Annotated in this window: 42 protein-coding genes (2 of these 42 only partly in view); 12 read left to right on the top strand and 30 right to left on the bottom strand. The window is 52.4% G+C overall.

The genetic code is table 11. The features are described from left to right. Positions 1 to 662 carry the 3' portion of an ABC transporter ATP-binding protein gene (locus tag IRJ17_RS05640; protein ID WP_122962427.1) on the top strand. Its footprint begins 214 nt before the window's first position, so only the last 662 of its 876 coding nucleotides appear in the window; its start codon lies beyond the left edge, outside the window; its stop codon occupies positions 660 to 662. 132 nt (positions 663 to 794) lie between these two features. On the opposite strand, the gene IRJ17_RS05635 is transcribed toward IRJ17_RS05640, so the two are convergent. From IRJ17_RS05635 to IRJ17_RS05610, 6 genes are all read right to left on the bottom strand, one after another. Then, positions 795 to 1,775: a siderophore ABC transporter substrate-binding protein gene (locus IRJ17_RS05635; RefSeq protein ID WP_242773631.1), complete on the bottom strand. Its 981-nt coding sequence runs from the start codon at positions 1,773 to 1,775 to the stop codon at positions 795 to 797. Positions 1,776 to 1,889: 114 nt separating this feature from the next. Then, positions 1,890 to 2,648, bottom strand: coding sequence for an iron ABC transporter ATP-binding protein (locus tag IRJ17_RS05630; RefSeq protein WP_122962425.1), 759 nt, complete (start codon positions 2,646 to 2,648; stop codon positions 1,890 to 1,892). Next, positions 2,645 to 3,586 carry an iron chelate uptake ABC transporter family permease subunit gene (locus IRJ17_RS05625; protein WP_063228791.1) on the bottom strand — a complete coding sequence of 314 codons (942 nt, stop codon included), beginning with the start codon at positions 3,584 to 3,586 and terminating at the stop codon, positions 2,645 to 2,647. The genes IRJ17_RS05630 and IRJ17_RS05625 overlap by 4 nt, the downstream gene beginning before the upstream one ends. Next, entirely contained in the window at positions 3,583 to 4,536 is a 954-nt protein-coding gene (locus tag IRJ17_RS05620) for an ABC transporter permease (protein ID WP_122962424.1), read from the bottom strand. Before IRJ17_RS05620 ends, IRJ17_RS05625 begins: the two co-directional genes overlap by 4 nt. Positions 4,537 to 4,797: 261 nt before the next feature. Continuing rightward, positions 4,798 to 5,547 carry a DUF4097 family beta strand repeat-containing protein gene (locus tag IRJ17_RS05615; RefSeq protein WP_122962423.1) on the bottom strand — a complete coding sequence of 250 codons (750 nt, stop codon included), beginning with the start codon at positions 5,545 to 5,547 and terminating at the stop codon, positions 4,798 to 4,800. Between the two features lie 102 nt (positions 5,548 to 5,649). Beyond that, complete coding sequence (locus tag IRJ17_RS05610) at positions 5,650 to 7,062, bottom strand: MATE family efflux transporter (RefSeq protein WP_242773629.1); 1,413 nt, start codon at positions 7,060 to 7,062, stop codon at positions 5,650 to 5,652. A gap of 120 nt (positions 7,063 to 7,182) precedes the next feature. On the opposite strand from IRJ17_RS05610, the gene IRJ17_RS05605 reads away from it, so the two are divergent. The 3 genes from IRJ17_RS05605 (at position 7,183) to IRJ17_RS05595 (ending at position 8,853) form a co-directional block, all read left to right on the top strand. Next, a complete protein-coding gene (locus IRJ17_RS05605; protein ID WP_242773627.1) occupies positions 7,183 to 7,851 on the top strand; it encodes a Crp/Fnr family transcriptional regulator in 669 nt (222 codons plus the stop codon). A gap of 91 nt (positions 7,852 to 7,942) precedes the next feature. Further along, complete coding sequence (locus IRJ17_RS05600) at positions 7,943 to 8,305, top strand: carboxymuconolactone decarboxylase family protein (RefSeq protein WP_122962420.1); 363 nt, start codon at positions 7,943 to 7,945, stop codon at positions 8,303 to 8,305. A gap of 191 nt (positions 8,306 to 8,496) precedes the next feature. Then, entirely contained in the window at positions 8,497 to 8,853 is a 357-nt protein-coding gene (locus tag IRJ17_RS05595; RefSeq protein ID WP_122962419.1) for a response regulator, read from the top strand. A 63-nt stretch (positions 8,854 to 8,916) separates the two neighbouring features. On the opposite strand, the gene IRJ17_RS05590 is transcribed toward IRJ17_RS05595, so the two are convergent. Further along, positions 8,917 to 14,898 (bottom strand): AAA family ATPase, encoded by a 5,982-nt coding sequence (locus IRJ17_RS05590; RefSeq protein WP_412679196.1) that lies wholly within the window; start codon positions 14,896 to 14,898, stop codon positions 8,917 to 8,919. Positions 14,899 to 15,025: 127 nt separating this feature from the next. On the opposite strand from IRJ17_RS05590, the gene IRJ17_RS05585 reads away from it, so the two are divergent. After that, positions 15,026 to 15,634 (top strand): cupin domain-containing protein, encoded by a 609-nt coding sequence (locus IRJ17_RS05585; protein ID WP_122962417.1) that lies wholly within the window; start codon positions 15,026 to 15,028, stop codon positions 15,632 to 15,634. 239 nt (positions 15,635 to 15,873) lie between these two features. On the opposite strand, the gene IRJ17_RS05580 is transcribed toward IRJ17_RS05585, so the two are convergent. The 7 genes from IRJ17_RS05580 to IRJ17_RS05550 are packed head-to-tail and all read right to left on the bottom strand — an operon-like array spanning position 15,874 to position 29,138. Next, a complete protein-coding gene (locus tag IRJ17_RS05580; protein ID WP_173600086.1) occupies positions 15,874 to 18,381 on the bottom strand; it encodes a GAP1-N2 domain-containing protein in 2,508 nt (835 codons plus the stop codon). After that, positions 18,381 to 19,646: a TRAFAC clade GTPase domain-containing protein gene (locus tag IRJ17_RS05575; RefSeq protein ID WP_122962415.1), complete on the bottom strand. Its 1,266-nt coding sequence runs from the start codon at positions 19,644 to 19,646 to the stop codon at positions 18,381 to 18,383. Before IRJ17_RS05575 ends, IRJ17_RS05580 begins: the two co-directional genes overlap by 1 nt. Positions 19,647 to 19,658: 12 nt before the next feature. Then, positions 19,659 to 20,294 carry a beta-mannanase gene (locus tag IRJ17_RS05570; RefSeq protein ID WP_122962414.1) on the bottom strand — a complete coding sequence of 212 codons (636 nt, stop codon included), beginning with the start codon at positions 20,292 to 20,294 and terminating at the stop codon, positions 19,659 to 19,661. A 17-nt stretch (positions 20,295 to 20,311) separates the two neighbouring features. Further along, a complete protein-coding gene (locus IRJ17_RS05565) occupies positions 20,312 to 21,589 on the bottom strand; it encodes a vWA domain-containing protein (RefSeq protein ID WP_242773625.1) in 1,278 nt (425 codons plus the stop codon). Then, positions 21,586 to 23,934, bottom strand: coding sequence for a hypothetical protein (locus tag IRJ17_RS05560; RefSeq protein ID WP_173600084.1), 2,349 nt, complete (start codon positions 23,932 to 23,934; stop codon positions 21,586 to 21,588). The genes IRJ17_RS05565 and IRJ17_RS05560 overlap by 4 nt, the downstream gene beginning before the upstream one ends. Before the next feature lie 13 nt (positions 23,935 to 23,947). Beyond that, complete coding sequence (locus IRJ17_RS05555; RefSeq protein ID WP_173600083.1) at positions 23,948 to 27,331, bottom strand: tubulin-like doman-containing protein; 3,384 nt, start codon at positions 27,329 to 27,331, stop codon at positions 23,948 to 23,950. Between the two features lie 13 nt (positions 27,332 to 27,344). Then, positions 27,345 to 29,138, bottom strand: a complete 1,794-nt coding sequence (locus tag IRJ17_RS05550; RefSeq protein WP_122962410.1) for a vWA domain-containing protein — start codon at positions 29,136 to 29,138, stop codon at positions 27,345 to 27,347. Positions 29,139 to 29,320: 182 nt separating this feature from the next. Between IRJ17_RS05550 and IRJ17_RS05545 the strand changes: the two genes are divergently transcribed. The 6 genes from IRJ17_RS05545 to IRJ17_RS05520 all read left to right on the top strand — a co-directional run bounded on the left by IRJ17_RS05545 (position 29,321) and on the right by IRJ17_RS05520 (position 39,425). Next, positions 29,321 to 29,470, top strand: a complete 150-nt coding sequence (locus IRJ17_RS05545; protein ID WP_007778284.1) for a hypothetical protein — start codon at positions 29,321 to 29,323, stop codon at positions 29,468 to 29,470. Continuing rightward, on the top strand, positions 29,467 to 30,402 hold the full coding sequence (locus tag IRJ17_RS05540) for a hypothetical protein (protein ID WP_242773622.1): 936 nt from the start codon (positions 29,467 to 29,469) through the stop codon (positions 30,400 to 30,402). Before IRJ17_RS05545 ends, IRJ17_RS05540 begins: the two co-directional genes overlap by 4 nt. 14 nt (positions 30,403 to 30,416) lie before the next feature. Continuing rightward, on the top strand, positions 30,417 to 32,189 hold the full coding sequence (locus IRJ17_RS05535; RefSeq protein ID WP_242773619.1) for an SH3 domain-containing protein: 1,773 nt from the start codon (positions 30,417 to 30,419) through the stop codon (positions 32,187 to 32,189). Between the two features lie 162 nt (positions 32,190 to 32,351). Further along, positions 32,352 to 32,984 (top strand): LysE family translocator, encoded by a 633-nt coding sequence (locus tag IRJ17_RS05530; RefSeq protein WP_122962408.1) that lies wholly within the window; start codon positions 32,352 to 32,354, stop codon positions 32,982 to 32,984. Between the two features lie 273 nt (positions 32,985 to 33,257). Then, a complete protein-coding gene (locus tag IRJ17_RS05525) occupies positions 33,258 to 33,860 on the top strand; it encodes a class D sortase (RefSeq protein ID WP_173597282.1) in 603 nt (200 codons plus the stop codon). An 81-nt stretch (positions 33,861 to 33,941) separates the two neighbouring features. Continuing rightward, complete coding sequence (locus tag IRJ17_RS05520) at positions 33,942 to 39,425, top strand: SpaA isopeptide-forming pilin-related protein (protein ID WP_242773617.1); 5,484 nt, start codon at positions 33,942 to 33,944, stop codon at positions 39,423 to 39,425. Positions 39,426 to 39,502: 77 nt separating this feature from the next. Here IRJ17_RS05520 and IRJ17_RS05515 read toward each other — a convergent pair whose 3' ends face one another. Continuing rightward, a complete protein-coding gene (locus IRJ17_RS05515; protein WP_122962394.1) occupies positions 39,503 to 40,453 on the bottom strand; it encodes an esterase/lipase family protein in 951 nt (316 codons plus the stop codon). A 203-nt stretch (positions 40,454 to 40,656) separates the two neighbouring features. Here IRJ17_RS05515 and IRJ17_RS05510 point away from each other — a divergent pair, with 203 nt between their 5' ends. After that, positions 40,657 to 42,291: a family 10 glycosylhydrolase gene (locus IRJ17_RS05510; protein ID WP_122962393.1), complete on the top strand. Its 1,635-nt coding sequence runs from the start codon at positions 40,657 to 40,659 to the stop codon at positions 42,289 to 42,291. A gap of 72 nt (positions 42,292 to 42,363) precedes the next feature. Here the strand turns inward: IRJ17_RS05510 and IRJ17_RS05505 are convergent, their stop codons facing one another. The 15 genes from IRJ17_RS05505 to IRJ17_RS05435 all read right to left on the bottom strand — a co-directional run. Continuing rightward, a complete protein-coding gene (locus IRJ17_RS05505) occupies positions 42,364 to 43,347 on the bottom strand; it encodes an iron-hydroxamate ABC transporter substrate-binding protein (RefSeq protein ID WP_122962392.1) in 984 nt (327 codons plus the stop codon). A gap of 269 nt (positions 43,348 to 43,616) precedes the next feature. Beyond that, positions 43,617 to 44,717, bottom strand: coding sequence for a nitric oxide synthase oxygenase (locus IRJ17_RS05500; protein WP_122962406.1), 1,101 nt, complete (start codon positions 44,715 to 44,717; stop codon positions 43,617 to 43,619). A gap of 187 nt (positions 44,718 to 44,904) precedes the next feature. After that, positions 44,905 to 46,143 carry an MFS transporter gene (locus IRJ17_RS05495; protein WP_242773615.1) on the bottom strand — a complete coding sequence of 413 codons (1,239 nt, stop codon included), beginning with the start codon at positions 46,141 to 46,143 and terminating at the stop codon, positions 44,905 to 44,907. 470 nt (positions 46,144 to 46,613) lie between these two features. Beyond that, positions 46,614 to 47,519 (bottom strand): hypothetical protein, encoded by a 906-nt coding sequence (locus tag IRJ17_RS05490; RefSeq protein WP_229049772.1) that lies wholly within the window; start codon positions 47,517 to 47,519, stop codon positions 46,614 to 46,616. A 27-nt stretch (positions 47,520 to 47,546) separates the two neighbouring features. Next, positions 47,547 to 48,521: a hypothetical protein gene (locus IRJ17_RS05485; protein ID WP_122962389.1), complete on the bottom strand. Its 975-nt coding sequence runs from the start codon at positions 48,519 to 48,521 to the stop codon at positions 47,547 to 47,549. Beyond that, positions 48,514 to 49,389 (bottom strand): cell division protein FtsX, encoded by an 876-nt coding sequence (locus IRJ17_RS05480; RefSeq protein WP_242773613.1) that lies wholly within the window; start codon positions 49,387 to 49,389, stop codon positions 48,514 to 48,516. Before IRJ17_RS05480 ends, IRJ17_RS05485 begins: the two co-directional genes overlap by 8 nt. After that, entirely contained in the window at positions 49,386 to 50,033 is a 648-nt protein-coding gene (locus IRJ17_RS05475) for a cell division ATP-binding protein FtsE (RefSeq protein WP_173597276.1), read from the bottom strand. Before IRJ17_RS05475 ends, IRJ17_RS05480 begins: the two co-directional genes overlap by 4 nt. Beyond that, entirely contained in the window at positions 50,033 to 50,638 is a 606-nt protein-coding gene (locus IRJ17_RS05470) for a hypothetical protein (RefSeq protein WP_122962386.1), read from the bottom strand. Before IRJ17_RS05470 ends, IRJ17_RS05475 begins: the two co-directional genes overlap by 1 nt. Next, complete coding sequence (locus tag IRJ17_RS05465) at positions 50,635 to 51,282, bottom strand: phosphate starvation-inducible protein PhoH (RefSeq protein ID WP_173597275.1); 648 nt, start codon at positions 51,280 to 51,282, stop codon at positions 50,635 to 50,637. The genes IRJ17_RS05470 and IRJ17_RS05465 overlap by 4 nt, the downstream gene beginning before the upstream one ends. A 49-nt stretch (positions 51,283 to 51,331) precedes the next feature. Then, complete coding sequence (locus IRJ17_RS05460) at positions 51,332 to 52,159, bottom strand: ABC transporter ATP-binding protein (RefSeq protein WP_217022051.1); 828 nt, start codon at positions 52,157 to 52,159, stop codon at positions 51,332 to 51,334. Positions 52,160 to 52,178: 19 nt separating this feature from the next. Next, complete coding sequence (locus IRJ17_RS05455; RefSeq protein ID WP_242773611.1) at positions 52,179 to 53,897, bottom strand: dipeptide/oligopeptide/nickel ABC transporter permease/ATP-binding protein; 1,719 nt, start codon at positions 53,895 to 53,897, stop codon at positions 52,179 to 52,181. Further along, complete coding sequence (locus IRJ17_RS05450; RefSeq protein WP_173597272.1) at positions 53,894 to 54,904, bottom strand: ABC transporter permease; 1,011 nt, start codon at positions 54,902 to 54,904, stop codon at positions 53,894 to 53,896. The genes IRJ17_RS05455 and IRJ17_RS05450 overlap by 4 nt, the downstream gene beginning before the upstream one ends. A gap of 16 nt (positions 54,905 to 54,920) precedes the next feature. Beyond that, positions 54,921 to 56,576 carry an ABC transporter substrate-binding protein gene (locus IRJ17_RS05445; RefSeq protein WP_242773609.1) on the bottom strand — a complete coding sequence of 552 codons (1,656 nt, stop codon included), beginning with the start codon at positions 56,574 to 56,576 and terminating at the stop codon, positions 54,921 to 54,923. Positions 56,577 to 56,615: 39 nt separating this feature from the next. Next, complete coding sequence (locus IRJ17_RS05440) at positions 56,616 to 57,140, bottom strand: hypothetical protein (RefSeq protein ID WP_122962380.1); 525 nt, start codon at positions 57,138 to 57,140, stop codon at positions 56,616 to 56,618. A 304-nt stretch (positions 57,141 to 57,444) separates the two neighbouring features. Beyond that, positions 57,445 to 57,671, bottom strand: the 3' end of a protein-coding gene (locus IRJ17_RS05435; RefSeq protein ID WP_229049773.1) for a LysR family transcriptional regulator. 670 nt of this gene lie beyond the right edge of the window; only the last 227 of its 897 coding nucleotides appear in the window; its start codon lies beyond the right edge, outside the window — the gene reads right to left on this strand; its stop codon occupies positions 57,445 to 57,447.

Genomic DNA, 57,671 nt, shown 5'->3' with positions numbered 1-57,671 from the left:
CAAAGGAAGTCGCCAAGCAGCTGGCAATTTTGCCGCAGAACCCTACCGCTCCCGATGGCCTGACCGTGTCTGAGCTTGTTACCTATGGCCGCTTCCCTCATCAAAAAGGATTTGGCTCCCTGACCAAGGAAGACAAAGAAATCGTGCAATGGGCGATTGCCATGACGGGCATGATCGATTTTTACGACCGTCCCGTCGACCAGCTCTCCGGCGGTCAACGCCAACGCGCCTGGATCGCCATGGCCCTGGCGCAAGGAACCGACATCCTGTTCCTCGATGAGCCGACAACCTTCCTCGATATGGCGCACCAGCTGGAAGTTCTCAAGCTGCTGCAAAAGCTGAACGAAGAAGAAAAACGTACGATCGTCATGGTTGTCCACGATTTGAACCATGCAACTCGCTACGCACAGCACATGGTAGCCATCTCTCGCGGCACGGTCATCGCCGAGGGCTCTCCTGCCGAAGTCATGACACCTGACATGCTGCGCAAAGTGTTCAACATCGAGGCTGACATTTTGACTGACCCGCGCACAGGAGTGCCGCTCTGCCTCCCTTACGAGCTGAGCCACGCGGCAGAAAACAAGGCCGCTTCCAGTACCGCGCCTGCATCCAGCCAACAGGCTGTGCAAGAAGACGAACGCAAGCTGGTCGGCACTCGCTAGTAACTCATCACTTGCATCGAACGATCAAGCCATTCTCATGGACGGTAAATGAGAATGGCTTTTTTATATAGGCAAAAGGCAGCCCAGGGATCTTCTCCCCAGGCTGCCTTTGCTGTTATCAGCTTGTTTTCGTTACCACTTGATGTCTTTCAAGATTTCGTCTGCCATGTTTGCAGTCGAAACCAATCCGCCACCGGACAAGTACCAGTAGTTCGCATCGAGGTAAATGATGTTGCCGTTTTTGAATGCTTTGGTGTTTTTCGTGAGGTCGTTTTCAACCGCTTCTTTCGCAGCTGCGGAAACACCTTCATTCGCAGAAATCACACCGCGGTCTACAACAAACAGGTAGTCAGGGTTTTTCTCTGCTACGTACTCAGCGGATACGCTTTGTCCGTGTGTGGATACTTCGATGTTTTTGTCTACCGCAGCGAATCCGAACACGTCATGCAAAATACCGAAGCGGGAGCCAGGACCGTAAGCGCTCAGCTTGCCTTCGTTCACGAGAACGATCAGCGCGTTTTTGCCGCTTGCTGTTGCTTTTTCGTTCAGTTGCTTGATCGATTCGTTGATTTTCGCCAGTTCTTCATCTACTTGTGTTTCTTTGCCAAAAATGGTTCCGAGCGTTTTCATGTTCTCTGTGAAAGAGTCCATGTACTTGGAAGTGTCTACACCGAGGAAGATCGTTGGAGCAATTTTGTTCAGTTCTTCATAGGCGTCTTGCTGACGACCGGAGATGAAGATGACATCCGGCTTCATTGCGTTGATCTTTTCAAAGTCCGGCTCTTTCAGGCTGCCGATGTTTGTGTATTTCGCGTCTTTGAATTTCTCCAGATAAGGCGGAATGCTGGATTGTGCCACACCTTTTACTTCGATGCCCAGTTTGTCCAAGGAATCGAGCACGCCATAGTCAAAGACGACAACGTTTTGCGGGTTTTTCTTCAGTTTGGCCTCGCCCAATTTATGTTTGATTGTGATTTCTTCGGATTCCTTCGCAGCGCCGTTAGAAGCCTCTGGCGTTTGGGAAGGAGCTGCACTATTGGAGCCGGAACCGCATGCCGCTGTAAATACTGCCAACAGTACGGCCATGAACAGCATCAGGATTTTTTTGTTCATTTTTCTCACCTCTATAAGTATTTTAATATATATAAAATTATTGATAGCTTGCTTGTTTTTGAAGACCCCCTGCATGCCATCAAAATAATTTTATCGAAAGGAAGTAAAGCGGCGCTATGCGTAGTACACGCAGATTTTGTTTTCGTCGATGTCTTCAATGTGGATGTCCATATCGTAAACATCTTTCAAGGTTTGCGGCTGGATGATCTCGTCTGTGCTGCCTTCCTTCACGACTTTTCCGTCCTTGAGCGCGACGATGTAATCGGAGTAAACAGACGCAAAATTGATATCGTGAATGACGATGACGACGGTTTTGCCCATCTCATCGACCAGACGCCGCAGCACCTTCATGATCTGGACAGAATGCTTCATATCCAGGTTGTTCAACGGCTCATCGAGGAGAACGTACTCCGTGTTCTGCGCGACAACCATGGCGATGTACGCCCGCTGGCGCTGCCCGCCACTCAGTTGGTCGAGATACTTGTGCTGTATGTCCGCAAGCTCCAGATAACGGATCGCTTCGTCTACGTACTTCCAGTCTTCTTTTGTCAAATTGCCTTGTGAATACGGAAAGCGTCCGAAGCTGACCAGCTCGCGAATCGTCAGGCGCACCGTAATGTGGTTGGACTGCTTGAGAATCGAGATTTTTTTGGCCAGCTCGTTGCTTTTGTACTGTCCAATCTCCTGCCCCTCAATCAGCACCTCGCCTTGATCCTTCGTCAACAGACGGCTGATCATGGACAGCAATGTGCTTTTGCCAGCCCCGTTCGGACCGATAAAGGACGTAATTTTCCCTTTGGCAATTTTCACCGAGACGTTTTCCACGACATTTTTGTTCCCATACTGTTTTGAGACGTTACGGACTTCTATCACGCTTTATTCTCCTTTAGCAGAAGATAGATGAAGTAAACCCCGCCGATAAAGTTGACGATGACACTGAGCGTTGTCGAGAACGTAAAGACGCGTTCGACAATCAACAAACCGCCTACCAGAGCCACTACGCTGATCAATGCTGAGCCAGCCAGCAAAAACTTGTGCTGGTACGTTTTCATATATTGATGAGCCAAATTCGCTACCAACAGCCCCAGGAAGGTGATAGGTCCAACCAACGCTGTCGCAATCGACACGAGAATCGCGATGACGACCAAAAACCGTTTGACGACAAAATCGTAAGGAATCCCCAGATTGATTGCCTGATCCCGGCCCAGTGCCAGCACATCCAAATACTTGACGTAGCGCCAAAAGTAAAGGCCGACTGCGATTACCAGGACAAAGCTGAGAATCAACAGATCTGTGTTCACGTTGTTGAAGCTCGCGAACATTTTGTCTTGTACCACCTGAAACTCGTTCGGATCGATCAGCACCTGCATGAACGTCGACAAACTGCCGAACAAAGTGCCGAAAATCAAGCCAATCAACAACAGGAAGTAGATGTTTTGTCCTTCCCGCCTGAACAGGAATTTGTACAGCACGCCTGCGAACAGAACCATCAAGCCAGTCGAGATCAGGAAGTTCACGTTTTTATTCATGATCGTCATGTGCGTGGAACCAAACACGAAAATGACGAGAGTCTGAATGAACATGTACAAGGAATCAAGACCGATGATGCTGGGCGTCAAAATGCGGTTGTTGGTAATCGTCTGGAAGACCATCGTCGAGAACGCAATGATGCACCCGGTTAGCAGGATCGCAATAATTTTCTTGGCCCTTCGGGGAAGCACGTAATCCCAGTTGCCGCCCGCATCAATCAGCATGAATACGGCTATCAGAGCAACGGCGACTATCGCCATGACACCAATCTTAGCTTTCATCGTTCATATGCCTTTCTTCTCATGAGTAAGTACACGAATATACCGCTGCCCACTACTCCGACCATCAAGCCGATTGAGATTTCATACGGGAAGATGATCAGGCGTCCAAGAATGTCACAGCACAAGACAAACACTGCTCCCAGCAAAGCGGTATGAGACAGGCTTTTCTTCAGATTGTCGCCGAGGTAAAGCGTCACAATATTAGGAATAATAAGCCCCAAAAACGGGATCGTCCCTACCGTGAGGATGACGACAGATGAAACCATGGCGACAATCGCCAAACCGATATTGACCACTTGCTTGTAATTCAGTCCGAGATTGATCGCGAACTCTTCGCCCATTCCTGCAATCGTAAACTTGTTGGCAAACAAGTACGCGATAATGACCAGCGGAATGCTTATGTATAGCAATTCGTAGTTTCCCTTCATGATCGAGGAAAAGTCGCCGTGCAGCCAGGACGACATGTTTTGGATGAGATCGTGCTTGTAAGCGAAAAACATCGTAATCGAACCGACGATATTCCCGAACATCAACCCGACCAGTGGAATAAAAATCGAATCCTTGTATTTTACCCTGTCGAGAATCTTCATGAAGATAAACGTCCCCAGCAAGGCAAAAACAAACGCGACGAGCAGCTTCACCCAAATCGAAGCATCTACGAACACCAGCAAGGAAACGAGAATCCCGAACCGGACAGAGTCTTCGGTGCCCGCCGTTGTCGGCGACACGAATTTGTTCCGGGTCAGTTGCTGCATGATCAGACCAACCACGCTCATGCTGATACCCGCGATAATGATACTGATCAATCGGGGAATCCGGCTAATCCACATCACTTGCACTTTGTCATCGCTGAGATTGAACAACTCCAGGGGCGAAATGTCCTTTACGCCAATAAACAGGGATACTATCGAAAGCAGAATCAGGGCTACAACCAAATATCTTTTTTTCATCGCTTCCCTACTCTTCTCTTTGTTCACGTGAGTGCTGCGTTGCTTTTAGCATGCTTAGTAAGAAGGAGATTCATTCTCAATAATAAAGAGATTCATTCTCACTTGGCATCTCCTTTGTTATATTAGCACTTCTTTATCCGGGTTTAAAGCATTTTTTCATTAGTCGACTAAATTTCTCTGGATTGAAAAAAGTGAGAATATTCCACCGTCCATCACTAACGCAAAAAAGCGCCGTTGCCACTGGTAGCAACAGCACTTTTTTTAATTGGACGTATACGATCCGCTTACGTTTTTCACCGAGCGCTTGCCAGAGCCGTCTTCGACAATGTTCACGTCTCCGTTGACTGTGTAAATGTCGATGTCGCCGCTGTCATCGGATATCGTCACGTTTCCTTTGTGACGCACAATTTTCATGTCACCCGACTGATCTTTGATCTCCACGTCGCCCCCGGTATCTTCCAGCAAAATATCGCCGGAGTCATCCTCGATCAGCTTGAGGGCAGTCGCGTTGTTGATTTTGATATCGCCGGACTGGTCATTGATCTGCACTTCGCCCGTGACATCTTTCAAGATGATATCACCCGAATCATCCTTGATCGTGAGCGCTCCCGCCAGTTTGGAGACATCAATATCCCCTGAGTCGTCCGTGATCGCTACCTTCAATGCGGAAGGAACCGTCACCTCGACGTTCAGCTCCAGACGCATTACGCCGAAATGACCAACTACATCGGAGGACAAATGAGCGACATTCCCGTCCTTGGTCAGCGTCACGATGATGTCTTCCGGCTTGATATTGGCTGATCTGGCGATGATGGCATCTACCTGGATCGAGGTTGCCTTGTCGTCTCCTTTTACAACCAAATTACCGGATTGATTGACGATCTCCAACGCCTCTATCGACTCGATTGGCAAATCCAGATGACGCTTTTCCTCCACCGTCTCCAGACTGCTGCTGCATCCCGCAAGCCCGAGAGCCAAAACCAAAAATCCAACTCCTATCCAACGCTTCATCTCTATCTCCCTCTATGCATCCAAGCTTGCTTGTTCTTGAAATCATTGTACTAGAGCGGCCTCAAGATAGCATCAGTCGCTGGAGTTGTTTTCCATCGGTCCCTAGACGGATGCGCTGTCGTTTACCCTGCTGCCGTTATCTTCCAGCGGTTCGACTAGAGCTTTTTGCTCCCATACCCTGCTCCTCCAGCGGAAAAACATCATGACTCCGCGTATCCATTCATCGATCGCAACGGCCAGCCATACCCCCGCCAAGCCCAATTCGGTGTGAAACACTAGCACATAACCTAGCGGCAGACTGATTCCGACCATCGAAATCAGGCCCATATACACCGGAAACTGCGTGTCTCCTGCCGCACGCAAAGAGTTGATCAACACAATGTTAAAGACCCGCCCGGTTTCCAGCAAAATACTGAGCAAAATAATTTGCGAGCTGATCCGCAAAATTTCCGGATCAGTCGTGAACAAGCCCATGATCGGCTCGCGGAAAATGATGATAACCGTGTTGACTACAACGGTGTAAAGCAAGCCCCAGCGCAAGCTTTTCCACACGCGGCTATACGCTTCTTCGCGTCTGCCCGCACCTACAAGCCTGCCTGTTATAATCGCCGTGCCCATGCCGATTGCCAAGCTGAACAAATAAATAAACATGGAAAGATTGAGCACGTATTGCCGGGAAGCGAGCGACGACGCGCCCAAATACGTCACATAGTACAAAAAGACGGCCTGACAGCCATGGTACATGATTTGCTCAACCGCAGATGGAATGCCTACCTTGCAAATTTTGCTGACGTACGTCCATTTGATGGTAACATAGTCTTTGAATGCTACTTTGACCTCAATCAGACGGTAAAACGCCCAAAAATAGACGAGCAGCCCAAGTGCCCTGCTCAATACCGTAGAGATGGCAGCACCCTCTACCCCCAATGTCGGAAAACCAAAGTGCCCGAAGATCAGCAAGTAGTTCCCGATGACGTGCAGCACATTGATGCCGAGCGAGATATACATGCTCTCTTTTGTAAAGCTATACGTACGAATGACACTTGCCAATGTATTGATAATCGCCTGAATAAACAGGCTTCCCCCGACGATGATCATATACGACTGGGCCATCTGCAAAATTTGCCCTTGCAGATTGACGCGTTCGAGCAGTGCATTCCCAAACAAAACGAAGCTTACGCTGATTGCGATGCCGATCAGCAGATTCAACGTGACCGCAACCGCTCCGACTCTCGCTGCATCGACCATTTTTTTGGAGCCGATATACTGCGCGACCACAATCGAGGCGCCATGTCCTGCTACTTCCAAAATCAAAATGGCGATAAAAATAAATTGGTTGGCTGCCCCAACCGCCGATACAGCCGCGTCAGAAACGCCGCTCAGCATGAACGTATCCGTGATGCCGATCAGCATGAACAGAAACAGCTCTAAGAAGATCGGCCAAGTCAGCTTGAACAGATTGTACGCATTGCCATCTTGTTGACCTGTTTGCCGCTCGGCTACTGTCATATCCATACTTTCACCTATCCCATCTGGTCCTCTCTCTATGCATAGCGACATTTTACACCGTAACCCACAATGCGCGGAGAAAACTCGACACTTTTTACAAGATCTTTATGAAAAGGGGGTCATACGATGGAAAAAGCCCGCCTGCCACAAGTGATACAGGCATTTCCTTGCTTCGCTCATGTGCCTTTGCCCGCCTGGTCGAACAACGAGATCTACGTGGAGCGCTTTTCTCCCCGGCTCGTGATGGACGAGGGCCATCTGTTTGCCCATGCTGCCTTCGTCCTGGAAGGCAAAGTGCGCATCCACAAGATCAGTGAATCCGGACGTGAAATTACGCTGTATCGCGTCACCCGTGGCGGCGTATGCGTCCTGATGATGGCAAGCATTCTCGGAGAGCTTGAATATGCGGCATCTGCCGAGCTGGAGGAAGAAACCGAGCTGTTGCTGCTGCCCGTCAAAGTGTTCAAGCAGTGGCTGGACGAGTACAAGGACGTGCGCCAGTTTATTTACAGCACGATGATCAAGCGAATGGCTTCCGTGACAACCTTGATGGAAAATATCGCTTTCAAACCGATTGATTACCGTCTGGCCGAATTTTTGCTCAGCTGCACTACTGAGTCTGACAATCAGTTGCTCATTACCCATGAGGCGATCGCCATTGAGCTGGGAACAGCCAGAGAAGTAGTCAGCCGTTCCCTCAAAGAGTTCGAATCGGCAGGCTGGATCAAGTTGGGCCGCGGGCGAATCACCAACATCGATCGGACCAGCCTGGCAAACCACCTGAAACATTTGTAGCCGTTATGTGCGCAAGTCACAGAAGCCAACGCCCTCTCTCCTCTACAATGGACATGAACGTGAAGTTACCCGTTACGAGAGGATGATGAAGGTGTCCAACACGCCGTCGTATTACGAAAAAGCAAACTTGTCCCGCATTCCCGACTTGATGAAGCTTGCCCCGGAAGCAGCCGCCTCCTATCTGGCGTTCGAGAAGCTGGTTTATCAGGACTCTCAGCATCTCGAGCGGAAAACAAAGGAGCTGATCGCGATTGCGGTCGCTCATGTTACGGGCTGCCCGTATTGCATCGACGTCCACGTAACAAAGTACAAAGCACTGGGCGGAACCATGGAAGAAATCATGGAGGCGTTGCTCGTAGCCGCCACAACCCGTGCCGGCGCCATTCTCAGCCACGGTGTCAATGCGCTTGCCGCCTATCGTGATGATCCTGCTTCTCCCCAATGCTTTTGCTGAATGAAAAGGCAACTGACCTCCCTTTTAACAAAGGGGGGCTTTTTTTCGTGAATTGTACAATTTTGCACAAAGATCGCTGAAATTTTCTAATAATAGGATTGCGACTATTTTCCTACCAATGTTATGGTTAAAGGTAGGGGCAAAGTAAAACAGGAAAACACACATCATACCGCTTCGACACAGGAGGTTTTATGGCTCGTATACTAATTGCCGATGACTCGATAGTTGTCCGGGAATACATCAGACTCATCCTACAACGGGCTGGACATCAAGTTATCGCAGAAGCGGCGAATGGACTAGACGCCTATCAGCAGTACAAAACGCATCAACCTGACGTAGTCATGATGGATATCAACATGCCAGGCATGAATGGTATCGAGACTGTCAAAAAAATTATCAGCACATTTCCCGATGCCAACATCATCATGATCAGCACCTACGGTTTAAAGCATTTGGTTTTTGAAGCCATCAACGCAGGAGCACGTCACTATATTACGAAGCCGATTGATGAAGAGCGCCTTTTGGATTCTATCCAGAACACCCTCTAAACATGCGGCCGATACACAAAAAAACTGAGGGGCTGCTCGGGCGCCTCAGTTTTTTTATGTTTTCTATCCTCGCAAAGTCTCGGCGTCGAGCGGAATCCGGAAGCAAAAGCACGTTCCTTTTCCCCGTTCGGAAATGACCTGCACTTCTCCGCCCAATCGCTCTACCTCTCGTTTGACAATCGGCAATCCCAAGCCTCTGCCCGAATAGATGTCTGCTTCTTCTTTTACACTGATCTGTTCTTCAAACAAGGAGCGTAGCCATTCTTCCTCTGTCCATCCTGCTCCAAAGCCTTGTTCCAGCCCATGCTGTTTGAGCTTTTCAAGGTCTACGCCTTTGCCGTCATCAGCTATGGTGATCAACAGCGAAGCATCCTCCTGCCAAATCCGGCAGCTGATCGTGCCTTTACTCGCCTTGCCGACCGCAAGCCGCTCACTTTCTGTTTCCAAACCGTGATCGATCGCGTTTGTAAAAACATGAACCAGGCTGCTCGCAAACGCCTCGAAGCGATCGTGATCCACCATGATCTCCTCCGCCTCCAGTCGAAGCGGAGCAACTGCTTTGTTCAGACGCTGGCCCAGTTCGACGACATAATCGTGATAGCGCTCGAACATGTCTTTGACTGGTTGCTGACGCAGCTCACGAACAAGCTGATCCACCCGGGCAGACAAGTCATCCGGCAACAAGTCTGTGACTTTGCTGATGAACTGCTCCCATCTGTCTCTTTCGATCGTCATGCCTTCCTCGACACTATCCAAAAAGTGATCGCCCAGCTTGTTGCGAATGATTTCCACGTCTTGCTGCATGGCTGCCTTGACTTGCTCAACAGGCAACTGATTGTGGAAAGCGTCGTCCATTCGCAGCCCTTGATGCTTTCCTTGCTCTAACAGCCACGTCTCCAAATCATGCAGCTTTTGCGGAGTCTCAATCAGATGGAACTGGCTGAAATCGCCTTTGAACTGATGAATTTGTTCCACAAGCTTGATCAGGCTTTCCGACTCCTCCATTCCTTCTGCGAAGTGCATTTTCCACCCTTCCGCAAAAAAAGTCGTGAAGGCGCGATACGCTTTTTGGAAAAGCGGCAAGCTTGTCGCCACAGTCAAAATCATGTTCAGCTTTTGCCATTCCTGCTCCATCTTGCTTTCCAGCGCTCTTTGCTCGCTCAAGTCAGTCAAAATCAGCATCAAACCTTCTGGCGAGTCACGCCGATCTTCGTGAATCGGTTTGCACTCCAGCTTGAGCGGCAGTTGGTTGATGCAAATTTCCGTAGGGAAGAGGCTTAAATAAAGCTCTTTTTGCCCCTGATCTTTTGTATCGAAATACTTTTCCAAAAGAGATTCGACAAACGCCTGCTCCTCCGGTCGATTCGGATACAGCAGACTGGCTACCGATTCCCCTGCCAGCTCTCTCCCGAACATCCGCAAACATTCCCGGCTGTACTCGGAATGGACAAGCATGTTTTTGGAAAACGACAGGAAGCCCTGGCCTGCATTGTTCAGCAAGTTTTTGTTCGCCTGCAACAGCGATTGAATCTCGGTCGTCCGTTCAGCGACGATCATCTCCAACGACTGGTTCCATTGTTCCAGCTGGTGATACAGGCGGGCATTTTCAATAAAGATCGCCATTTGCGAGAAGATCAGCCGCAGCGGCTCTGAGCGCTTTTCGTTGAAAACGTGCGTCGTCTCGTTGTTTTCCAGATAGATGACGCCGATCATCTTGCCCTGCTGCCACAGCGGCGAACACAAGATCGACTTGGGCTTGTTTTTCGTGATGTACGTGTCCCGGAAAAAGACGCCCTCTACAGAAGCATTGTGCAAAACGAGCATTTCTTCGGTGCGGATCGTGTAGTTCACTACGGCGACAGACAACATCCCGCTATGTTCATACGGCACCGATTGCATGATTTCCACATCGAGATCGACTGACCCCGCCGCTTCGATCACCCATTCGCTCTCGTTTTTCAGGATGAGAATCCCTTTCTCCGCTCCGGCGTTGCTCATAACCGTCCGCAGCATCGTAGCCAAAAGCAGTTCCAGCCTGATCTCGCTCGCCATCGTCTGCGATGCCTTGATTACGCTCATCAGGTCGACGAGATCGGCCGACTGCTCTGTCGCAGCAAGCTCTGCCGATGCTTCCAGCCCTCTGCCGCGCTGCAACAGGTGCGGGTAGCGCTCCTCAATCTCCCTCGACTTCGCCAGAGCGCCCCACTGCATGTACGCCTCGTAAGCTTCGGTCATGTACACCCTGGCGATCGTTTCCATCCCCAGATCCAAATAATGATGGGCGGCAAGCTCTCCGGCAAGTGCCTCATTTTGCAAAAAGCCGTCCTTTTTCGCGAGTTGCAGCGCTTCGTCGTAAAGCTCGCCCGCCACCTGGCGCTCGCCGTTCACTCGCTTCCATTCGGCGCTCATCAGCAAGTATTTGTGCTGGAAGTTTTCCGGGCAATGGGCAGCCCAGCTCTTCATTTTTTTCAAATGAGTCTTGATCTTTTTCGCATAGCGGATTTGCTCCCGGCGGTTGACGCGCTTGTACAGCTTCGTCAATGCCAGGGCATGCATGAATACATGCTGGCTGACCAGCACCTGGCCGCTGACGGACTCCATCCATTGCTCCGCTTCGCTCAGCAGCTTCGATGCCTCCTCGTAGTTGCCGTACATGAGGTGGACCATTGATTTGTAAAAGTGGTACATGTACCGCTTGTAGCTGGTGCCTTCCGCCTGCAAGCTGTCTACGTATTGAGTCTCATCGAAGCTGTCCCGGCAAAATACCGTCTGCTCTGCTCCCGTCCAGTGCGTAAACGTATTCAACGCCTGGCGCAACAACAGAAGACGATCGTCATGATCGACTACTTTCATCTGACAAATCAGATCGGCATACTCTTCAATCTGCTGCTCCAATTCCTCCAAAGGCAGCCCGCAATAGAGCATGGCTTCCAGCAAACCGTGCGCGTTATACGCCGCATAGATGTTTCCTCCGCCGTCCATTCCGAGCTGAATGGCTTTTTTCAGCAGCGGGATGTTCGTTCGGGCGTGATCGCACCAATGGTTGATCAACAGGGCAAACGCGCCGTACGCCTTGGTCATGGCAATCGGGTCGGCAAAGCCATCGGCTACCCGGCAAGCCAGCTGTCCGAACTCATACGCCTCACGGTAATTGCCAAATTGCGTACCGAGCACAATCCCGTAGCCCGTGTATCCGTTGGCAGATGCAACCGCATTCCCGTGCACGAGCGACAAATGGAGCACCCGTAAAATCGTCAGGGCAAACCAGTTCGGATTGACGAAATACGAGGATGGTCCTGCATTGCTGATGATGCTCATCGCCATCTGGTAATTCTCTTCCGGCACATCTGGCAAGTACAGCAGCTCATCGATTTTGTGGCCTTTGAGCTTGCGCTTGATCTGCCACATTTCCTTGATAATATCTAACTTCCCGGGCTTGAAAGGAATGGGAACCTTGAGCAGTCCGAGCGCTTCACTGGCGATATCCACCACACGCGAAAAGTCGGCCAGACGGGTGTACATGTTAATTTGCAGCTCCAGGACGCGCACTCGCTCGCGGTTGGTCTTGGCGTGCGATAGCGCAAGGGAAAACAGCCGATTCGCATCTTCCATATGGTTGCACAAGTACGCTGTCTCGGCGTAGAGCGTGTACAGCTCCATCGACAGGTTGTGATGCTGGTCCCAGGCAGACTCCCCGAGGAACATCGTCCCGCGCTGAAAATACTGGAGGGCGGCGTCAAAGGCAGTAGAAGCCATCGCTTTTTGACCGGCAAGCAGGTGGCAATGAGCGACCTGGATCCTTTCCGCCGCATCCTCGATCATGTCCGCGCCCCGGTACATGTGCTCGCATATTTCAAACAGCAGCACCGACTCGTAGGAACCGGACATGTCCCATATCATTCTCCCGAGCTTGACGTGTGCCTGTTTCTGCTCCTCTTCCGAAAGCGAGGAGTAGGCAGCCTGCTGGATGCGGTCGTGCACAAAGCTGAACTGGATCGTCACTTGCGACAGGTTCTCCTCTTCCTCTATCGCCGCATAGCTCAAATACTCCGCGCCTTCCAGCGGATAGATCAGCCCTTCTTCCATGGCGGGCAAAATGTCCCGAATCGCTTCTGGCTCGTTCAAGCCCTGTGCTTTTGCCAGCATGCTCAAGTAAAAGGAGTTGCCCAGGCACGCCGCATAAGCCAACAGCTTCTGTGTCACCGCAGGCAAACGCCTTACTTTTTCCACGAGAAAATCTGCTACGTTCTCCGTTGTGTTGAGCTTCTCGATCTCTGCCAGCTCCCACTTCCAGCTCCGCTCCTCCGGGGAATACTGCAACAGATTTTGATCGTACAAAGACTTGATAAATTGTCTGGAGTAAAACGGGTTGCCTGCCGTTTTTCGCATCAAAATCATCGCAAGCGGCTTCGTAACTTCAAGTTCTGTATGCAGTGCATCGGCCAGCATGGCATTAATTTGCGTGAGCCGCAGCGGCAACAGTGTAATTTGCCGCAACATCCTGCTCTTGACCCCAGCTTCTGTCAAAATCGCGACCAGAGGATTGATCGCTCCTCCATCCTGCTCGCGATAGGAGCAAACGAGCAGAAAATAGCTGAGCGGCAAGTCGGCAACAAGCTCGCGGATCAAAAACAGCGAAGAAGAATCGGCCCATTGCAGGTCGTCGAGAAACAGCACTAACGGGTGCTCCGGTCTGGCCCAGATGCGAATAAATCTTTGCATGACCAGTTGAAAACGGTTTTTGGCCTCCGCCGCAGGCAGCTCCGGCACAGGCGGCTGCTTGCCGATCACAGCCACCAGTTGAGGAATGACATCCACGATGACCTGACCAAGCCCTTGCATCGCTTCGAGAATCGTCGCCCGCCACGTCGCAAGCTCTCTCTCATTGCCTGCCAAAAGCTGCTTGATCAAGTCCTGAAAGATTTGAATGATCGCGGAATAAGGCACGCCTTGACGATACTGGTCAAACTTGCCGGAAATAAACCGTCCTCTGCCTTTGAGGAAAACTTTTTGCGCCTCAAACACGAGAGCAGATTTCCCCACGCCCGCGCTGCCGCTCAACATGACCATGCGCGATGCTCCGTTCGACACTTCCTCAAACGTGTCGATCAGCATCTGGATTTCCTGTTCCCGGCCGTAGAGCTTTTCCGGTATGTGCAAACGGTCAGCGCGGTCATGCTGCGCCAGTGGAAAGTGACCGATCGTTTCATTTTTGGCAAGCTGGTCGAGACATTGCTGCAAGTCTGCCACCAGTCCAGCCATACTGAAATAACGGTCTTCCGTATTTTTGGACAAACACTTCATCACGATATCCGACAAAATTTGCGGAATGGACGGCTTTACTTGCGAAGGCGCCATCGGCTTTCGGGCCATGTGGGCATGAACCAGCTCAAGCATGTCCGACGTAAGAAAAGGCGGCTTCCCGGTCAAAAGCTCGTAAATCGTCACGCCAAACGAGTAAATATCTGTCCGGTAGTCCACCGTCCGATTCATCCTGCCGGTCTGCTCAGGCGATACGTAGCGCAGATTTCCCCGCCATTCTTTCGGGTTCATCACGCCTTGATATTCCTGATATCGCCTCGTCGCCAAGCCAAAGTTGATCAGCTTGACCTCGTACGTATCCGGGTGAATCAGTATATGAGCGGGATTGATGTCTTTGTGGATTATTCGCTGCTGATGAATTTCCTCGATGCATGTAGCGATGCGGATCGAAATGGTCAGGATGTCTTTTAGCGACAGCTCTTTCATTTTGCTCAGCAAGGAGAGCGGCACTCCCCCGAAGTCTTCCGTGATCAGCGCAGTCTCCCGATTGTGATCAATCAATTCGACAGCATTCTCCACCGCGTATGATTCGAGAGATTGCAAGATGCGGTACTCGTGTTTCAGTCTCCAAAGCGACTCCTTGTGCGTGGGACCCTCACGTGGCTTTTTAATGATGACGGGCAGGTTATCGCTGTTTCTGAACCCACGATAAAATCCCATATTTGAATGCGTCGAGAGAAACTCTGTCACTCTGTATCCTGGAATCACGATCATGCCGCTCATACTATCCACTCCATCTAGGTAGAACATCCTATCATTTATGTTGTTGCTTCAGGTCAAATAATCTATATTGAATATATATTCTGTCATAAACTGCTATTTTTCTACTAATACTTATGGAGGTATCTCTATGGCAAAGTTGAGTCGTAGCGTAAGTAACCCTTACACCAATGAGACAGTCACTTTTCTGAAAACAACAGAAGAAACCAAGGGGGAATATTTGCTTTTCCGAACAGACCTGCCGCCTGACAATGGAATTTTTCTACATTATCATACCGAACTTACGGAAACCTTTGAAGGGATAAGCGGAAATTTAGAGGTAACAATTGACGGAAAAAAAATCATTTTGAAGCCGGGAGAGACTTTGGACATCCCTCGCGACCATATTCACGGCTTTTACAATCCTTCAAAAGAGTTCATCAGCTTCACCGCGGAAATCCGTCCTGCCGGCACTTTCGAGTCGTTTGTCCGTTGCGGATACGGCCTGGATACGGACGGTCGCAGCTTCTACATGCCATTTTTGAAGCAGTACCTGCCTAAAAACATCCTGCTCTTGGGCACTCTGTTCAAAATGGGGGAATTTTATGTTCCCTACCTGCCTCTTTTCCTGCAAAAAGCGCTGTTCGGTTTACTGGCAAAGCTGGCGCATTGGACAGGTGCCGACAAGTCGCTGGAAAAATACTACATTGGCACTGTCGAAGACGCCCTGCCCGAGCAACCGCTGCAAAAAACACCCTGACTGTTCATTCCAGTAGGGTGTCTGCAAATGTTGATTCTTTTCACACATTCCTAGCTCATCGAGCACTACCGGTTCAGTGATTGAATTTGCCTTGATACCTCCATGATAGCAAAACACTGTACCTATTTCCAATGCTTCAAATTTTTTCTAGGACTGATTTACCAGTTTGCTCTCGCTAAACAAACCGGGAAATCAGTCCTGTTTCCCAATGAAAGCACGTTCAGCCAGGCAGCATGTCTCTATGGCGCCGTCGGCTTATCCGTACTCTCTAGGTCTTGCGTTCCGTTTTCTGCTGTTTTTTGTCGAACGGGCTGAATATGCGGCTCCTCCAGCATGAGTCGGTAGGCAGGAACGTATTCGGCCTGGACCACATCCGGGACGGGCTGCTCAGTCACCGGCTTTTCCTGCGGAAGCTCCGGCTCCGTCAGCGGCTTCTGCTGCGAGAGCATGTACCCTGCCACGGCGCCTGCCCCCATCAGGACGACGACAGCGGAAAGCATCAGCTTTTTGTGCCGAAACAGCTTGGCTAACGGATTGGCTGTCTCGCTGCGCACCTCTTCAAGCAGTTTGCGAAAATCGGCATGACGTAACGCGGACCAGCGCTTGCGCCATTCTTTGTTGCGCAGTCTTTCAGCCTTGTTTTCCAGAAAAAGCTGCCTGAGAGCAAGACGATAGGCTGGCAACAGCTGCTTGCCTTCGAAAAACAGGCGCTGTGCCAACGTCCATTGCACAAACGAGAACAGCGTTTCTTCCCCGCCGTGTTTTTGGACAAAGTCGAGCATCTCGGTGAACTGAAAGCCGTCCTGGCCAAAGCGGTCTTCATGGTAAAAGACGAGCGGCACGTGCGCGAAGTCTTCCGTATCGAGTGGCGAAGCCAGCATGTTTTGAATGATTCGCTGCTGGATTCTCACCTCTTCTCGCTCCCACTTGCGGAAAAACTCGGTCGGGTGCAGAACCCCCTTCGTTTCCCGCAGTTGGGCTACATTCATGAGCATCTCCTGCTTTTGCCTGCTCGCTACGTCCAGCGTGCCGAAGAAGCTTTGCGGCTTTTCCTCCAGGAGCGCGATCATCTTCTGAAAGTCGTCTCTCGACAGCTTCTCCAGGTCAATCAGCTTCAAAAGCGACTTGTCCAGCTCGTCCAGCAACGAATCAGCAAGGTTTCGCGCGCCGTCCAGGTTATCGAAAAACTGGTGAATGGCTATTGCGGTATCCAGCTTGTTTTTTTCACGCGCGAACAAGCGAAGCAACTTCTCGGTCGTCTCTGCCGCGAAAAAGGCATGGCGCATCGCTTCCGGGGCCATCTGCGCCCAAAAGCGGATTTCTCCCAGCATGCTGTCCATCGTCGTCACAGCCGCAAGCCGCTCGCTGAAATACCGTTCGAACAGCGACTTGATCAATGGCTCGGATTGGAAAATCGTCTTCATCGTCATGCCAAACAGCTCAGGGCTGGCAGCCAGATGCTTGAACACGTCCGACAAAAGCCCGCGCTGTCCCGCTGCTTGCGCTCGCATCAGCACATTCAGCAAGTAGCGAACCATGTCCACGCGCAGACGATCCTGCTTGCTCGCATCACTTGATTCGATCATCTGCCGGATCGTCTCGCCGTCGGGCAGCTTCTTCTCGGCAAGCGCTTCTACCTCGATGCGAAACAGCAACAGTTGCAAATCATGCAGCCGCTTGTTTTTCATAAGACCAGGGTGGCGCAAATAACTCACCAGCGCCTGCCATACCCCTGCCCGATTTTTTTCATAGACAGCCGTCCGTCCTTTTTCGATCAAGTAGAGCGCACACAGCTCGTAATACGTGCGCAACTGCAAAGCCAGCGACTGATCAGCCCCCGCAAGCACTTCCTCGCAAAACGCATGGAATTGGGCAAGCGCCTGCGGCTCATTCACATTTTCCCAGGCAAAATCGAGATATTCGTGTCCGCCATCCTGCAAGTCGACGTTTTGCACCCGTCCAAGCGCCAAATCAAACAAAAAGTCCTTGTCGCTATGTCCGCCGCCCGGGCGAATGCTGCCTTTTTCCACGAACATGACGTGAATATGCTTCTTGCTTTGCGGCTCGCTGCTGTATGTGAGAAAGCCAAAATGTCTGCGCAGCTCGTAAGGCAAGCAGTTGTACAATACTTCCAGCAGTTGGCTTGCCCTGGTTGCGGCTTCGCTGATGTCGACATCGAGACTGATGAACACCTTTTTCTTCGCTGTGAGCGAGGTCATGACGGCATAGAGCAACTGTTTGAAAAGCCGCTCGTCAATCCCGAGCTGCCCAAGCAGCCGCTTCCGGTCAACCGTCAAGTCTGGCTGCCCTGGAAGATCGTCTACAGCAGGCAAGTCTTTGCCGTGCGCGTCATCGTGGCTGCTCGCGAACGAGCGCACCCCGAAAACTTTCTCCGGCTTCGCAATAAACTCGTCCCGTCGCGCGGCAGGAATGACGTAGTTGTGGCTGAAAAACGTATTTCGCTGGCCGGTAAAATCAGCTCCGACAAACACGCTTCTGCCCAGAACCATCTCTCCCGACTCTGCGTGAAAGCAAACGAGTGCTTCCGGGTAGGAAGACAGCTCGCCCTCCCCCCGCTCCTGAAGCTGTCTGGGCGCATCGTATACGCAAAAAGGGTGCAGTGTCTTCTTGATAAATTGGTTGTCCAGCCCCGGCGTCCTGGCCACGGTATCGTAGCCTTCGTTTGAACGGAAAACACCCTGTCGCCCGCGTGTGTAGTATTGCTGCAAAATGGGCTGACGGTTCACTACCGCTCCCTCCCCTCGATGTAATCAAGCTGATGCATCAACCAGATAAACGGCTCGTCCACACGGATTGGTGTCACGACACCGCTCACCTTTTGATTGACCGGATTGCTGCCCAGCGCTGATACAGCGAAGTAGGCCGTATTGGTAAAGTAGACCTCCAGCGCGTCTTTGAACGGCCGATCCACTTTCTCGATAAAACGGCTGATTTCCCCGTTGATGTTCTCAAACTCAGCCGTGTTCAAATATTCCTCATGCACGAAATTGCGGAACACGTTGCTGTTGGACTTGATATACTCGCCGTCCTCTTCCTTGATCAGATGCAGCATATCGCTTTTCGTCAGCACCACAGCTGTCGGAATATCCGTCTTGCTTTGCTCCTGGTAGCCAATGAAGTTCTCAAACAAGGTGATGACAACCTCGCGCGGCTCGTCGTATCGCGCGGTGAACTCGCCCGGTTCATCCCCGGCTCTGAGCATGACGCGGTCACGAATCGTCCTGATTTGCAACGGATCGACGAGAAACAGGATGCCGGACGAATTTTTCACGTGGGCGGCATACAGCTCCAAATACTCGCGATCGACCATTCCTTCACCGGCAACGTCGAAAAAGACGAGAATCAACGGCGCCTTCTGGCTGTCCTTGAAAATGAACTGAAAAATGAACGGCTCCTGCCGCTTCTCTTTTTGCGTGGAATCGAGAAGCTGGCCGCGCTCGAACAGCGGCGCTTCATAGTTTTCGCGGAACTTCCGGCTGATTTGGGCATTGAGCGGCATGCAGGCAGCCTGGAAGCGGTTCGCTGTCGAGTTTTGCAACGTATGGATCAGAGACGTCATATAAACCGATTTGCCCACCTGGGAAGCTCCGACAATCGAGATGATGTTGCTCGGTGCTTTACCCGCTGTAATCGGCAGCTCATTGTGGCACTTGGGGCACAGTCTGCGCTTGGAAACCATCCCGTACCGATCGGTTACACCGACAAGCACCTGATCGACATACAGATGATTTTCCGGCGGAATCGACTCCGGATCGATGACCGCTTCCAGCTCGTCGATGGCATCCAGACCGAATTTGTCCCGGTACGCATTGAGAATCTCGTCCTCTTGCAGGGCGTAGTCCTCGTCGTCCTGACGGTAGTGGGTTGCCCGGAACACCACCTCTTCAGGGCCGTATTTGGCAAAGCAGTACGGGCAGACGATATCGTAAAAAGGCAACCGCTCGTTCACTTGCGGCTTTTTCTCAAACATGTTTTTCAAAAACGACAGCATGGCTTCATCCTCCTATTCAGGAATCAGTTCGTACATTTCCCCGTATTTTTTCCCGTCCGTAAAAAAGAGGCGGATGACGTCCGTTTTCCTGACCTCGATTTCTGGCAGCAGATTAACCCCTGGAGCCAAATCCCGAATAAACGGGTACTGCATTCCGTCATCCTTGTGAGCAGGTGGAGAGCCTTCCTTTTTCACATAGCACAAAACGTCTTTGGCAATCGGTATCTCCGAAAAAATCCGGATTTGCAAGGCTTGCTGCTTGCGAAACCAGCTGCCGCTGCGCTTGAATGAGTAGTAGATTTTTGCCTTCCCCGTACTGACATGAATCACATGAGCGTCACCTTGCGGAACAAGCAGGATCGGCTTGCCGTTTTCCAGGCGGCAAGGAAAGATGCGATACGTGTACCTGCCGATGCCATCCGCCTTTTCGCACAGCCCTTTGTGCACCTTGTACTCCTCGCGCGTGTACAGCTTCCATTCGTGCGCTTCGATCAAGCTGACATCAAACGGCGCGCCGAACAAAGACTTGTGCACATAGACGCAAGGGACGTCTTGCCCCCAATGCCAGTTCAGCACGAAGTCACTCCCCTGCTGCTGGCACGTGACGTTTTTGATCAAGGCTTCCGTTGTTTCCTCCCGATTGATCATCGTTCATCATGCTCCCTTTACAGATCAAACCGCTTGCTCTCGCCTCTTGCTCCCAAAGCGCGCGGGCTTTGCTGTGTCGCCATTCTCCGCCGTTGAAAAGACGAGCCGCCACTGGCCGCAGCCGGTATGAACAGCGTAAACAGCGTCAAAATGACGGCAAGTACGGCGCAGGCGATCAGGCGCACCACCACATCCAGCAAGTAAATCGAGGACAGCCCCATTTCCAGTACAAGCCCCGCCAGCAGGCCGGACACCGCGCCGCCAATAATAAAGCTTTTCGCCAAATGACGATTGTCAAAAATCAGTCCCAAAGCCAAGCCGAGCAAACCGCCGATGATCAGCAAGCTGACCACGCGCAAAATCGCGTACACTGTGCTTTGTGCGGTTGCTCCCGTCCGTTCGAGAACGAGATTGCGATCTTGTCTGCTCATATCGTAAATCTGGCCGAAGATGCCCGTCATTTCGTCAGCGTGCTCGACGTTGAAATAACGGCCCCCGGTTTCAGCGGCAATTTGCTCCAAAAGACGCGTACCGTCCGCGTCCATCTGGCTCATTCCGACCGTATGGACGATCACCTGATGCTGCTTGAAAGGCGCCAGTGCAGCAGGAATATCCAGGCTGGTGTATCCGTCCGACATCAGCACAACCGTGCTGTTCTCGACTTGCTGGGCCGCGAGAAGCTGGTCAAGGCCCGCCTTCAACGCCAGATCGATGCTCGTTCCCCCATCTGTGCGGGGAAAATTCAACAGCTTTTGCACGACATCGTCCTTGGTTGCCTGGCTGCTCAGTGCTACGAGCGGCTGCAACACTTGTGTCTGATCGTTAAACGTGACGACAGCAATCTTCATATCGTTGTCCATTTTTTGCACCATGTCCGCAGCAGCCTTGAACAGCTGGTTGTCCGGGTCAGACTGCTGCATGCTGCCAGAGGTGTCCAGCAGCATGACGATGTTGTTCGCTCCGCTCGATACTTGAAAAGACGAGCCGTACAGCAATTGGAGCAGCATCGCCACGACACCTACCATGACAAAGGTGCTCGGCACGAGCATTTTCCAGGAAAAGCCCAGATAGCGCTGCTTCCAGCCCAATCCGTTCAAACGCGGCGAGATCATTTCTGCGAGCAGGCACATCAACCCTACGAAAAAAGCATATTGACCAAAATAAAGTCCAATTAACAGCCAGTGCGCCATCTCGCCAGCCAGACGCTCCAGAATGACTTCTCCTACAAAAAAACCGATGACGCCGCCCACCAGACTGCAAACAACCATGAGCAGGCTCAGCTTCCTCTGACTCATGACGTTCCCTCCTCTCCCACGCGGCCAAATACAAAGCCGCTCTCCTCATAGGAGGAGTGATACTTCTTGTTGTTGCGGTAAAACATCAAATCTTCCACGCCGAATCCACCCATCAGGTTCATTTTTTCTATCCCGCTTTTTTGCTCTTCGTGGATGCAGCCTTGCTTGTAGGTTCTGTTGCCTTCATCCTGACGCAGCACGTACTGGACGAAGTCGTTGTGAATATCCGCGAACAAATACTTTTCCTCGTAACGGTGCTTTTGCAAGAAATGAAACACTTCGATATGAACCGCTGCCCGCTGTTCCAGCACTTGCGACAAGTCCAAAAACAAATCGTCACGGGTCAGGACTGTCCGGTTATCGTAAGCAGCTCCCACATTGGCCCGCGCAAGCAGCTCTGCTTCAAAAGACAGGGCAAACGGCGAGCGGGTCAAAATCTCGTTGCGGCAAAACTGGCACAAACGCTCCACCAGACCGGCTATCCGGTTTTGGAACAAAAGAGCGCCACTGCCGATGTAGCGCTGCTCCATGTAAAATCCGCTGCCTTTTGCTGCTTCCAGCGAGCGCATCGTGTCGCGGACGACGGACTCGTAATACTCGTCCACGTTTTTCCCCAAGTAATCGGTCGCTTCCCGAACGCTTGCCTGGGCGATCTCCCGCAGTTGCCTTTGCAACCCTTCCAGTTGCTCGACCTGTTCCCCGATCTGCCTGTGAATCGCCTCTGCCTGTCGCTCGTAGTCAACCAGCATGGCAAGCAAAAGCTCCCATTCCAGCAGTTCCAGCTTCTTGTCATAGACGACTTGCAGCAGATGGCGCGTAAACGTACGGACGCGCTCCTTGTCCCGGGTGAAAAAACCGCCTAACCGAATGTCCTGGCGATCGACCCGCTGCTGATAAATCTCGTTCAGCTCGGCACGGATCAACTCTACCTGACGGGCAGCTTCCCTGATTCCCGTTCGCAGCTCGTCCTGCAAATTCGCTCCGTTGGCCAGTTCCGCTGTCAGCTGGTAGGCGGCATACAAGCCGAAGCGCTCATCTGCCACGACCTGATCCTGAATTACATCCGCCAAAGGCTCTTGCGCAAGCATCCGCTCCAGCCTGGCCTTCGCGCCGGAAGCGATATTCGCTTCAAAAAAGGCTTGGCTGCTGCCGTCGAACAGCGCCAGCTCCGCTTCGCGCATCGTCATGCCTGCCAGCTCCCCATAGCTGATCCCCGACGTCATCAGCCCCGACATTTCCTCCAGCACGTGTGGATCAGGCAAAATCGCCGCCATTTTGCGCTCCAGCTCATGCGCTGACAGCCCCAGCTTTTCCCGCGCCTTTGTTTTCGGCACAAGCTCGCCCTCTCTCAACTGCTCCCAATAGCGGTCAAACACAGCCGCAAGCACGGTCAGCGCGATCGCATGCGTCGGCCGCTTCACTTTGGACAAGCCTGCTGTGGCAAACCTGGTCGCAGAGCCGTCTCCTGCCATATTGCGAATGAATTGCAGCTTGCTGTAGCCCTCGTTGCCTTCGCTGAACTCATGTTCTGCCTTTTTGTTGTTCAAAAGCACCAGCTTGCTGACCAGCTCGTAATTTTCCTGCATGCCGCCCTCGATAAACAAGCCTTGCTCCGTCTTGTCACTGAGCAGATAGGCAATCGAGAACAACGGCGCCCGCTCGTGCTCGACGGGCAGCTTGACGAGATCTTCCGTCACAAGCAGACGCGACCGATAGCGGAAATCGCTGCTTTGATAATGGTTCAGCTCTTCCAAAAAGCTGACCGAGAGCGCCGAGGAAAAGCCGAATGCCTCCCCGTTGTTTCGCTCTTGCAACAAAACATACAGATCAGCAGACACGTTTTTGAACAGCTCATTCAAGTAGCTTTTCAGAAGCAATGTCAGCTCGGGCAAAAGAATGGCAGCGGGATCATCGGCCCGGGTCACGACAGCGATATTTACTTGCTGAAAGGCCGAAAACAGCTTGCCCATCTCGGCAACGCGCACGCTCGCCAGCTTCATGAGCTTGTTCAGCTCTACCTTCCCTGCTTCGTCTTGCAAAAAGCGTTCGTGAACGGAGGAACGCATCGTCTTTTTGTCGACATCGGCTTTGGGCAAACGACAACCAAGCACTTGCGGGTGCTCCCACGTCTGCTCCTGATAAGCATGGACGTAGAGAACGCCGCGGCTGTTCTGCCAGTCACGCTCATTGCTCGCACAGACAGCTCGCAGCGCCTCCACGCACTTGTCCCCGACGAAGAGGAACAGCACGGGGTTTTGAATGCTCCGCTGTCCGTACCCGCTATCCAGCTGTCTTTGCAAATCTTCCACGTATTGGGTCGCGAACTCGTTAATCAAATCCCTCATGCTTCCTCCTTGCTTATTGCAGCGTTTTGCGCATGTCGTTTACTTTTGCCCAAACTTTTTTGTAGAACTGGTACATCTCTTCGCCATTCACATACTCGTCGCGGTCGTACTCCAGATCGTTTTTCACAGCCTGGAACGCCGTTGCAATCTCGTCCAGCTTATTCAGCAGCTGCTCGGTATTTTCTGCCGTCACAAACGCGTCGCTGCGCTTTGTCGCTTTGCGCTGGAGGGTCGCCATGCTTTTGTGGTCGAGCGCGCGGAATTTTTCATAGATGGCAAATTCCACGTGCTTGTTCACCTTCATCAAGTTGACGAACGGGTCCCACGCTTCCTCTTCTTCGTCCTTGTCGTAGACGTACAAGGCTCCGCGCTTGCAAATCGTGCCTGTGTAGAGCGCCTCGATATAGCGGGTCAAAATCTCTTCCTCGCCCTGGATGGCGTTGACGATTTGCTCCAGCTCCTGGATTTTCGCTTCGATTTCCGCGTATTTGCGGTCTTCTTCTTCCAACAGGCGAATCAGTTGCGGCGAGCGAATCAAGTTTTCCTTCGCCAGCTCTTCGTTGATGCTGCCGAAAATATCCCGCACCGTTTCTGCCGGAAGGCCGTCTCTCATGAAGCCTTTCAGCTCAGCCAATGCTCGCTTGATCTCGCCGGGACTCAGCTTGGCGTTGCCTCCCTGATGCTTGTCCAGAAAAGCGGCGACGGAGAACGGTTTGGTCACGACGCACTCATAGCGGTTGCTCGTCTTGCTGTCGTCGCCTTTTTCCCGGATGCTGCCGTAGCGCAGTCCGCGGTCAAACAGTTCCCGCACTTTTGCGTTGTAGGCTCTGATCCGGTCGTTTTGATAAGTGTCTCCCCACGATTTTTCCGGGATTGGCGACGGGAGGTACGCCCAGTTGTTCTTTTCGGTCTGCACGAGGTGGCGGCCAATGCCTTCCCGGTCGAGAATCGTGCGCTCATAGCTTTCTTCGTACACTTTCAGCGGCGTGTAGGCAAACAGCGGAACGCCGTTTTTCGTATTCAGCCAGAAAATCCGGTTTTTGACTTCGCTTTCTTTTACCGTGAACCGCGAACCGCTGATGGCTGTGTCCTGGTAGTTGCGGATTCCTTTCAAGATCGACGGTGCTTTCAACGGAACAGAGACGAAGCCCCAGGAAGGGAAGTGCATGTTGCCGAGATTGTTGCTCAGGTGGAAGACCGGAATCGCCTCTTCGTCCAGCTTGCTGGCGATTTTGCGCTCCACGATGCGGTCAAGCGTCTCGTCCTGCCCGTATTTGATCACGAGGAACTCTTCCATCGACTTCGTAATCAGCTCGCCGAATTTCTCCGAGAGGAACTCCGAGATCGAGCTGACGATATCCAGCTCCTGCTCTTTGACCCACTTGTCGGAATGGCGGAGCAGCTCGCTCGTGAAGTCGCGGATCAGGTCCTCCGCATCCTTTTGCTCCAAAATGTTCCCGACTACTTTGGCAATGTCCGGCACACTGACGATGTTCCAGTAGTACGTTTTGTTGCCTGTGCGGTCACTCTCTTCCCCGCCGTTGATCAAAATGTCTCCGTTTTGCTCAAAAATCAGGTTGAGCGCGTTCAAAATCTCTGTGAACACGTTGTAAATGCGATTGTTTTCCGCATTCAGCAAACGGTGCAGCTCTTCGTAAAACTCGATCATTTGCTCCAGCTTCTCCTGATCAGCCAAAAGCTGGTACTCGTTGATTTTCGCTTCGATGTAGCTGTTTTTCTTTTTCTCCTTGGAGATAAAGGCGCTTCTCGCATCGCCGAGCTTTTCGTTGGCGTTCTCGCGCGCCCCCTCGATCTCCCGCGGGTAGCTTTCCAGCGTCGCTTTCAGGCTCTCCACGTAAGAGAGGATCATTTTCATCAGGCAAAAGCCTTTGTCCGAATGAATCAGGCGGGACGCGTAAAACGGCCCTTGCTGCGGATGCAGGAAAACACGGGTAATCATTTCTCCGAACACGCCGATCATTTCGCCAGGCGTCTGCTTTTTGCATTTGATGTACGCTTCCCGCGCTTTTGCCAGGTAGCCTTGTTCCAGCTCATGATCGATGCTCACGACTTGCTGCGAAATGACGTTGCTGTAGTTCAGCCGTTCGCTGTTCTCATAGCCTGGCAACGGCTCCGGCACCCGCTCTTCGAATTTGCGGGAAATCGAATCGATATCAATGCCGAGCTTGCGGGCGAATTTCTCCGCATCCTCTTGCGTCGGAGCGACCTGGAACATTTTCTCCATCTTTTTGAACAAGCGGTATGCGAGATACGTCGTCATTTCCTCAATCGGCAAAACAGCGGAGGAAGCGCCGATGACGTTGTATTGGTAGTTGGCCGCGTACGATTTTGGCATCTGGTTGATGTTCGTACGGATGTTGCTGATGTAGTCGTGAATCGCAAATTCTTCGCCTGAACGCTTTTCTTCGCTCGCCATGAAGTTGGTAATGTTCTCGGCGGTGACGTTCATGCAGTAGTCGTAGGCGTTTTCCAGCGCTTTGCCCTCAAGGTTGGTCGCCGAAATCAAGTGGCACAGGTTGAACGGCGGCATCGGCGACTGGACGGTCAGGACACTGCCGTATTGCTGACGGAAACGCTCCTGGCGCTCGTCCGCATTCATCCAGTAATCAAGCTCTTTCAGAGCCGCGTAGCCGTTTTTCATGATGTAGTCGCGCGTGTGCGAGCTAAGGCTTTTGTTCGACAGATTGACGTCCGGCGTAAACAGATAGCCGAGCGTGTTGACCTTGTCTACTCCCGCACTGCCGAAATCCCGCTCCAAAATCCCGCGTACGATGTAGGCGATATCGAGGAAACAGCCGCTGCCCGTTCCGCCGGACAGACCGCTCAACAGGAAGACCGTCAGCTTTTTGTTCGTGCCCTCGCAAAGCATTTTGATTTTTTTCTCGATCGTTTGCACGACTTGCGTGATTTTCGTGAACAACAGCAGTCGTCCTGCCTGGCGCACACCGGACGCACCGCTGATCCCGTCCGTAATCGTCAGCTCCGGCGAGAGCCAGTCCGTGATGTACGGCTCCAAAATGCTGCGGTTTTGCAGCACGCCGCCGATTTCCGGGTTGGACAAAAGCACAAACTCAGTCACCGGATCGAGCCCGATGCCTTTGTACTTTTTGTTGCGGTCGTGCTCGTTCGTCTCAAACGCGATAAATTCGATATTGTCCGGCTTCTCCTTGCGCTTTTTCGAAAGCGCGTCTACCGGCAGCTTGAAGCGTCTGTTCACCTGGTACTTCAAGCGCAGCAGCGCATCGATGCCTGTACCACCCAGACCGATGACGAGCATCGGGTTGTCGATGGTGTCTACACGTATTTTGTCACTGACGATACCGCCGCCAAGCGATACGTCCAATTGTTGGATATGCTCTCTCACTACTGCTTTCATGTTTGATCCACTCCTAGACGATGTAGTCTACAAAAACGGACTTGTTGACATTCGTTAATGAAATTTTGATGCGGTCGTTCTTCTTCAGTTCCTTGCCCCGGCTGACGTCGAGCACGCGCCCTGCCTTTTCGATCCGGCAGGTGGAGCGATTTTCGATGATCAGCGTGTCATTTTTTCCGGGCAAAAAGATGACTTTGTCAGTCTCTGCAAACTCCGGTGCGAGTTGCAGCAGTTGGTGCAGCTTCACTTTTCCTTTAAACGCGCTCAGTTTTTTGTACTGCGGACTGGATTTCTCTCCGGTATCCTCGTCCACGATCTCGATGGCGATCTGTCCCGCGAAGCCTTTGTTGGCCTTGCGCCAGATTGCCCAGGCGTACAAGCCGCCGCCAACCAGCAGGAGAAGAACCCCTGCACCTCCTAGTACGGTCAGCCACGGAAATGGTTTCGACTCAGCGGCTGGGCTGGTCGTAGTCGGCTGCTGTGTCGTTGCTCCCGTGCCTGTCTTTGCTGCATCAATCGCAATCGGCTTCGTCTCGCGATAAAAACTGCTGTCTTCCGCCTTGATTTTCAGTTCGTACGAATGGTCGGCCGGAATGGTGAAGCTTCCTTCAAACCCGCTTCCCGTGTTCTGCAAAGCCTGCTCGCTCGTCTTGTTATCTGTCTTGTCCGTCACGATCAACGTAGCCTTCATCGGCTTGTACAAATCCGGGCTGGCAAGCTTTTGACCGTTGGACTCCAGTGCTGCCTTGATCGGAACAACATCCCCTGCCTTGAAGCTGGTTGCCTTGATTGGCTCCGCCGCAAGCTGCAAGTCGTAGTTGAAGATCAGGTTGATGTCGATTTTTTCCTTTGGCACGCCTTTTACTTGCAGCTTCCAGTCTCCCTGCTGCGGCTTCACCAGCTTGAGCATGGTGTACGCGTTCGACTTGGACAAACGCACTTCATTAGACGGGATCGGCACTTGTTTGCCGCTTGGATCGAACAGCTTCACTTCTACTGCTTTTCCAGACATGATGGAAATGTTTGCTTCCATGACGCTTGCGTTTGGAATGGAAATCGGGACTTCCTGGGTTTGGCCGTTCGCCGTGAAACTTTTCACCGGAACGACTTTCAGCTTCAAATGATTGGCAAAAATTTCACTCAATATTTGCGGGAGCTTGTCCGCTGTGCTTGTTTCGAAAAATTTACCATTCGTCTCTGTAGCAATTTGCTGCAAGGTCGTCCGGTTGAGCTGTCCATCCGCATTCAGCCCGATGGTGTAAATCGGATAGCCCTTCGCTTTTGCCGCTTTCACTGCCTCTTGTAGCTCCTGATCCGATTGGGACTGCGTCCTGCCAGAAGCCTTGTTCAAAAAGTTGTTGCCGTCCGCCAGCAAGACAATGATCGGCGCATTTGCCGGATCATGCCCTGCATCGAGAATTTTTACCGCCTCCGTCACTCCTACGGAAATATCGGTGTACGCTCCTTTTTGCAGACTGTCGATGAACGCTTTGATGTCCTTCTTGTCTTCCTCGGAATTAACCTGAATCAGCGCTTTTTCACGCTCGATTTTGTCGGTATACGAAACGACACCGATTTTGTTCGCCTGAATGGACGTCATGTCGACGAACATTTTCATTGCTTCATTGCTTACCTTGTTTTTGTCGCTTTGTGTCATCGAATTGCTGACATCGACGACCAGTACAGCGTCCATGTTGTTTCCGACGGTTTGCGCGTAGCCGGGATGAGCGCTCCAGATGACTGTGACAAACAGAAACATGAGACACAGCGCGTATCGATACCACATGCCAAAACGTAACTTTTTCATGGGAACCCCTCTTGCATACAGAATTTAAGCACTATTGCAAACGAAGAAAGACTGTGACACTATTACCACTAGATTGAAGAGTAGTGAAAAAGTAGTAGATAATTGCTTGTCCTCCTACTCGTAATACGATACGACGTGATTCTTTGTTACAGATTTCGACACTTTCATGAGGGAGAATTTTTATGTTAACTTACTTTCTTCTCTTTGCCGCTTTTTTGCTGCTGGCAGTGCGCTTTTTCAAGCTGCTGCGACTGAAACGGCGCAATCTCTCGGCAGCCGAAATCGACCAGCATCTGCATCGCTTGTTAAACGAGAAGAGGAATCAGCCATGAAAAAACGAATCGGTGTCCAATTCCGGAAAACCCGCAAAACAAAGCACGCTTTTGAACGAATCCAGGCCTGCAAGCGATGCCATACTTACCACGTTCTGTGGGATACGCACTGCGAGACATGCGGACGAGCGTACACTCCTGTGCGGGAAGTATCTGCTGCCGTGACTCGCCGGTATGTTCAGACACGCTTTTTGCTTCTGGGCTTGTTCGTCTGCCTCGCGATTCTCTGTGCCACGACTCTGACGGAGATCGCCATTGCCATAGGCGTTGGTCTGCTTTTTGTCTGCCTGTTTTTCGTTATCCAAAAAAAGTACGGCTCTTATGAAAAGGACGCTCAACTGCAAACCTTTTTCAGCCAGGAGGAAGAAGCTCTGAAAAAATCGTTTCTCTATCACCTGGAACAAGTAGGCGCTGACGTCAAAGCAGGACAGATCAAGAAAGCCTACGAAAAAACACGGGAAATCGGCTACTTCGTTGACTCTGACACGATTAAAATTCGCAAAATCATGTTTCTGAACCATTTTGTGCTGCGAAAAGACATGGAGCTTGAGCTGGAAACACTCATCCCATCGACTTATGACAAAGACTTTATGGAATATTTGCGTGAAGTAGTCAAAGTACAGCCATCGCTCGTCAAAAAAGCGGTGCTCGATTATGTCAGGCGCTACAAAGCGCAAATTTTGCTGCTCGAAAACGGCGAGCAACTGATTGGACAAGTGGCTGGTGCGGCGCTGCGGATGAGAGCGTATGTGGAAGAGTATCAAGATTTGATCATCGAGTTTATCGATTATTTGCCGCGTGAGCGACTGCTGCGACTCGCCAAAATGATCAGGGACCATCGCAACGAGAACTGGGAACAATTATACCATTTTGCTAAAAACAGGGTGGATACTCATTTTGCATTTGACCCTGACTTTAAAGGAGTATTGTGAGGGAGCAGCCTTTGATGAAAATATCCTCCTATCAAAAATCGCTCTTTGTCCGAAATGCCGCGCTCGTCCTGTTTTCGCTCGCACTTGTCGCTGTCTGCGTCAAATTGGCGCTCGGCTACAGGCAGATTGCGCTGTACGATCAGGCGAAGTCGTTTTATGACGCCAATCAATTGCTTCAAGCCGAGGAAAGCTTTGCCCGTGCCAGCGACATGGCGACGCTATCGTACGGAGACGAAGAGTGGACTGTTGTCATGACCCGGTTGAGCGCCATGCGCCGTGAGCTGGAGGAGCTTCAGCAAAAATTGCAGACGGCCATAATGGGTAAGCAGGACGAGAACGTGCTTGCTGCCTATCGGATTTACCAGACGATGCGGGAAAAGTACAACGGCACGGCTGGCACAGCCTCTGCCTTTTTTCAGCAGTTCACTGCGCAGATCAATCTGGAGAAAAAGTTGGCCGACTACTATCAGCAGGCGCTGCAACAGGCGAAGGCGCAGTCCAAGGAAAATCTGGAGAAGCAAAGCTATCGGGACGAGTCCTTTATCGACACGCTGCTCGCCATTCCTGACGAGTATTACGGTGGAAAACAGGCGAAACAGGACGAGCTGCTTGCGCTTTTTGCCGACTATGAAAAAGCGAAGCTGCGTGCTTTGATTGCCAATGCCTCTTTTGACGAAGTAATCACGCGAACAGCGTCGAGCTTGCGCCACTACACGCAGCAAGGTGTCGATGCAAGCTGGCTGCTTACCCGGTTGGAAAAATACGCGAAGGACGAATTGAGAGAAGCGATTCGCAAGCAAGACCTTGCCGCCTTCGTCGACATGGCTGAGGCGTACCGCAAAATCGGGGATGTCCTCCCCACCGATTCGCCGACGCTCGAAGCGATCAGCAAGCAAGTGGAAGCCTACTTCAAGCAGGCCGAGCAATTGGTCAAAGCGCACAAGTTTCAAAAAGTGATTGAGCTGTATCAGCAACTGAATCCGTTGCAGGATATCAGCACGCTCGTAAGCGAAGTAGAGAATCGCTGGCTCGATTACGATCCCGGCCACATGCTGGAAGCGAAATATCCAGACAAGCTTTTTACCAAAATCACCTCCGGCACTGAGTTGTGGGGAGCCAAGCTCTACGCTTTCGGACTCGTGGAAGCAGACCAGCGTCTCTATCTGGCAGCGAAAATGCCAAATGACTCCCTGCTCTATCTGGAGCAGCCGCTCGAAGTCGACATGAAATCGGCTACCGCCAAGCTGGCGAGTGAGCTTGGAGCGGAGAAAGCTCCGTTGATTTTCGTGCAATCGGCCGGAAAAGAACGCCCATTTGCCTATGTCGGACTGCTGCCGGAGTTGTCCGCGGAAAAGTTGACACGGGTGTTTTCCGCAGAGGCAGATGATTTCGGCGTGGAAGATCGCGAGCATGTCGTCTTGAAAAATGCGGTCGGCAAAGGCGAGAAGGAATACGCCTTGTTCAAATTGACCAGGGATGGCCTCGAATATATTTCCAAGCTGGCAGACATGCTCCCGGACAGCCCGGACTCCGGGACTAGCGAGCCTGATGATGCTTCGTCGGTCGATCAGGGCGCGAGTGAGGGGGAACAAACGGATAACAGCTCTTCGTCCCAGACCATTCAGGTGTATGCAGGGCCAGGCCAAGAGTATCCGGTCATCGGTCAAGTGGCAAAAGACGCGCCGCCTCAGCCTGTCGAGGAGACGAACGGCTGGTATCGGATTGAGTTTGACGGAAAAGACGGGTGGATTCCCGCCGGAAAGCCTGACTCCGCTCCCTCTCCGTAAGGAAGTGCCAGTGCCTCGCCTATCGAAAAAGAAACAGCTTCCATCGCACGCTCTGAAATGCGGTGGGAGCTTTCTATTTTTTCCGTTGAATCCACAATCAGATTATTCTATAATTGCTCCTTAGTTCTTTGTTCACTTTTGGAAACAGCGAGGAGACCCACCATGTTTGGCATCGTTCATTATGAAGCGTTCTTGCTCACAGCAATCATGTTAAATCTGATCCCCGGCACTGACACGATGTACATTATTTCGCGCAGCATTGCCCAGGGACGACGGGCGGGAATCCAGTCTGTGTTCGGGATATTGACGGGCTCGCTGATCCACACGCTGCTCGCAGCCTTTGGTTTGTCCATGCTTTTGGCGCAGTCGCTTTTGCTTTTTACCATCGTTAAAATTCTCGGCGTCGCCTATCTTGTCTATCTCGGCGTTCGCATGTTCCTGACCAAAGAGCCTCTGTCGATGGATCGTGCCGCCACGCAGCACGCCAACACCGAGAAAGTGTATTGGCAAGGTGTTCTCACCAGTCTGACCAATCCAAAGGTTGCTTTGTTCTTCATTGCCTTCCTCCCGCAGTTTGTCAGTACGTCAGACGCCGGAGCGCTGCCTTTTCTCCTGCTTGGCCTGACTTTTACCGTAACAGGCGGAATCTGGTGCAGCATCATCGCGCTTTTCGCGTCATTTGCCACCGCGAAATTGCGCAGCAATCCGAAGATTTCTGTGGTATTGAACAAGCTCACAGGAGTTGTCTTCATCGGAATGGGATTGAACTTGCTGCGTGCTAAAGCTACTCCGTAACAGTGAATGTTTTTTGCTAACAAAACCAACTGCCAAGTCGGGCTGGAGCCTTTCTCCGCCCGGCTTTTTTGTGCTGTAGAGAATTTGTATAGGGCGGAAATTTACTATGGGTTCAGGCATTTTTTTCTACTTCCTTGCATGGCGCAAACCGGGCAGCTTTTTTGAACCCGACAACTTTGTACGAAAAGATGCCATTGCTGGAACGGGCTCGCAAACGAGACAGGAAAGGAGTGAGTATGCACACAGGCATGGCTACCGAAGGGGGATAGACAAGTGCGGGTACTCGTTGGCATTGGATTTATCCTCGCAGGCTTGGCTTTTCTTTTCTACCCGCAATGGGAGTTGGAACGGCACGATCAAAAACAAAAACAACTCATCTACGCTTTCGAGCAGATGGGTAGCGTAAGCGAGCATGTACCAGCAGAAAAAACCACTGCGCCAACTGCTCAGACTTCTGCGCCCGCTGCCTTGCTTGCAGGGGCCAAAGGCGTGATCCGGATTCCTAAAATTGACTTGGAAATGATGATTTTTGCAGGCGCAGATTCCCTGGTTCTGAATAAAGGGGCCGGGATGATCGAGCCGGATAAGGAATTTGGAAAAAACAACGTCGGGCTGGCAGGGCATCGCGGAGCAACACGCGGCAAGCAGTTCAATCGGCTGGATGAGCTGGCGCCGAATGATGAAATCGACATTCAAACGAAAACAGCCAACTACCGTTTTGTCATCGTCAAAACGTTTGTCGTCGATCGCACTCAAGTAGAGGTGCTGGACGATCAGGCAGAGCCATTGCTCACCTTGGTCACCTGCACGCCTGTCGGAGCGAAAAACCCGCGGGAGCGATTGATCGTGCAAGCGAAGCTTTCCGCGAAAAGTTGACGATGATGCAACCAACCATCCATGCCGGGCAGCATTGGTTTTCTCTTCTGGCAGTGCTTTTTTAAATGACAGGAGGAGCTTATGCGAAGGAAATCTTGGATAGTTGTTGTGGCCTTCTTGCTCATTGTGCAAAGCCTTTTTGGCATGGCAACAACAGCTCATGCGGCATCAAATGGGCAAGTTGCAACCACAGCAGATGATGGAACGGGCACGAATCCGGGGGATGGCTCCGGTACGAATCCCGGTGACGGTTCTGGCACCAACCCAGGCGATGGCTCTGGTACCAACCCAGGCGACGGCTCTGGCACGAATCCGGGGGACGGCTCTGGCACCAACCCAGGTGATGGCTCCGGCACGAATCCCGGCGACGGCTCCGGCACGAATCCGGGGGACGGCTCTGGCACCAACCCAGGTGATGGCTCCGGCACCAACCCCGGCGACAGCTCTGGCACGAATCCGGGCAACGGCTCTGGCACCAACCCAGGTGATGGCTCCGGCACGAACCCGGGCGACGGCTCTGGCACCAACCCCGGTGACGGTTCTGGCACGAATCCCGGCGATGGTTCTGGCACCAACCCCGGCGACGGCTCTGGCACCAACCCCGGTGACGGTTCTGGCACGAATCCCGGCGACGGCTCCGGCACCAACCCCGGCACAGGCACGGGCCCCGTCCCGGGCGACGGCTCTGTCCCGCCATCGCCAAGCGCTCCCCCGCCTGTCCTTGAAGTGCCTGTCCCACAAGGCGACGTCATAACCGAGAACATCATCACCAGCGTGGTTATGAAGGACAAAAACGGGAACAACATCGAGGAAATCCGACCGGACCAGGGATCGCGCGTTCAAATCGACTTCACATGGAAGCTGGAAGCAGGCCATGCTTATTCCGAAGGCTCTACTTTCTCCTTTCCATTACCGGACAAATTCAAAACAGACCGCGTCTTGACCGGAGACCTCGACGGAGGCTACGGAACGTACGAGGTGACAACAGACGGACAGGTCACTTTTACCTTCAACGATTCCATCAACGATGGGCAAGAGGTAGATAACGGCTACTTCTTTGTTTGGCGCGAGTTTGATGAACTAAAGTTTGAAGGGGGCACCAGACAGGAAATTGACTTCAAACTGGACGGAGTCGCCCTGATTCAGGTTCACTTCAAAAACAAAAACGACACTCAAATCAAAAAGGCAGCCAAAGCAAACAAAGGGATGAACGCCAGCGAAATCGACTGGACGGTTGATTTTAACCAAGGGGAGCACCCGATAAAAGACGCCGTATTTACAGATGAACTTCCAAACGGTCTGGAAATCGACATGACGTCCATCAAAGTGTACGCGCTGGAAGTAAATCTGAACGGCCTCGTCAATCAAAAGGGCGAAATCACTTCCTTTACCCCTGAAAAATTGACGACAGCCAACGGATTTACAATTAATTTCGGCGATATCAACAGCGCTTATCGAGTCACGTACAAAACCAAGATCACGGAAAGCAAAGATCAAACGTTTACCAACCAGGCCACTGTCACAGGAAGCAATCTTCCTGATGCCCTGAAAGACTCGGCAAGCGTCTCGGTCAAGTACAGCAAGCCCTTGACCAAAGGTACGCCTGACTACAAATCGGAAACCCAAACCATTACATGGTCGATCCAGTACAACTACAATGAGAAAACGATCCCGCAGGCCAACGCTTGGATCGCGGACACATTCGATACGAATCATCAGGAGCTTTTGCCTGGCTCTTTCACCGTTTATCAAATGAGCATCGACGATAACGGAAAGGCAACCAAGGCGGGAGCAGCTGTTACAAACTACACCGTAACGGACACTCCGACTGGCTTCAAGCTCCAGTTTGCCGAAGACGTGACAACAGCTTACGAGATCGTCTACCAAACCAAAGCGAAAAAGCGGGTCCATGAAGACAAATACACGGTGATCAACAAAGTGGAAAACAGCGCAGGCGATACAGCGGAAGCTCCAAGGGACATCAACCAGGAAATTTTCTGGAAATCGGCCAAAAAAGAACGGGTCAATTACGACAAGAAAACGATTGAATGGACCCTCTACCTCAACGGCGACAACTGGGAAATGGACGCGGGCCTGTTCATCACGGACAACTACGCAGGCCAGGGGCTGACACTCATCCCGGAAAGTGTGAAAGTCAGCGACTGGACGAACGAGCTGCAAAAAGACACAGACTACACGCTGGAACCGAATCCCGACTACGCAAAAGGCTTTAAAATCACGTTCATGAACAAACTGACCAAAAGCCATGTGATCACGTACGAAACCAGATTCGATCCAACGTCCAAAGACCGTCCGACCGCTTACAAAAACGAAGCTACGTTGAACTGGACCGAAAACGGTACGCCACAGACACCGATCACCAAATCGGCTACGGTCACTCCAGACCGCTACACCACGAACAACGGAAACAAGACGGGCACATACAACGCCAAGACGAAAGAAATTACATGGACAATCGATGTGAACTACAACCTTCACCAGATTTCCAATGCGATTGTGCGCGACTTTTACAGCGGCGAGCAAACTTTCGTGGACAACTCGCTGAAGGTTTACAAGCTGAAGCTGACGGGTGGAGCAAACGGTGTAGAAGTCGTGGACGAGGAAATTCCGTTCTCCAACTTCCAAAAGCTGAAGGAAAACGGCAACGACGGTTTTGAAATACACCTCGGCGAAATCAAATCCGCTGTCCGTATTACCTACAAAACCAGCCTGGAAAATCTCCCGGTCCAAAGCGAATACACAAACAAAGCGACGTTGCACGACAGTGACACCTCTACCCCTCCGCTCTTCACAGGATCAACGACTGTGAAGCCGAAATACGGCGGAGATTACGTGCTGAAAACAGGCCGCCAAGGTACGGGAGCAGAATCTGAATACGCATTTTGGAGCATCATGATCAACCCGAGCCAGTCGCAAATCGCGGCAGTTTCCCAGTTGAAGGATACTTTGTCTGCCAATCAAATTTTGCTGCAAGACTCCTTCAAGCTGTACACAACCGATGTCTCTGCCAACGGAGCGCTGTTCAAGTCGACTGAACTGGATGCGGCTGAATACACGCTGCACACAGAAGGCAATTCGTTTTCCATCACGTTCAAAAATGAACTGCACACAGCCTACATCCTCGAATACCAGTCGTTTATCAACGCTGACGACGGCGAAAAAATCGACAATAAAGCTTCTTTTGCAGGCAAAACCGTTGTCGGGGTCGACGATAAAGGGAATGAAGGCATCAAGGTGAAATTGTCCGGTGCAGGCGGCGGGGCAAACACACCGGGCAAAGGCCACATCCAGGTCATTAAAAAAGACGCTGACACGAAAGAGCCTCTGGCCGGGGCAGAGTTCGGGCTTTACGACAAATCGGGAGCGACCCTGCTGGAAAAAATCGTGACAGATGCCGATGGTCTTGCCCTTTTCAAAAATTACAAATACAAAACTTACAAGCTGAAAGAAATTTCCGCGCCAGCTGGCTACGTCATCCCGGATGAGTACCGCAGCGGAAAAGAGCTTATCTTGAAAGCTTCCGGCACGCCCGATCCCGCCGTCCCTTACACGCTGGAAATCACCGTGGAAAACAAACTGCTGCGGCAAGGTTTCGAGCTGACCAAGGTGGACTCGGAAAATGCAGCGAAGCAACTGGACGGGGCCGTTTTCCTGCTCCAATTCGATAAAAACGGCACATTCGAAGACGTCGCTGAACTGACGACAGGACCGGACGGCAAGCTGTTCAAAGGTGATCTGCCAACAGGCGACTATCGTCTGGTAGAAAAAACAGCGCCGAAAGGGTACAAACTGGATACCACTCCGCAAACATTCACCATCGTTGCCAACCAGACGGAAATCGTGAAGCTCACCATGAAAAACGAGAAAAACGTCGGTTCGGTTGAACTGTTAAAAATCGACCACTTCACGCAGGAACCTCTCGCTGGCGTCACCTTCGACTTGCTTGACGCAGACGACAAAGTGGTGCAAAGCGGATTGGCAACGAATGCGGAAGGCAAAATTACCGTTCCGAATCTCAAAGCCGGAAGCTACCAGTTCGTGGAGAAGACAACACTCCCGGACTATCAGCTGGCGACTCCGCTGAAATTCGATCTGGTCGACGAAGGCACATTGACGCTTACTTTGACCAACAAACTGATTCCAGGCTCGGTCAAACTGACCAAAGTAAGAGCAGGCTATCCCAACCACAAGCTGAAGGGAGCCGTTTTCACCCTGGAGGACGAAAATGGGCAAACCGTCAAAGATAAAGACGGGCTGGAACTGAAAGAATTGACGACCGATGACAACGGCGAACTGATTGTGGAGAACCTCAATCCCGGAAAGTATCAGTTTGTCGAAACGAAAGCTCCGGCTGGCTACATGAGAACAAGCAAGCCAATCGCCTTCGAGATCAAAAGAAACCAGGTCCAAGGCAAACACGTGGAAGTCATCGCGGAAAACCAAGTCATTACAGGAATCCCGCAGGCAGGCTCCGTGGAATTGCTGAAAATCGATCACTTTACGAAGGAACCACTCGCTGGTGTCACCTTCGATCTGGTTGATGCAGACGGCAAAGTGGTACAAAGCGGATTGATTACGGATGCGAATGGCAAAATCCACGTTGAGAACCTTCAGCCTGGAACGTACAAATTCGTTGAAACCAAGGCGCTTGCCGACTATCAGCTGGCAGACCCTCTGCGTTTCGACTTGACCGCTGGCGATCCGCTCTCCCTCACCCTGACCAACAAGCTGATTCCAGGTTCAGTCAAACTGATCAAGGTCAAGGCTGGAAACGCGAATCGCAAGCTGGCAGGAGCGGTCTTCACCTTGGAGGACGAGAATGGCCGGACCGTGCAGGACAATCTCACAACTGACGAGAACGGCGAACTGATCGTCGAGAACCTCAACCCTGGCAAATACGAGTTCATCGAGACAAAAGCGCCAGCTGGCTATGAGAAAGACAGCACGCCGATCGCCTTTGTTGTCCAAAAAGGGCAAACCAAAGGCAACCACGTGGAAGTCGTTGTGGAGAACAAGGTAAAAACAGGCGGCGGTACCGATCCAGATCCGGAAGAGCCGACCAAACCTGAAAAACCCGAAAAGCCGGATAAACCAGACAAACCGGATAAGCCGGACAAACCAGATACTCCTGAGCAGCCAGGTACTCCTGAGCAACCGGGCACTCCGGGACAGCCAGGCACTCCGGGACAGCCAGGCACTCCGGGACAGCCAGGCACTCCAGGACAGCCGGGCACTCCGGGACAGCCGGGCACTTCTGGGCAATCCGGTACTCCTGGGCAACCTGCCACACCCGAACAATCCGGCAACCCTGAGCAGACGAACAACGCCGGGCAGACAGCAAGCCCCGGCACTCCTGCCCAGCCAACCGAATCCGCAGGCTCGAAAAACGCCAACGTACAAAACAACGCGGACGAAGCGTTCCCAAGCGGAAATGTGCTGCCACAGACTGGCGAGGAAGCACCAACGGGCTATTTGCTCGCCGGAATCTCCTCCCTGCTGATCGGTCTTTCCATCCTGCTGTATCGCAGAAAGAGCGCCGTATAATTCAAAAAGAGGACTTGGGCCAGCTTCTCCTGGCTCAGTCCTCTTTTTCTTGCTTGCCCCCGTCCCCGTACATGCTGCTATCCCAGAAGCTGCCACAGGAGCGGTTCGCTTTTATACAAAACATCCAGATGCGATGCTTCCACGTAATATTTGTCACCTTCCAAGGCAAAAACGCTTTTTGCCATAACGCTGCCATCCCCGGCTTTGCTGTTGATCGAGCCTACTACTCTGCCATCGACCCATTTTGTCGGGGACAGCGATGGGACAGTGCGCAAGTAATGAATCGTTTCGTGCCCGACCCCTGCTACAACCGTGACGCGAATGTTGCGGTCGTAAATAATCCCCATCGTACGGTTGAGCAGGTCGACATACTCATTTCTGACCACCATGCTGCTGTACGGGACGAACGATTCGACCCCGTTTTTCTTCTCCAGCAAGTAATCCCCATAGTCAGCCGCAGGCACCAAATCAAGCAGGCTCGGAAAATGTTTCTGGATCGCCTGCACCCGCTTGAACGGTCTTCCGTGCTCCAAATAAGCCAGATATACATTCATGTAAATCTCGACTACATTTCTTTTGGCATGGACCGAACGCGGGAGCTTTCCGCCAGCCCAATAGCAATAACTGATCGGAGAACCTGCGTTTGGCGTGGCAAAAACAAGCAGCTGATCCACATCGTTTTGATACGCATCCCCTTGTACATACGACCTGGCTACCAGCCCGCCCATGCTGTGGCAAACCAGATTGACATACGGCGAGCCTGTCTTTTGCTTCGCCCATTGAATAACAGGCACAAGAAATTGCTCGGCGGAGAGGCCAACAGGTTGACGCCAATCATAAAAGGCAACAAACAGCTGCTCGTTTAAACGGTATCCCATATTTTCCAGCATACGAACAAACGGTTCATATGCAGTTCGCGCAAGTCCAAAGCTCCAGTCTCCGGTTCCCGGAATAATCTGATCGTTCATCGACCCAAACAGCCCCGGAACAAACACAATCGGCACCTTTTGTGAAAGAAACAAACTCATGCAGTTATTCCTCTCCCTAAAAAATGGCTATGTCTTTGCCTATTCCTCATCAGCTTGGGTGGTTCCAACGACCTTATTTTTGTCGAAATGAACCGAATCGACTCAATTCTCCTCCCATTCCGCCGTAACAAAGCGATATAATAAGACGTCAAACGTTTAGTGAGAGTTTTGCCGCAAATATTACGTGTCGGAGGATTCACAAAATGAAGTTACGCAAGTGGTTCATGCTTTTGCTTATGTTCGTGTTGTGTATTCCAGCGATGGGGACATCTGTGCAAACAGCGCAGGCAGCTCCTGGCATCAGCATCTTATTGGACGGGCAGCAAATCAGAAGCGACGTCGCTCCGTACATCATCCCGAAAGTAAACGTCACGATGGTTCCTTTGCGGGTCATCAGCGAAAGTCTTGGCGCAGAAGTATACTGGGATCAAAACTCCCAGACAGCCACGATTTTAAAAGACAGCACGGTGCTGTCCATGACCATTAATCAGACTTACGCGCTCGTAAACGACAGCACGATCCCGCTGGATGCTTCGGTTCAAAACAGACAGGGCCGGGTTATGGTTCCTCTCCGTTTTGTCTCCGAACAGCTTGGCTTGCAAGTGAACTGGGCGCAGGAAACAAGAACGATTACGCTGTTGACGGGCAGCACGGCTGTCGTTACACCGCCGCCCGCAGATATTTCCGGCGGCAATAACGGTTCTGGTTCTGTTCCTGTACCGACAACCCCGCCTGTCCAGAACGGTTCTTTGCGCGGTGTGTGGGTATCTACTGTCTACAATCTGGACTGGCCGTCGACTGGCTCCTACGGCAACCAGAGCAAGCAGCAGCAGGAATACATACAACTTTTGGACGAGCTGCAAGCGATGGGCATGAATGCCGTATTCGTGCAGGTGCGCCCTTCCGCAGACGCCTTGTACCCGTCTTCACTGGTGCCTTGGTCCAAATACTTGACTGGCACCCAGGGGAAAAATCCGGGCTATGACCCGCTTGCTTTTATGGTCGAGGAAACGCACAGACGCGGCATGCAGTTCCACGCCTGGTTCAATCCGTTCCGCGCCAATGTAGATGCCAAAACCGACCAGCTGGCCGCTACGCATGTAGCGAAAAAGCATCCTGAATGGATTGTCAATTCCAGCAACAAGCTGTACATCAATCCGGGCATTCCGCAAGCCCGTCAGCAAATCATTGCCGAAATCATGGAGGTCGTGCAGCGTTACGACGTCGATGGTGTCCACCTGGACGACTACTTCTATCCGTCCAACGGCACTTTCAATGACGACGCGGCCTTCAAAGCCTATAACAGCAAAAAAATCGCGACCAAAGCCGACTGGCGCCGCGACAACATCAATCAGTTCGTCCAACAGCTGAACCAGTCGATCAAAAGTGCCAAGCCTCGCGTCCAGTTCGGGATCAGCCCATTCGGCGTATGGCGAAACATCGCCGTCGATCAGACAGGCTCGGACACGAAAGCAGGGGTCACCGCCTACGACAACATGTATGCCGACGTGCGCACATGGATCAAGCAAGGCTGGATGGATTATGTAACGCCGCAAGTTTACTGGAGCCTTTCCTTTGCACCAGCCCAGTACGACAAGCTCGTTACTTGGTGGGCAGACGAGGTGCGCGGAACCAACGTCAAGCTTTTCATCGGCCACTCTCCTTACAAGCTGGGAACAGCCGAGGCAGGCTGGCAAAGCTCTCAGGAAATTATCAACCAGTTGAACTTCAACGCATCCGTTCCGGAAGTGCAAGGCAGCATCTTCTTTAGCGCCAAAGATTTGCGCAAAAATCCGCTCGGTCTGCTGCAAGCTCTCAGCAGTTACTACAACCGTTAAAAACAGACAAACCCCCGAGCCGGGATCAGCGTTCTGCCGCTGTCCGGTTCGGGGGTTTTCTATTGAATTGGCCTAGTTTTGCGTCAGTTTTTCTACAAAGAAATCGAGCTGCGCGTCCAGCGAAATCGGGTCGTTAAAATACGAGCCGACGCGGTCGAGCTGGAATACTTTATTGTTTTTTACAGCAGGAAGGTTTTTCCATACGCTGTTCTCATACACGCCATCCGGATTGGTATCATCTCCAGACCATCCGCTGGTGAAAATGATATCACCCGCAAAGTCGGGAAGTGTTTCCAGCGAAACATCTGCCCAGCCCGTGCCAGTGTCGATGGCAACTTTTTGCGTAGCAGCCGGAGCCTTCAACTGAAATTCGCCGTAAATGATTTCGCCGCCCCTGCTGAAGTTGTGTCCGAAGGCGTAAATCCCTTTGGCGTAAGGCTGAAGGATGGCAACGGTTTTGTCTCCTACCGCCGCCTGTACTTTCGGTTTCAGATCAGCAATTTTCTTGTCCCAAGCCGCAATCCATTCATTGGCTTTGTCTTCTTTGCCTGTCATTTTGCCGAACTCTTGAAGCTGCTCGCGGAACGTTTTCTTGCCGTAAGGAACAGCAACGGTCGGAGCAATTTTGGACAACTCTGCCGTATTGGCATCGCCTTCAAACACGATGATCAAATCTGGACTCATGCTCAGCACTTTCTCAACGGAAGTACCGTCGCCAACGCTTTCCACGCCGTCCAGTTTGCCTTTCATGTACGGGTTTTGCAAGACGTGATCGGTAACGGCAATCGGCTTGATTCCCAAAGCCAGGAAATCTCCGGCGTAAATATCGGCAAGCACAACTAATCGTTTCACGTCCTTCGGAATTTTCACCTCTCCATTCGGAGCCTGGTACGTGATAAATTCACTGTTACTTTCGGTCGCCGCCGGAGCAGCCTTTTGTTCCTGCGCTGGTTGAGCGGCGTTATTGGCTGGAGCTTGTCCGCAAGCCGACAAAATCCCTACGAGAACCAGCATGATCGCCAGCAAGCTTGATTTGTAAAACCCGGTTTTGCGCAAAGTGAATCTCCCCCATCTTCTGTAATAATGATAATCATTATCGTTATAATTTTATCACATCTTACTGATTTCGCCACTGTTCTGTCGAAGAAAATCACTGTAAATCCCATACAGCTCTAATGCTGTGCAAGCTTCATGGCGGTGCTTTTCTGCCCGCATCGCGCCTTTACATCCAGTAAAAACCTTTGGATTTTTGGTTCGGCAATCTGTTTACGGAGGCTTCCTCTTTACAAAAAAATGCCGCGAACCGTCGTCCGCGACATCTTCGATCACTTATTTTGGGGCCATTCCGGTTTGGTCTGGTAATGAAAATTCGGCGATTCCAGCTTGTTATCGTACGCGCTGTGAAAAATGTGCGTAGCCGCAGGAGAAATCGGCGGAATCAGCCATGTCCAGTCTCCTGTAATGGCCCGGCCATTTTTTTCTTCTCTTTCCTCAAAACGTTTGAATTGTTGACTGGCTGTATGGTGGTCGACAATCGACACGCCTTTTTCCTTATAAGAATGCAGGACGGCCACATTCAGTTCGACCAACGCCTTGTCCCTCCAAAGCGTCGCTTCCCGGCTCGTGTCCAGCCCCATGACCTCTGCGACTTTCGGCAGCATGTTGTAGCGATATTCGTCTGCCAGATTGCGCGCGCCGATTTCCGTTCCCATGTACCAGCCGTTGAATGGCGCCGCCAAGTAATTCATGCCGCCGATCTCCATTCGCATATCAGCCACGATCGGCACGCCGTACCATTGCAAGCCAAGGTCCGCGAAGCCTGCTATTTCCGGATGAGTAATCGGCACTTCAATGACCAGTTCAGGTGGAATCTCGAAAAACTGCGGCTTGCGATCCCCGATCTGTACGACGAGCGGCAAAATGTCGTAGTGAGTGCCAGCGCCCTGCCAACCCAAGCTCATACAGAGCTTCGTCAATTCAATCGATATCGGATCGCCCAGTACGCCGTACTCGGTTTCATATCCGGCATAGCGAATGAGCTGATGGTTCCAGATGCGCATGGCTGGGCGCTCTGGTGTCTCCGCTGCAAAGACGGTGATCGTCGGCCGGATTTTTCCGCCGTTCGTCGCGAACTCGATGTGTCGCAGCAACGCCTGCGCCATCTCTTCCTCTGTCTGGACATGGCGCTCGTCCAACACAATCAGCGACTCCCAGAAAAAGCGGCCAATGCACCGATTGCTGTTGCGCCAGGCCATTTTCGCCCCGTGACGCAACTCCTCCTCTGTATGCTCATAGTAGCCTTGTGACTCCATCTGCTGCCGGACTTGCTGCAAACGTCGCTCTGTCTCGGCCTCTGTTTTATTCAATTCGCTGTAGCAGGTGCGGATAAAGTGTTGAGCTGCTTCAATCCGTTGATCTGGTTCCATAGTACCCTCTTTCCCGCTGAAAGGCGCTTCCTCGCTGTTCATGTACACCTTCATTATAAATTTACAAGGCTTGCATTACCAATCTCACAGGCATTTCGACACATAACTGTAAAACCTCCATCCACTCCGTTGACACAAACACAGCCAAAGCCACCATGCGTGACCTTGGCTGCTTGTATGCACGTGATTACTGGCTCGCTGCGGATGCCTTCAGCTCCCTCACTGCCGGAAAGAGCAAGGGGCACAAGCCGATGAGCACAATGGCAATACCGGACAGCGAGAACCAGCTGTCCACCCCGATTGCCTCAGCTACCGGGCCTGCCACCAACAAACCAATCGGCGTTGCGATCAGCATCAGGCTGTTGACCAGAGACATCACTCGCCCCTGAACAGCCGGGTCGATCGTCGTTTGCAACAGCACCGCAAACGGGCCGCCAAACAATGGTCCCGATACCCCCATCAAGCCCGACAGCAGCACAAACCCGACAAATCCGGACGCAGGCAACAGCCCCGCGAAGAACAGTCCCGCTCCCAGCAACGCAATCCCGCCTGTCAACAAGTACACGCGATTTCGCTTGGCACCCCAGCTGCCCAAAAGCAGCGAGCCGACGAGCATACCTGCTGCAAAAGAAAACTCCACCACTCCGGCATGCCACGCCCCTTTGCCAAAATGATTCAGTACCATAAGAGTAAACAATGCCCCGACCGGCACATACACAAACGTCGTGAACCCGATTGCCGCTGTGATCACCAGCAAGCCTTTTGACTTCATCAGTTCGCGCAGCCCTGCCTTGATCTCGCTGCGCATGCCGCTCGCGCCTTCCTCCGGCGCGCTGCGCTCAGGATTCGGAATATGCACCATCAGCAAAGCGGCACTTGCCAGCAGCGCCCCCAAAACATCGAGCAAGAGCACTGCTTCCATCGAGAAATAGGCCAGTAAAAAAGCACCGAGCATCGGACCCGCCATGTGTACGGCAGAGGTCAGCGTCTGCATCCAGCCTTGCACCTTCATCAGCTGATCTTCGGGCGCGATCAGCGGGATGGAAGCTTGCATGGACGGCATGTGAAACGCGCTTCCGATCGAACGCAAGCCAAGAATCACGTAAAAGGCCCAAACAGGCGGCTCCATCCCGGCGAAAAACAACATAGCCAGGACAAGACTGACAAAGGCAATGAACATGTCTGCGGCTATCATGATTTTTTTGCGATCCAGCCGATCCACAATCGTTCCGGCAAAAGGCCCGATCAAAGCCTGGGGCAAAAAGCCGGCCATCGAAGCGATAGTCAACACCACCGCTGAACCTGTCGCCTCTGTCAGCCACCAGATGATACTGAATTGAACAACGGCACTGCCCAGAAGCGAGAAAGCCTGCCCGGCAAAAATCGTATAAAAAGTTCTCTTCCAACTGTCTTTTTTCGTATTCATATACATCCTCCTCATGTGGACATTCAAGTGCGGCATCCGTTTTTGGACGCAAAAAAGCACGGAGAACGTCCCGTCCGAGGGGGTGTCATTCGTGCGAAAGCTTGCTGCATCAAAGCACTTGAAAGAGCTGCCTAACAACGAATCAGGCAGGGAGCTTTGGAGGAATACGCAAGCTGACTATGCAGGCATGACAAATAACCCATCGAAAAACGGGCGAGTCGTCCGTGCCTGATTAGCGCATGCGTACATACCACATAACAGAACCTCCATCCAAACATGCTGAGTTACTGTCTATCCTAAGACGCGGCCTGCACCACTGTCAATCCATTTTCGACTTATGGATTAGATTGGCTTGATCTGTTCGGTCCGGTTCGCAAGAAAAAGCAGGGGCTTCGCCAGACCGCCCCTGACAAAGCCCTGTTTCGTTCGCTTTCCCTATAGCTATCCATAGCGCCATAGCGGCTGCGGCTTTATTTCCGTTTTCGCGTGAACAAAAAGCCGCCGACAAGCACGAGCAGAACGATTACGATCACCAGCGGAGCAAGCGATGACCCCGACTCGTCACTGCTGGCTGCCGCTTCATGACCAGCGTGTTCATGCTCGTGGTCTGCACTCGTCGCTTTTTTCGGTTGTGCGGAAGCATTGGCGCTTTGTTCAAACTGAATCAGCTGGAGCTGCGGCTGCGGTTTGCCTGCGACATTCATCAGCCACGCTTCCTGAATCGCCCTTCCTTCCCACTCTGCCGGGTCAACGGCGGCTTGCAGCACGCGCGGATGCGCCGACACGTCATACACGGCGCCAGATACAGTAAGCGAATACACTTTTGCAGCCTTGCCCTCTGCATCTTTTTCCTCGCGAACGCTCACTTTGTCCACTTTGCCTGTTGGCCCCGCGAGAAAGCCGCCCCGGTCGTACAAGCTTTTCCCTTCGGCTTCATCTTTTCTGTGCTCGAACACAAACAACGCAAATTGCTCGCGAGTCAGCTCACGTCCGGCATCCTGCACAGCCAGCTTGCCTGCAAAGTAAGCCTGATTGACGTCCGCATACGTGGCATTGCCGTCCAAAGAGGGCACGAGTCCTTTTGCCAAAGCTGCCGCTGTCACTTCTGTACGGGCCGCTCCGCTCTCTTGCAGCTTCCCGAACGTTCCCGCCCAATACGCCAGCTCTTCACGCGTCAGCTTCTCCTGCGGGGAAAACAGCGTCGAGCCGTGATGATCGTAAGGAATCACTCCCAGGCCGCTCAAATACACGATCTGCGACGTCGCCTTGGAATATTGCAGGTCGTCGTACAAGTTTTGCTCGTTGACGATGTGCGCCGATACCAGGCTCGGCAACAGCCATACCAGCATCGCCAACAAACACAAGCTCCTTCTCATGTCTTTCTCTCCCATCCAGATGATCTGCTAGTTTTGGCTATCTCCGGTTCGTACGATCAGCCCTCCGCTTGTTTGCTGGAGATAAAAGGGCGCCTGTACACGAGGCAATTGCAAAAGCTGTGCATAAGGAATGCGGAAGCCCTGCAATTCCTCAATCAATGTTTCCGGCATCAAAAAGCCGTTGAAAAATCCCGCCTCGAAAACCAGGGCAGCCGCATCCGAAGAATCTTTCAACACTTGTCCAATCAAAATCACGTGCAAGTCAGGCTTTTGAAACACCACGTACACGTGATCCGAACGGAAAAAGTAGCGCAGCTCGCTGCGTTCGTTGATCCAGCTTTCGTCCAGACGATACGGCTGGGAAGCGGTGCCCGTCTGAGTGGAAGCCCAGGTGGCTGCCTGCTGCTCCGTCAAAGCGCGGTCTTTTGCCAAAATGGCGAGCAAAGCCGGCTCCACCTCCGCCATCCAGTCGATATCCAAATAATTGGCGAGCTGCTCGATCGGCAGTTCCGGGTTGTCGGCGAGAAATGCGCCTCTGGCTTGAAGATTTTGCTCAATCATGCCAAGCAGCTTCTCGTGTCCTTCCAGCGTTTCTTTCGTGGCGACCAGTTGCTTGTAAGCCAGATACAGCTTGTCCAGCTCCTCCATGTATGCGTCCAGATTCCGCTCGATCAGCCATTGACTTCCGAGAATATCGACAGGCTCCTGTTGCTGCTGCAACAAGCTAACCCACGTATCCAATCCCATCTCACTGTAAAATTGCAGCTTGTCGACTGCTACCTTTTGATCCGCAACATAGCTTTTCTCAAGCTTGGCAATCTGCGGCGCAAGCCTGGCGATCTCTTTTTTGGTCTGAGCCACTTCTGCTTTCAGCCGTTCGGTGGTGCTCTCGTCGTTGACGGTCACGAGAAAATTCGCAAATGCGCCTGTCAAATGCGCATACGCCCCTGTCGCCCCCAAAAACAGCCCTGCCGCCACGAGCAGCATCAGCTTTTTACGCATGATTGATCAGCTTCCTTGTCGAAGCATAGCTGGCTGACAGCCCTAGCAAAGAGCCTGCGAGCGCCATGCCTCCCATCATCTCGTACACCAGCTGCTGCGAGAAGTGAAACACCAGCGGGAACTGTTTTTGCAAAGGCAACAGCATGCCCGAAAAGAGCCAATAAATCGCTACGGCCGCAAGCAAGCTGCCAACGAAGCCAATCAGCCAGCCTTCAAACAAAAATTGCCCCCTGACATGCCACGGGTTCGCACCAAGCAACAGCCGGACGCGAATCTCCTGCTGCCTTTGATACAAGGCCAGATTCATCGCGATAAACACCATCCCGAAAGCGAGCGCGCCCAGACCAAGCAGCAAGCCCAAGCCGTACTTGTTCAGTTGGGCCGACCAGCGCAAGATCGTTTCGGCAAATTCCTGCGGATAGACGACTTTTGTGATGCCGTTCATCGTCTGCAATTGTTCCGCCACGAGCTTGATCTGCGTCTTGTCGCGCAGCTCCAGGCGGATTGCGTCCGGAATTTGACTCTCCTGAAAAGAGACAAGCAGGTGCTCCCGCCCGGCAAAAAATCCGGCCAATCGCTCCAGCATTTGCGCCTTTGTCTCGATTTCGACGGATTGAACGAAGCTTTTTTCCTGCAAAATGGCCGCGATAGCCTTCGTATCCGCAGCAGGGTCTACATACAGCTTCATGGCTACCTGTGACTCCAGATAGCCCATCAAATCCCCGACACCGAACCTTCCGAGCAACAGGATGCCCGCGATGAGCACTGCGACAAAAATCAAGACTGCCGCAGCCGCCGCAGCCCCTATGTTTCGCTGAATGCCTTCGCGCGCATCCCTGAGCATGTACATGCACGATTGTCTGTTCATACGACGCGTACCCGCCCCTGCTCCATCATCCACGTCTTTGCCGGAAATTGTTCAACCAGCCGCTCCGAATGGGTGACAATCAACATCGCCATGTTTTCCTCCACATGCAGTTCTTTCAGCAATTGCATCACTTCAAACGCTGTCTCGCTATCCAGATTCCCGGTAGGCTCATCTGCCAAAAGAATGCGCGGGCGATTCAGCAGGGCACGCACGATCGCAACGCGCTGCTGCTCGCCCCCCGACAACTGGTCAGGAAAGACATCCTTCCGATCCAGCAGTCCGACTCTTGCAAGCAGCCGCTGCGCTTCCGGTTCGATTTCGCCCCACCGTTTTCCGACGACCTCGCCAGCGAGCGCCACGTTTTCCATGACCGTCTTTCGCGGAAGCAGCTCGAACGATTGAAAAATGACGCCCATCATTCGCCTTAACTCGAATTTGCGGATTTGTTCGATCGGGACGGCATTAATATCGATGCGTCCCGCAAACTCGGTTTGCTCCCGGTACAAAAGCTTGAGCAGCGTGCTTTTTCCCGAACCCGACCGCCCCTGCAAAAAGGCGAACTCCCCTGCTTCCAGATGCAGGTCGAGGTCTTGCAGAATGACTCTCTCCCCGTAGCTCTTGCAAAGCTTTTGCAGCCGGATCATCAGACGTTCCCCTCTGCCAGCCACGGCAGGAAGCCGTCGAGAAAGCGTTCTGTCGCAGGCATGAAGTACGAGCCAAAATGAAAGTCCGGATCAAGCGTAGTGACGATCCACGTACCCGCTGTGCTCACCTTGTCGACATACAGGACGGCTCCCCCGTCTTCGGTCGAAATCAGCACCTCGGCACCCTCCGGCGGCCAGTACACCCCATGCTGATGCCAGGTCGCATCTGCCAGCGTAATGTAGGAAAACAGATCGTAGTCCGGCTTTTGCAGCACCAGCCCGCTCTTCGCGTTTTTGTCCAGCCACCACCAGAAGTTCGTCGGGCGAAGCTCCCAGTTTTGCCCCGGAATCCATTCGCGCGGCTGCGGACCGAAAGCGACGACAATCCCGCCCTTTTCCGCGAACTGTTTGATTTTCTCGCGCGATTTCATCACCAGTCCCATGTGCAGCTGCGAGGGAACCACCAGCGCATCGAACTCATCCAGCGACGTGTTCTCAAGATCAGGCAAGTAGATGAGCCTGTCGTAATACTTGCGGTACTTCGGCTCGTTCAAACTGCGAAAATGCTGCGAGCTGCCGCCGTACAAAGCTGCGATCTTTCTCATGCGTACGCTCCCCTTTCCTGAGGCTCCTGAAGCTGCCGATATTCGTTCCGCGCCCACTCGGTGAGTTGCAGCGCAATTCGTCCGGTCGATTTTCCCGGGTGATTGTAGCCGAACAAGTCATTTCCCGAATGGACGAGAATCGTGCCCTTCGTACTGTTCCGGTCGATATACGTAATCGGTTCTCCCCCCGGCAAGGTCAACAACACCTCAGCCCCGTCCGGCAGCGGGTGATGGCCTCTGGCGAAAAAGCCTGCAACACCTTTGTTGTACGTCATGTCGTACGTCTGCACTCCGGCAAAAATCGGATGCTCCTTGGCGATCGTCACATCATAGTCGGAATGATTGCGAATTTCTTTTGGCACAAAAGCAGACGCGCCCGGCAGCCACGGCAAAAACAGATTGCCGCTGAACACCAGCACTTTCCCTCCGTCGAGAAAATCACGAATCTGCTCTTTTTGCTTGTACAAAAGCTCCTGGTCGATCAGCCCGGTAATCACCAGGCACTTGTATGGCGACAAATCGTGCCCCGGCAAATCGTACACATCGATGAAGGAAAAAAAATCTTGATAATTCGGGTCTTTCAGACGCGGCTCCCCAAAGCAGCAGCCCGAATCGAGCATCAAAAAATCGGTTCGTTGATCCATGTATGCCTCCTCGTTCCTTTTTTCCATCAAGCAATCGAGTAATCCCCGCTCAAAACTGGTCAAGCTCCCGCAACGCCTCGATCAGCCGCAACGTAAAAGGATGCTGCGGGTTTTCCGTCACTTCTTCTGGCGTGCCCGTCTCCACGATCTGCCCCTGATTGAGCACGAGCAGCCGATCACAAAAACCTCGCGTCAACGCCAGATCATGCGTAATGAACAAATAAGCGATTTCATGCCGCTGGCTCAGTTCTCGCATAAGCCCCAGCAAATCGAGACGCAAGGAAGTGTCCAGCATGGAAGTCGGCTCGTCAGCCACGATGAGCTGCGGCCGGGTGATGAACGCGCGAGCCAAACCCACCCGCTGGCGCTCCCCGCCTGACAGTTCATGAGCGTAACGGTGCATGTAACGCTCCGGTGACAGCGCAACTTCCCGCAAAGCTTCCCGGACCAGCTCCGTCCTTTTGGCCGGATCGTTCTTGTGCAGCCTGGCGATCACCAGCGGCTCTGCGACCAGCTGTTCAATCGTCATCCGCGAAGAAAGCGACTCGTACGGGTCCTGGAAAACCATCTGAATCGACCTCGTGGCTGCTCTGCGCTCTTTGGCTTTCATCGCCAGCAAGTCTTGGCCCTGGTAGATCAGCTTCCCCTTGTCCGCCTGCTCGATCCCGGCGATGATTCTCCCAATCGTGCTTTTTCCCGCTCCGCTCGCACCGACCAGGCCGACCGTTTCCGTTTGCCGGATGGAAAAGCTGGCGCCGTCAATAACCGGAGCAGCCTGCCTCGATGCGCCCTTGCTCCCGTAAGTTTTGTACAGCCCGGATACTTGCAACAACACCTTTTGCTGCCTCGTATCCCGCTCTTGTTTGTGCACTCCCATCCTTCTTGCCTCCGTGAAATTATCGTTGTCCCTGCCCCTGCAAGGAACGCTGCTCAAGGGCTGGCGTCAGCCTTGGAATCGAATCGATCAAGCGGCGCGTATACGGATGTGTCGACGTCTTCGCCAAAGCGAGCGTGTTCCCCTGATCGACGATTTTGCCCTGATTCATGATGAGGGTGCGGTCAGCCAGGCTGAGTACGACAGGGAGATCGTGCGAAATAAACACCATCGACAGCCCGAGCGTGCGCTGCAAGTTTTTCAACAGCTTGATAATCTCCACCTGAACCATGACGTCCAAACCAGTCGTCGGCTCGTCAGCTATGATCAAATCGGGCTTGTTCACAAGCGCCATGGCAATCACAACACGCTGACGCATGCCTCCGCTCAGTTCATGCGGAAAAGCAGCGGCCCACCGGGAAGCAAGTCCGACTTGCGCAAGCACTTCGTCAATTCGTTCCGCGATCTCGTCTTTGGACATGGACTGATGGGAACGGAGCGCTTCTGCCAACTGCTCTCGCACGTTCATCACAGGATTGAGCGCGTTCATCGCCGCCTGCGGAATCCAGGCAATCCGATTTCCCCGCAGCCGTCTCACCTCTTCGGACGAGAGCTGCGTCAAGTCGCGGCCTGCAAAATAGATCGCTCCCTGCGAGACGAGCGCTGGCGGCTTCAACAACTGCATGACAGCCGACGCAATCGTGCTTTTGCCGCTGCCCGATTCGCCAACCAGCCCCAACATTTCCCCTTTGCGCAAAGCAAAGCTGACAGCATCCACTGCGCGAACCGTACCGCCGTCTTTCGGATACTGTACGGTCAAATTTTGCACGTCCAGCAAAGCGTCTGCCGCCGCAGACTTCACAGCGGACAGCTTCTCTTGCGCCAGTCGCCGATCTCTCTTCGCAGCAGGCGCCTGATAAGCGCGAAGGCGCGGATTTACCCGCTCCTCCAGGTAATAGCCGATCAAGGAAAAGGCGAGCACGGTCATCACGATGCACAAGCCAGGCGGAATCACCCACCACATCCACGCCTCAGTCAAAAAGGCGCTGCGCGAGTTGGCGTAAAACAAAATGCTTCCCCAGCTTTTGGACAGCGGATCTCCCATCCCCAAAAAGCTGAGCGAAGATTCCATCAAGATCGAGACATTGACAGCCTGCACGAACTGCGGGATGACCAGCGGCAGGATGCTGGGAAAAATGTGCTTCCGCAAAATATAGAAGTGACCCGCGCCCATCGATCGCGCAGCCAAGACCGCTCCTCGCGTGCGAAACGACAGCGTCTGGGCGCGAATTTTCCGCGCTTTTCCTGCCCACATGACGAGCGTGATGACGAGCACCTGCGTCAACAGACTCGGCCCGATGTACACCCCGATCACGATCATGAGCGGCAAAAACGGCAAAGTCAGGCAAATGTCTACAATCCGCATGAAGAAGGCGTCCAAAAAGCCCCCTGAATATCCCGAAACCAGGCCGACAACCGTGCCGATCAAGGTAGCGAGCAAAGCTGCGACAATCCCTACCGTAAGCGAGGTGCGCGCGCCCACTACCAGCTCGGCCAAAATGTCCTGCCCCATGTCATTCGTTCCAAGCCAATGTTCTTTTCCAGGCGGTTGGAACGGGGCACCAGACTGCTCGCTGGCGTCGTACGGCACCAGGTAAGGTCCCACGAAGGCAAGCAGCAGAACGATCGCCAGCAAAAACGCGCCGAGCCAACCAATCATTTTGGAACCAATACGACTCATGGAGACTCCTCCACCTGTTTTCTTTGACGGGCACGCGGGTCAAACAGCGGATATGTCAAATCCGCCAGCAAATTCGCCGCGATGACCCCTAGCGTGATGATTAAAAAGACGCCTTGCATCATCGGGTAGTCCCGCGCAATCACGCTCTCGTAGAGCAGCCTGCCAACCCCCGGATAGGAAAAGACCGTCTCGACGACGACAGCGCCACTCACCAAGATCCCCAGGCTCATCGTGATGTGCGTGTACACGGGCAACAGAGCGTTGCGCAGCGCATGATTGAAAATCAGGCTGCGCTTGACCGCCCCTTTGGCTTCCGCCATCAGCACGTAATCTTGCCCCAGCGTATCGAGCATCGACGAACGGGTGAGCAAAAAATTACCCCCGATAGTCGCAAGCGTAATCGTGATAACGGGAAGCGTCATATGTTTGAGCACGGCGAGCACATACTCCATGCCGCCCCCGGTAAAAGCGATTGGCACGGCTCCAAAGGAAGGGAACCAGCCCAGGCTGACCGAGAAAACCGCAATGAGCAGCATGCCGATCCAAAAGCCGGGAATCGATTCGATCGTGAGCATCCCCGTCAGAAAAAGCAGGTCGCGGCGCTTCCCCCGGTTCCACGCAGCATAGGCACCGATGGCGATGCCTATGACTGCGCTCACGATGAGAGAAGGAGCTACCAGCAGAAACGTCCACGGCAGTCTGTCTGCCAATACTTCCGTTACCGGCTTTCCGTATTTGATGGAGCTGCCGAGATCGAACCGGAACACACCTGTCATGAAATCAGCGTATTGCTGCCAAAGCGAGCGATCCAAACCAAGTTCATGCTCGACTTGCTGGCGTTGCTGTGGAGTCAACTCGTTGATGGTCGACTCGCCAAAGAAAAATTCCAGCGGGTCGCCCGGCGCCAGCCGCGGCAGAGCAAAATTGATCGTCAGCGCGACGGCCAGCACCAGCACATATTGAATGCATTTTTTGCCGAATGCAGAGGAGAACCAGCTCCCACTCATTACAGCTCCCCCCGTCTTACTCTTTAGCTACTGCCTTTTTCACGCCATCTGGCAGCAAGGAAAATTTGTTGATGACGCCAAACCCTGGCGACTCTACCCATTGGTCAAATTTTTGCGCATTGTACGCGAATTTCTCTTCCGGGTAGTACAAGACGATGCTGGTCGGCTGCTTGTTGAACAGCTCCTGCATTTTGAACGCGATCTCTTTGCGCTTGTCTACGCTCGTTTCCGCCATCCATTGCTTGGTCAGCTCGTCCATGGCCGGATACGGGATTTTTTTGTTCCACAAGTAAGACGAACGGTGGGACATCACAAATTGATCCGGGTCGGCAACGCCGTGAGCGCCGATCGTACCGATGACGAGGTCAAAATCACGCGTCTGGGAAACGGTCGCCATCGTTCCGGAATCGAGCACTTCTACGTTGATTTTGATGCCGACTTTGGCGTACTGCTCCTTCAGCATTTCGGCAGCGCGAATCCACGCCGGCTCTGTAGATGGTACTTTCAGCGAAAACGCGAGTGCTTTGCCGTCCGCACTCTCGCGGACACCGTCATTGTTTTGGTCGGTGAGCTTCAATTCATCCATCACTGCTTTTGCTTTTTCCACATCGTACGGCGTGCTCAGGTTTGGATTGGTCCACGGCGAATCCGGGTGAGGATAGCCTTTCAAGCCAGGTCGTCCTTTTCCGAGCAGCACGGTATCTGTAATCGCTTGGCGATCCACGGCGAGCGACATCGCATTGCGAAACGCTTCCTGATTGAATGGCGCTTTTTCGTAATTCAGCTTCAACTCGATCAGCGACAACGGAGCGGTCTGAACGACTTTCATGTTGGCCTGATTTTGGAAAGAAGCCTCCAGCTCAGCGGGAACCGGACGTGCAGAAATATCGATTTCACCCGCACGCAGCGCATTGAAGATCGCTGTCGGGTCTTTGATCACAGGCATCACCAGGTTGTCGACAATCGGGCTGCCCATGAAATAGTCTTTGTTTGCTTCGAACTTGTAGTATTGATCTGCCTTGTATTCGACCAGCTTGTAAGGGCCGGTTCCGATTGGCAGGTCGGTATATTTGCGCGGATTTTGCACATTTTCCCAGATGTGTTTCGGCAAAATCGGCAGGTCGGCAAAGGTGATTCGTTCCAAAGTCGGGCACGCATAAGCGCATGTGAAGCGTACGGTCGAAGGGTCGTCCAGCTCGATTTTGGAGATGTGCGGCACTTCGCTTACGTGGTGGGTGTGGCGGTTAGCTGGGCCGTCGCGATAGTATTCGTAGGTGAATTTGACGTCTTCAGCTGTAAACGGATTGCCATCGTGCCACTTGATGCCGGAGCGGATTTTGACTACCCATGTCACGTCATCGAGCTGCTGCGCGGATTCCGCCAGCCAAGGCTGCGGCTTTTCTACATAGGGGGAAGGCGAGAACAATTTATCGAAGACAAGCTCTGTCAAATAATCGATGTTTCCGGTGTAGATGTTCAGCGGGCCTGCGTCCGACGGCAAGCCGATTTTCAGCTCTGGCACTGTTTGATTAGCCGCACCCGCAGCTTCGCCGTTTTTGGGTGCGTCAGCTTGACCAGGTGCCGCATTTTGATTCGACTGGCAGCCCAACACGAAGACAGACAGGACTAACAAATAACTGAGAAAAAGTCCGAAAGACTTGCGTGTATACACGTGTACAACCTCCTGCTTTCCAATTTGTCAGTTGCTTCCTTAGGCGATTCGTTTGATCGTCAAAAGCTCATGCTGCGGCAATGCCAACGCTCGCTCCGACAGCGCAAGCTTCAGCTTCTCGAAGTCGTGCACATCCTGCTCGGTCATGGTTTGCTCCCGACCTTTTTTCAAGTAATCGTAAAATTCAGCGGGCAAAAAGCTGTCCAGCAGCGCGACTTCAACTGCCCGTCCATCTGCGGCCGTAATGACATATGCATACGACTGCGGCCGATGAGGATCGAATTGAGCGACAGGGTAGTCCACATCAACTTGATAGGCTCCCCGCGTCACTGCACGAGTCACGTATTCAAAGACGTCGCGAAATCCTGGCCCGGCGTGACCGGAAAGAATCGATAATTCTTTTCTCTCTGGCGCCTCTTCGCCAAACAGCTCGGCAAAAGCCGCCTGAAGCGTCCGAAACCCAACCGCTACGGCCATCAAGGCGAGACTTCCATGGTATTTGGTCACATCGTGAAAGCTAAGTTCCAATACTTGGTTGCGATCTCGAACACGGATCACAGACATGAAAAAACCCCTCCATCGTTGACTTGTATGTGTTTGTATCTGAAAACTAGGTACATCTTAATCCGATTGATAATGAATATCAATCCCACTTGAACGCCCGCTTTTTCGAAAACCCGCTCTCCTCAACAGCGCCCATTCTCACATAATATTTTTGAATCTACCTATTCATTTTCTTGATAGCATAAATGTTTCCAGCCCTTTACCTGCAAACAGCCGGCATGAAAAAAAGGCCCGCCCCCACACTGACCCGTGCAGGGAACTGGCCCGCTTGCTTTATGGACGTATCTATTCAACAAGGAAACAGTCAAACAGTCCGCAAATAGTGCTCCACGTTTTTGCAAAAGGCGCGATCCGCCTGGCTCAGCTCGGCGTTTTTGCGGAAGACAAACCCGTTTTGCCGTCTGATTTGCATGGACGACACAGGCACAGTCGCCAGCTCGCCTCTGTTCAGCTCTTCCCTGACCGCTCCGGAAGGGAGAAAAGCGATGCCATGGCGCGACTTGATCGCCTGTTTGATCGTCTCGAAGTTGC

The organism is Brevibacillus parabrevis (genome assembly GCF_022701015.1).
GTDB classification, from domain to species: Bacteria; Bacillota; Bacilli; order Brevibacillales; family Brevibacillaceae; genus Brevibacillus; species Brevibacillus parabrevis.
The sequence above is the reverse complement of the archived record's forward strand: the minus strand, read 5'-3'. Positions and strand labels throughout refer to the sequence as shown.

Excerpts from the sequence above, each read along its gene's own strand:
- IRJ17_RS05635 (WP_242773631.1), bottom strand. The coding sequence starts at position 1,775 with ATGAACAAAAAAATCCTGATGCTGTTCATGGCCGTACTGTTGGCAGTA.
- IRJ17_RS05625 (WP_063228791.1), bottom strand. The coding sequence starts at position 3,586 with ATGAAAGCTAAGATTGGTGTCATGGCGATAGTCGCCGTTGCTCTGATA.
- IRJ17_RS05620 (WP_122962424.1), bottom strand. The coding sequence starts at position 4,536 with ATGAAAAAAAGATATTTGGTTGTAGCCCTGATTCTGCTTTCGATAGTA.
- IRJ17_RS05615 (WP_122962423.1), bottom strand. The coding sequence starts at position 5,547 with ATGAAGCGTTGGATAGGAGTTGGATTTTTGGTTTTGGCTCTCGGGCTT.
- IRJ17_RS05610 (WP_242773629.1), bottom strand. The coding sequence starts at position 7,062 with ATGGATATGACAGTAGCCGAGCGGCAAACAGGTCAACAAGATGGCAAT.
- IRJ17_RS05605 (WP_242773627.1), top strand. The coding sequence starts at position 7,183 with ATGGAAAAAGCCCGCCTGCCACAAGTGATACAGGCATTTCCTTGCTTC.
- IRJ17_RS05595 (WP_122962419.1), top strand. The coding sequence starts at position 8,497 with ATGGCTCGTATACTAATTGCCGATGACTCGATAGTTGTCCGGGAATAC.
- IRJ17_RS05590 (WP_412679196.1), bottom strand. The coding sequence starts at position 14,898 with ATGAGCGGCATGATCGTGATTCCAGGATACAGAGTGACAGAGTTTCTC.
- IRJ17_RS05585 (WP_122962417.1), top strand. The coding sequence starts at position 15,026 with ATGGCAAAGTTGAGTCGTAGCGTAAGTAACCCTTACACCAATGAGACA.
- IRJ17_RS05575 (WP_122962415.1), bottom strand. The coding sequence starts at position 19,646 with ATGCTGTCGTTTTTGAAAAACATGTTTGAGAAAAAGCCGCAAGTGAAC.
- IRJ17_RS05570 (WP_122962414.1), bottom strand. The coding sequence starts at position 20,294 with ATGATCAATCGGGAGGAAACAACGGAAGCCTTGATCAAAAACGTCACG.
- IRJ17_RS05565 (WP_242773625.1), bottom strand. The coding sequence starts at position 21,589 with ATGAGTCAGAGGAAGCTGAGCCTGCTCATGGTTGTTTGCAGTCTGGTG.
- IRJ17_RS05560 (WP_173600084.1), bottom strand. The coding sequence starts at position 23,934 with ATGAGGGATTTGATTAACGAGTTCGCGACCCAATACGTGGAAGATTTG.
- IRJ17_RS05555 (WP_173600083.1), bottom strand. The coding sequence starts at position 27,331 with ATGAAAGCAGTAGTGAGAGAGCATATCCAACAATTGGACGTATCGCTT.
- IRJ17_RS05550 (WP_122962410.1), bottom strand. The coding sequence starts at position 29,138 with ATGAAAAAGTTACGTTTTGGCATGTGGTATCGATACGCGCTGTGTCTC.
- IRJ17_RS05545 (WP_007778284.1), top strand. The coding sequence starts at position 29,321 with ATGTTAACTTACTTTCTTCTCTTTGCCGCTTTTTTGCTGCTGGCAGTG.
- IRJ17_RS05540 (WP_242773622.1), top strand. The coding sequence starts at position 29,467 with ATGAAAAAACGAATCGGTGTCCAATTCCGGAAAACCCGCAAAACAAAG.
- IRJ17_RS05535 (WP_242773619.1), top strand. The coding sequence starts at position 30,417 with ATGAAAATATCCTCCTATCAAAAATCGCTCTTTGTCCGAAATGCCGCG.
- IRJ17_RS05530 (WP_122962408.1), top strand. The coding sequence starts at position 32,352 with ATGTTTGGCATCGTTCATTATGAAGCGTTCTTGCTCACAGCAATCATG.
- IRJ17_RS05520 (WP_242773617.1), top strand. The coding sequence starts at position 33,942 with ATGCGAAGGAAATCTTGGATAGTTGTTGTGGCCTTCTTGCTCATTGTG.
- IRJ17_RS05515 (WP_122962394.1), bottom strand. The coding sequence starts at position 40,453 with ATGAGTTTGTTTCTTTCACAAAAGGTGCCGATTGTGTTTGTTCCGGGG.
- IRJ17_RS05510 (WP_122962393.1), top strand. The coding sequence starts at position 40,657 with ATGAAGTTACGCAAGTGGTTCATGCTTTTGCTTATGTTCGTGTTGTGT.
- IRJ17_RS05500 (WP_122962406.1), bottom strand. The coding sequence starts at position 44,717 with ATGGAACCAGATCAACGGATTGAAGCAGCTCAACACTTTATCCGCACC.
- IRJ17_RS05495 (WP_242773615.1), bottom strand. The coding sequence starts at position 46,143 with ATGAATACGAAAAAAGACAGTTGGAAGAGAACTTTTTATACGATTTTT.
- IRJ17_RS05490 (WP_229049772.1), bottom strand. The coding sequence starts at position 47,519 with ATGAGAAGGAGCTTGTGTTTGTTGGCGATGCTGGTATGGCTGTTGCCG.
- IRJ17_RS05485 (WP_122962389.1), bottom strand. The coding sequence starts at position 48,521 with ATGCGTAAAAAGCTGATGCTGCTCGTGGCGGCAGGGCTGTTTTTGGGG.
- IRJ17_RS05480 (WP_242773613.1), bottom strand. The coding sequence starts at position 49,389 with ATGAACAGACAATCGTGCATGTACATGCTCAGGGATGCGCGCGAAGGC.
- IRJ17_RS05475 (WP_173597276.1), bottom strand. The coding sequence starts at position 50,033 with ATGATCCGGCTGCAAAAGCTTTGCAAGAGCTACGGGGAGAGAGTCATT.
- IRJ17_RS05470 (WP_122962386.1), bottom strand. The coding sequence starts at position 50,638 with ATGAGAAAGATCGCAGCTTTGTACGGCGGCAGCTCGCAGCATTTTCGC.
- IRJ17_RS05465 (WP_173597275.1), bottom strand. The coding sequence starts at position 51,282 with ATGGATCAACGAACCGATTTTTTGATGCTCGATTCGGGCTGCTGCTTT.
- IRJ17_RS05460 (WP_217022051.1), bottom strand. The coding sequence starts at position 52,159 with ATGGGAGTGCACAAACAAGAGCGGGATACGAGGCAGCAAAAGGTGTTG.
- IRJ17_RS05455 (WP_242773611.1), bottom strand. The coding sequence starts at position 53,897 with ATGAGTCGTATTGGTTCCAAAATGATTGGTTGGCTCGGCGCGTTTTTG.
- IRJ17_RS05450 (WP_173597272.1), bottom strand. The coding sequence starts at position 54,904 with ATGAGTGGGAGCTGGTTCTCCTCTGCATTCGGCAAAAAATGCATTCAA.
- IRJ17_RS05440 (WP_122962380.1), bottom strand. The coding sequence starts at position 57,140 with ATGTCTGTGATCCGTGTTCGAGATCGCAACCAAGTATTGGAACTTAGC.